Source organism: Ruegeria sp. CDSC054 (genome assembly GCF_059610645.1).
In genome coordinates, this window is sequence record NZ_JBXWOA010000002.1 from 112211 (window position 1) to 168296 (window position 56086).

Annotated in this window: 54 protein-coding genes and 3 tRNA genes (1 of these 57 only partly in view); 20 read left to right on the forward strand and 37 right to left on the reverse strand. The window is 57.6% G+C overall.

Annotated features, from left to right (window positions below):
* From ftsZ to AC2FGC_RS04550, 12 genes are all read right to left on the reverse strand, one after another.
* Positions 1–1240: the 5' portion of a cell division protein FtsZ gene (gene ftsZ, locus AC2FGC_RS04495; RefSeq protein ID WP_496724410.1), read on the reverse strand. It extends 380 nt beyond the left edge of the window; only the first 1240 of its 1620 coding nucleotides appear in the window; the start codon lies at positions 1238–1240; the stop codon falls past the left edge of the window.
* Positions 1241–1589: 349 nt separating this feature from the next.
* Complete coding sequence (locus AC2FGC_RS04500) at positions 1590–2003, reverse strand: hypothetical protein (protein WP_496724408.1); 414 nt, start codon at positions 2001–2003, stop codon at positions 1590–1592.
* Entirely contained in the window at positions 1990–3324 is a 1335-nt protein-coding gene (gene ftsA / locus AC2FGC_RS04505; protein ID WP_058279582.1) for a cell division protein FtsA, read from the reverse strand. The genes AC2FGC_RS04500 and ftsA overlap by 14 nt, the downstream gene beginning before the upstream one ends.
* Positions 3325–3332: 8 nt before the next feature.
* On the reverse strand, positions 3333–4328 hold the full coding sequence (locus AC2FGC_RS04510; RefSeq protein ID WP_496781529.1) for a cell division protein FtsQ/DivIB: 996 nt from the start codon (positions 4326–4328) through the stop codon (positions 3333–3335).
* Positions 4316–5239, reverse strand: coding sequence for a D-alanine--D-alanine ligase (locus AC2FGC_RS04515; protein WP_496724402.1), 924 nt, complete (start codon positions 5237–5239; stop codon positions 4316–4318). Before AC2FGC_RS04515 ends, AC2FGC_RS04510 begins: the two co-directional genes overlap by 13 nt.
* 102 nt (positions 5240–5341) lie before the next feature.
* The gene (gene murB, locus AC2FGC_RS04520; protein ID WP_496781886.1) at positions 5342–6271 is read right to left on the reverse strand and encodes a UDP-N-acetylmuramate dehydrogenase; all 930 of its coding nucleotides are present in this window, start codon (positions 6269–6271) and stop codon (positions 5342–5344) included.
* A gap of 368 nt (positions 6272–6639) precedes the next feature.
* Positions 6640–6888 (reverse strand): DUF2484 family protein, encoded by a 249-nt coding sequence (locus tag AC2FGC_RS04525; protein WP_496724400.1) that lies wholly within the window; start codon positions 6886–6888, stop codon positions 6640–6642.
* Positions 6885–7133 (reverse strand): DUF2484 family protein, encoded by a 249-nt coding sequence (locus AC2FGC_RS04530; RefSeq protein ID WP_496724398.1) that lies wholly within the window; start codon positions 7131–7133, stop codon positions 6885–6887. The genes AC2FGC_RS04525 and AC2FGC_RS04530 overlap by 4 nt, the downstream gene beginning before the upstream one ends.
* Positions 7134–7209: 76 nt before the next feature.
* A complete protein-coding gene (gene murC / locus AC2FGC_RS04535) occupies positions 7210–8619 on the reverse strand; it encodes a UDP-N-acetylmuramate--L-alanine ligase (protein ID WP_496724396.1) in 1410 nt (469 codons plus the stop codon).
* Positions 8616–9713 (reverse strand): UDP-N-acetylglucosamine--N-acetylmuramyl-(pentapeptide) pyrophosphoryl-undecaprenol N-acetylglucosamine transferase, encoded by a 1098-nt coding sequence (locus AC2FGC_RS04540; protein ID WP_496724394.1) that lies wholly within the window; start codon positions 9711–9713, stop codon positions 8616–8618. The genes murC and AC2FGC_RS04540 overlap by 4 nt, the downstream gene beginning before the upstream one ends.
* Positions 9713–10876, reverse strand: coding sequence for a putative lipid II flippase FtsW (ftsW, locus tag AC2FGC_RS04545; protein WP_058279575.1), 1164 nt, complete (start codon positions 10874–10876; stop codon positions 9713–9715). Before ftsW ends, AC2FGC_RS04540 begins: the two co-directional genes overlap by 1 nt.
* Positions 10877–11045: 169 nt before the next feature.
* The gene (locus tag AC2FGC_RS04550) at positions 11046–11339 is read right to left on the reverse strand and encodes an antibiotic biosynthesis monooxygenase family protein (RefSeq protein ID WP_496724392.1); all 294 of its coding nucleotides are present in this window, start codon (positions 11337–11339) and stop codon (positions 11046–11048) included.
* Between the two features lie 218 nt (positions 11340–11557).
* On the opposite strand from AC2FGC_RS04550, the gene AC2FGC_RS04555 reads away from it, so the two are divergent.
* On the forward strand, positions 11558–12739 hold the full coding sequence (locus tag AC2FGC_RS04555) for a BaiN/RdsA family NAD(P)/FAD-dependent oxidoreductase (RefSeq protein WP_496724390.1): 1182 nt from the start codon (positions 11558–11560) through the stop codon (positions 12737–12739).
* Here AC2FGC_RS04555 and AC2FGC_RS04560 read toward each other — a convergent pair.
* The 9 genes from AC2FGC_RS04560 to mraZ all read right to left on the reverse strand — a co-directional run bounded on the left by AC2FGC_RS04560 (position 12736) and on the right by mraZ (position 22428).
* A complete protein-coding gene (locus AC2FGC_RS04560) occupies positions 12736–13110 on the reverse strand; it encodes a glycine zipper family protein (protein WP_233493524.1) in 375 nt (124 codons plus the stop codon). The two genes, AC2FGC_RS04555 and AC2FGC_RS04560, sit on opposite strands and share 4 nt — an antisense overlap.
* A 105-nt stretch (positions 13111–13215) precedes the next feature.
* A complete protein-coding gene (murD, locus tag AC2FGC_RS04565; RefSeq protein WP_496724387.1) occupies positions 13216–14616 on the reverse strand; it encodes a UDP-N-acetylmuramoyl-L-alanine--D-glutamate ligase in 1401 nt (466 codons plus the stop codon).
* 149 nt (positions 14617–14765) lie between these two features.
* On the reverse strand, positions 14766–15848 hold the full coding sequence (mraY, locus tag AC2FGC_RS04570; RefSeq protein ID WP_108859445.1) for a phospho-N-acetylmuramoyl-pentapeptide-transferase: 1083 nt from the start codon (positions 15846–15848) through the stop codon (positions 14766–14768).
* Between the two features lie 39 nt (positions 15849–15887).
* Complete coding sequence (locus tag AC2FGC_RS04575; RefSeq protein ID WP_496781531.1) at positions 15888–17279, reverse strand: UDP-N-acetylmuramoyl-tripeptide--D-alanyl-D-alanine ligase; 1392 nt, start codon at positions 17277–17279, stop codon at positions 15888–15890.
* Positions 17276–18757, reverse strand: a complete 1482-nt coding sequence (locus AC2FGC_RS04580) for a UDP-N-acetylmuramoyl-L-alanyl-D-glutamate--2,6-diaminopimelate ligase (RefSeq protein WP_496724383.1) — start codon at positions 18755–18757, stop codon at positions 17276–17278. Before AC2FGC_RS04580 ends, AC2FGC_RS04575 begins: the two co-directional genes overlap by 4 nt.
* 21 nt (positions 18758–18778) lie before the next feature.
* Positions 18779–20566 carry a peptidoglycan D,D-transpeptidase FtsI family protein gene (locus AC2FGC_RS04585; protein WP_496724381.1) on the reverse strand — a complete coding sequence of 596 codons (1788 nt, stop codon included), beginning with the start codon at positions 20564–20566 and terminating at the stop codon, positions 18779–18781.
* Positions 20563–20931, reverse strand: coding sequence for a cell division protein FtsL (gene ftsL, locus AC2FGC_RS04590; protein WP_496724379.1), 369 nt, complete (start codon positions 20929–20931; stop codon positions 20563–20565). The genes AC2FGC_RS04585 and ftsL overlap by 4 nt, the downstream gene beginning before the upstream one ends.
* Entirely contained in the window at positions 20928–21920 is a 993-nt protein-coding gene (gene rsmH / locus AC2FGC_RS04595; protein WP_496724587.1) for a 16S rRNA (cytosine(1402)-N(4))-methyltransferase RsmH, read from the reverse strand. Before rsmH ends, ftsL begins: the two co-directional genes overlap by 4 nt.
* A gap of 4 nt (positions 21921–21924) precedes the next feature.
* Positions 21925–22428 (reverse strand): division/cell wall cluster transcriptional repressor MraZ, encoded by a 504-nt coding sequence (gene mraZ / locus AC2FGC_RS04600; RefSeq protein WP_496724377.1) that lies wholly within the window; start codon positions 22426–22428, stop codon positions 21925–21927.
* 908 nt (positions 22429–23336) lie between these two features.
* Here mraZ and AC2FGC_RS04605 point away from each other — a divergent pair.
* Positions 23337–23561, forward strand: coding sequence for a DUF1127 domain-containing protein (locus tag AC2FGC_RS04605; RefSeq protein WP_108859440.1), 225 nt, complete (start codon positions 23337–23339; stop codon positions 23559–23561).
* 374 nt (positions 23562–23935) lie between these two features.
* Positions 23936–24226 (forward strand): DUF1330 domain-containing protein, encoded by a 291-nt coding sequence (locus AC2FGC_RS04610; RefSeq protein WP_496724375.1) that lies wholly within the window; start codon positions 23936–23938, stop codon positions 24224–24226.
* Positions 24227–24229: 3 nt separating this feature from the next.
* Here AC2FGC_RS04610 and AC2FGC_RS04615 read toward each other — a convergent pair whose 3' ends face one another.
* A complete protein-coding gene (locus AC2FGC_RS04615) occupies positions 24230–26662 on the reverse strand; it encodes an ATP-dependent helicase (protein ID WP_496724373.1) in 2433 nt (810 codons plus the stop codon).
* A gap of 181 nt (positions 26663–26843) precedes the next feature.
* On the opposite strand from AC2FGC_RS04615, the gene AC2FGC_RS04620 reads away from it, so the two are divergent.
* The 4 genes from AC2FGC_RS04620 (at position 26844) to AC2FGC_RS04635 (ending at position 33847) form a co-directional block, all read left to right on the forward strand.
* Positions 26844–28628 carry a sensor domain-containing diguanylate cyclase gene (locus AC2FGC_RS04620; protein ID WP_496724585.1) on the forward strand — a complete coding sequence of 595 codons (1785 nt, stop codon included), beginning with the start codon at positions 26844–26846 and terminating at the stop codon, positions 28626–28628.
* Between the two features lie 39 nt (positions 28629–28667).
* Complete coding sequence (locus AC2FGC_RS04625; RefSeq protein WP_496724371.1) at positions 28668–29825, forward strand: alpha-hydroxy acid oxidase; 1158 nt, start codon at positions 28668–28670, stop codon at positions 29823–29825.
* 124 nt (positions 29826–29949) lie between these two features.
* The gene (locus AC2FGC_RS04630; protein WP_496724369.1) at positions 29950–33387 is read left to right on the forward strand and encodes a pyruvate carboxylase; all 3438 of its coding nucleotides are present in this window, start codon (positions 29950–29952) and stop codon (positions 33385–33387) included.
* Between the two features lie 76 nt (positions 33388–33463).
* Complete coding sequence (locus AC2FGC_RS04635; RefSeq protein WP_496781533.1) at positions 33464–33847, forward strand: MAPEG family protein; 384 nt, start codon at positions 33464–33466, stop codon at positions 33845–33847.
* Positions 33848–33862: 15 nt separating this feature from the next.
* Here the strand turns inward: AC2FGC_RS04635 and AC2FGC_RS04640 are convergent, their stop codons facing one another.
* Positions 33863–34015, reverse strand: coding sequence for a hypothetical protein (locus tag AC2FGC_RS04640; protein WP_282168837.1), 153 nt, complete (start codon positions 34013–34015; stop codon positions 33863–33865).
* Between the two features lie 149 nt (positions 34016–34164).
* Between AC2FGC_RS04640 and AC2FGC_RS04645 the strand changes: the two genes are divergently transcribed.
* From AC2FGC_RS04645 to AC2FGC_RS04660, 4 genes are all read left to right on the forward strand, one after another.
* Positions 34165–34239, forward strand: a tRNA-Gly gene (locus AC2FGC_RS04645).
* A 35-nt stretch (positions 34240–34274) separates the two neighbouring features.
* Positions 34275–34349, forward strand: a tRNA-Gly gene (locus tag AC2FGC_RS04650).
* A gap of 85 nt (positions 34350–34434) precedes the next feature.
* Entirely contained in the window at positions 34435–35301 is an 867-nt protein-coding gene (locus AC2FGC_RS04655) for a GNAT family N-acetyltransferase (protein ID WP_496724365.1), read from the forward strand.
* Positions 35302–35356: 55 nt separating this feature from the next.
* Positions 35357–35959 carry a hypothetical protein gene (locus AC2FGC_RS04660; protein WP_496724363.1) on the forward strand — a complete coding sequence of 201 codons (603 nt, stop codon included), beginning with the start codon at positions 35357–35359 and terminating at the stop codon, positions 35957–35959.
* 1 nt (position 35960) lies between these two features.
* On the opposite strand, the gene AC2FGC_RS04665 is transcribed toward AC2FGC_RS04660, so the two are convergent.
* Positions 35961–36200, reverse strand: coding sequence for an Lrp/AsnC family transcriptional regulator (locus tag AC2FGC_RS04665; RefSeq protein ID WP_496724361.1), 240 nt, complete (start codon positions 36198–36200; stop codon positions 35961–35963).
* 153 nt (positions 36201–36353) lie between these two features.
* On the opposite strand from AC2FGC_RS04665, the gene hisB reads away from it, so the two are divergent.
* Together hisB and hisH are read left to right on the forward strand one after the other, a co-directional pair.
* Positions 36354–36941 (forward strand): imidazoleglycerol-phosphate dehydratase HisB, encoded by a 588-nt coding sequence (hisB, locus tag AC2FGC_RS04670; protein WP_496724359.1) that lies wholly within the window; start codon positions 36354–36356, stop codon positions 36939–36941.
* Positions 36942–37580: an imidazole glycerol phosphate synthase subunit HisH gene (gene hisH, locus AC2FGC_RS04675; protein WP_496724357.1), complete on the forward strand. Its 639-nt coding sequence runs from the start codon at positions 36942–36944 to the stop codon at positions 37578–37580.
* A gap of 4 nt (positions 37581–37584) precedes the next feature.
* Here hisH and AC2FGC_RS04680 read toward each other — a convergent pair whose 3' ends face one another.
* Positions 37585–37986, reverse strand: coding sequence for a DUF2147 domain-containing protein (locus tag AC2FGC_RS04680; RefSeq protein WP_058274317.1), 402 nt, complete (start codon positions 37984–37986; stop codon positions 37585–37587).
* A gap of 134 nt (positions 37987–38120) precedes the next feature.
* Here AC2FGC_RS04680 and hisA point away from each other — a divergent pair, with 134 nt between their 5' ends.
* Positions 38121–38840 (forward strand): 1-(5-phosphoribosyl)-5-[(5-phosphoribosylamino)methylideneamino]imidazole-4-carboxamide isomerase, encoded by a 720-nt coding sequence (gene hisA, locus AC2FGC_RS04685; protein ID WP_496724355.1) that lies wholly within the window; start codon positions 38121–38123, stop codon positions 38838–38840.
* Here the strand turns inward: hisA and AC2FGC_RS04690 are convergent, their stop codons facing one another.
* Positions 38841–39287, reverse strand: coding sequence for a DUF302 domain-containing protein (locus AC2FGC_RS04690; protein WP_496724353.1), 447 nt, complete (start codon positions 39285–39287; stop codon positions 38841–38843). It abuts the gene before it with no gap.
* A gap of 417 nt (positions 39288–39704) precedes the next feature.
* Here AC2FGC_RS04690 and AC2FGC_RS04695 point away from each other — a divergent pair, with 417 nt between their 5' ends.
* From AC2FGC_RS04695 to AC2FGC_RS04710, 4 genes are all read left to right on the forward strand, one after another.
* Complete coding sequence (locus AC2FGC_RS04695; protein WP_496781534.1) at positions 39705–41750, forward strand: spermidine synthase; 2046 nt, start codon at positions 39705–39707, stop codon at positions 41748–41750.
* Between the two features lie 150 nt (positions 41751–41900).
* Positions 41901–42662: an imidazole glycerol phosphate synthase subunit HisF gene (gene hisF, locus AC2FGC_RS04700; protein WP_170383233.1), complete on the forward strand. Its 762-nt coding sequence runs from the start codon at positions 41901–41903 to the stop codon at positions 42660–42662.
* Positions 42659–42976: a phosphoribosyl-ATP diphosphatase gene (locus AC2FGC_RS04705; protein ID WP_496724348.1), complete on the forward strand. Its 318-nt coding sequence runs from the start codon at positions 42659–42661 to the stop codon at positions 42974–42976. The genes hisF and AC2FGC_RS04705 overlap by 4 nt, the downstream gene beginning before the upstream one ends.
* A 72-nt stretch (positions 42977–43048) precedes the next feature.
* Positions 43049–43624, forward strand: coding sequence for a hypothetical protein (locus AC2FGC_RS04710; protein ID WP_496724347.1), 576 nt, complete (start codon positions 43049–43051; stop codon positions 43622–43624).
* A gap of 3 nt (positions 43625–43627) precedes the next feature.
* Here the strand turns inward: AC2FGC_RS04710 and AC2FGC_RS04715 are convergent, their stop codons facing one another.
* The 4 genes from AC2FGC_RS04715 to rlmB all read right to left on the reverse strand — a co-directional run bounded on the left by AC2FGC_RS04715 (position 43628) and on the right by rlmB (position 45922).
* Positions 43628–44098, reverse strand: a complete 471-nt coding sequence (locus tag AC2FGC_RS04715) for a CoA-binding protein (RefSeq protein WP_496724345.1) — start codon at positions 44096–44098, stop codon at positions 43628–43630.
* Between the two features lie 198 nt (positions 44099–44296).
* On the reverse strand, positions 44297–44749 hold the full coding sequence (locus AC2FGC_RS04720) for a YHS domain-containing (seleno)protein (protein WP_496724343.1): 453 nt from the start codon (positions 44747–44749) through the stop codon (positions 44297–44299).
* A gap of 104 nt (positions 44750–44853) precedes the next feature.
* Positions 44854–45168 (reverse strand): hypothetical protein, encoded by a 315-nt coding sequence (locus AC2FGC_RS04725; protein WP_200833257.1) that lies wholly within the window; start codon positions 45166–45168, stop codon positions 44854–44856.
* Entirely contained in the window at positions 45152–45922 is a 771-nt protein-coding gene (rlmB, locus tag AC2FGC_RS04730; RefSeq protein WP_109313128.1) for a 23S rRNA (guanosine(2251)-2'-O)-methyltransferase RlmB, read from the reverse strand. Before rlmB ends, AC2FGC_RS04725 begins: the two co-directional genes overlap by 17 nt.
* Before the next feature lie 116 nt (positions 45923–46038).
* Here rlmB and AC2FGC_RS04735 point away from each other — a divergent pair.
* Together AC2FGC_RS04735 and AC2FGC_RS04740 are read left to right on the forward strand one after the other, a co-directional pair.
* Positions 46039–46122, forward strand: a tRNA-Tyr gene (locus AC2FGC_RS04735).
* Positions 46123–46349: 227 nt separating this feature from the next.
* Positions 46350–47831 (forward strand): hypothetical protein, encoded by a 1482-nt coding sequence (locus tag AC2FGC_RS04740; protein ID WP_496724341.1) that lies wholly within the window; start codon positions 46350–46352, stop codon positions 47829–47831.
* 7 nt (positions 47832–47838) lie between these two features.
* On the opposite strand, the gene AC2FGC_RS04745 is transcribed toward AC2FGC_RS04740, so the two are convergent.
* The 7 genes from AC2FGC_RS04745 to AC2FGC_RS04775 all read right to left on the reverse strand — a co-directional run bounded on the left by AC2FGC_RS04745 (position 47839) and on the right by AC2FGC_RS04775 (position 55732).
* Positions 47839–48960: an alanine racemase gene (locus AC2FGC_RS04745; RefSeq protein ID WP_496724339.1), complete on the reverse strand. Its 1122-nt coding sequence runs from the start codon at positions 48958–48960 to the stop codon at positions 47839–47841.
* A complete protein-coding gene (locus AC2FGC_RS04750; protein ID WP_496724337.1) occupies positions 48957–50204 on the reverse strand; it encodes a D-arabinono-1,4-lactone oxidase in 1248 nt (415 codons plus the stop codon). Before AC2FGC_RS04750 ends, AC2FGC_RS04745 begins: the two co-directional genes overlap by 4 nt.
* 86 nt (positions 50205–50290) lie before the next feature.
* Positions 50291–50812, reverse strand: a complete 522-nt coding sequence (locus tag AC2FGC_RS04755) for a DUF2478 domain-containing protein (protein ID WP_496724336.1) — start codon at positions 50810–50812, stop codon at positions 50291–50293.
* A 72-nt stretch (positions 50813–50884) separates the two neighbouring features.
* Entirely contained in the window at positions 50885–51550 is a 666-nt protein-coding gene (locus tag AC2FGC_RS04760; RefSeq protein WP_496724334.1) for an NnrU family protein, read from the reverse strand.
* A 108-nt stretch (positions 51551–51658) separates the two neighbouring features.
* Positions 51659–53719, reverse strand: coding sequence for an ABC transporter permease (locus AC2FGC_RS04765; protein WP_496781889.1), 2061 nt, complete (start codon positions 53717–53719; stop codon positions 51659–51661).
* 2 nt (positions 53720–53721) lie between these two features.
* Positions 53722–54771: a quaternary amine ABC transporter ATP-binding protein gene (locus tag AC2FGC_RS04770; protein ID WP_496724332.1), complete on the reverse strand. Its 1050-nt coding sequence runs from the start codon at positions 54769–54771 to the stop codon at positions 53722–53724.
* A gap of 10 nt (positions 54772–54781) precedes the next feature.
* Positions 54782–55732: an ABC transporter substrate-binding protein gene (locus tag AC2FGC_RS04775; protein ID WP_058275748.1), complete on the reverse strand. Its 951-nt coding sequence runs from the start codon at positions 55730–55732 to the stop codon at positions 54782–54784.
* Positions 55733–56086 lie beyond the last annotated feature (354 nt).

Consider the following 56086-nt stretch of genomic DNA (forward strand, 5'->3'; position numbering starts at 1 on the left):
CGGGGGTCGGCTCGAATTCGGCAACGCGCGGCTGATAGGCCGGCGGTGGCAAACCATCATCATCCTGTTCGACACGAGACTGGAATTGTGGCTGTGCAGGCTCTGTCGGTGCTTCAAACAGCGAGGGTTCGCGGTTCATCTCTTGCTGAGGTGCTTGCTCAGCGACTTCTGCAGCAACCGGGGCCTCTTCCTGCGCCGACTCTTCTGCTGAAACGGTGCGGGTCAGCGGTGCTGACATTGAACGGCGCGCGACAGGGGTATCTTCCTGCTTTTCACTGGCATCGATACCGGTTGCGACAACCGATACACGCATGCCGCCTTCCATAACTGTATCCAGGGTCGAACCGACGATGATGTTGGCCTCGGGATCTACTTCTTCGCGGATGCGGTTGGCGGCTTCGTCCAGTTCGAACAGGGTCAGGTCGTGCGAGCCGGTGATGTTGATCAGAACGCCCTTGGCACCCTTGAGGCTGATTTCGTCCAGCAGCGGGTTGGCGATCGCCTTCTCGGCGGCCTGAACCGCGCGATCTTCGCCGGTGGCCTCGCCGGTTCCCATCATCGCTTTGCCCATCTCGTCCATCACGGCGCGAACGTCAGCAAAGTCGAGGTTGATCAAGCCCGGACGGACCATCAGATCGGTCACGCCTTTAACGCCCTGATACAGAACATCGTCGGCCATCGAGAACGCCTCGGTGAACGTGGTCTTTTCGTTGGCCAGACGGAACAGGTTCTGGTTGGGAATGATGATCAGTGTGTCGACGACCTTTTGCAGCATCTCAACGCCGTCTTCGGCCTGACGCATCCGCTTGGCGCCTTCAAACTGGAAGGGCTTGGTCACAACACCAACGGTCAGAACGCCCAATTCCCGCGCGGCCTGCGCGATGATGGGAGCGGCGCCGGTGCCAGTACCGCCACCCATGCCGGCGGTGATAAAGCACATATGCGCGCCGGCCAGGTGATCAACGATCTGTTCAATGCTTTCTTCGGCTGCTGCCGCACCCACGGTCGGACGGGCCCCTGCCCCCAGACCTTCGGTGACTTTCACGCCCAGTTGAACCCGTGCCGAGGACTGGCTTTGTTGCAGTGCCTGCGCATCGGTGTTGGCGACCACAAAATCGACGCCATCCAGCTGTTTCTCAATCATGTTGTTGACAGCGTTGCCGCCTGCACCACCAACGCCAAATACTGTGATCCGAGGCTTCAGTTCGTCGTGCCCGGGCATCGAAAGATTCAATGTCATGCTCTGTCCGCCTGTTTTTTTGTTCCCGCCAAAGCGGTGTTTTTCTTACCTATCCACTAACAATCCTACCGTTTGAAACAGCAAACGTCACGCCAAAAATCGCGTAATTCCACAAAATATGGAGGAAATAAGGCGCTGACCGGCAGTATTTCGCAAATACCGCCAGATGTTGCGTAAAGATCTCAATGTAGCACAAAACAGGCGATTTGCACGCGGCACTCAACCGACGCATCACCAAAGGGACTCATAAACTGTCAAACTGCGGAAAACTGCTCAGGTCCTGCCGCGGGCCTCTGTCGGGCCTTATGGATATCTTGCGGGATAAACGAGTCAGCTGCAACCCATTTCTTTAGCTGATCGGGGTACTTGGACAATTCAAACCGTCCTCGGTGATGCTGCGCACCTCCTGGATTTCGCTGTCCGCAAAAGTGGCCAGTCTAACCACCAACTTGCCCTTATATTCGAAAGGCCACCAACACACCGGGATACCATCCTGGTCATCATCGTAGAGAAAGCAGATTTGACCATCAGGCGTGGTGATCTGACCATAAACGCAACCGCGCCCCACCATGCGCCAGACCGACAGCACGGGGCTGAGGAACTCTTCAGTTCCTACAAGCTCGCCCGTTGAAAAGTCGTGAAACGTGACTGTCTTGCCCTTTACTGCATCCAAAAACGCCTCAGGTGTGATCCGGGTTTGCGCCTGAGTGGTCAGCGGTGCCAGGGCCAGCAGCGCTGCGACCCCCAGCTTACCAATTGTCACGGAACCAACGCACGGCCCGCTTGAACGGGCGCGCGGCATAGGTGTCGACCGGGATTTCAAAGTCCCACCATTCGTCCTGCGGGTGCGCTGCAAACAGGCTGAGCCCCACTGCGGAGGAGAACCCCGGCCCGGTCGCCGATTGCGGTAGACCATGCACACGCAGCGGCCGGCCAAGGCGAACACGCTGCCCGAGGATGCGGGTGGCCAAACCATCCAGCCCCATGATTTGGCTGCCGCCGCCGGTCAGGACGATCTGCTGGCTCGGCATATGCTCGAACCCGGCGGCATCCAGACGAACACGCACCTCTTCCAGGATCTCTTCAACACGCGGACGCATTATCCCGATCAGTTCAGCTCGGCTAACAGTTCGGCGATCATGCTCCCAGTCGCCGGTATCGCCGCCGATATCAATCAGGTCGCGATCATCCGCTCCAGTGGCATGGACGCCGCCATTGAAGGTTTTTATCCGCTCGGCGACCGATGCGGGAATGCCCAACCCCATCGAAATGTCCGAGGTCACATGATCCCCACCCATGCGAACGCAGTCGGCGTAAATCATGTGCTTTTTCATAAAGATCGACACGCTGGTCGTACCGCCACCCATGTCGATACAGGCCGCGCCCAGTTCCTGCTCATCCTCGACCAAGGCGGAAACACCAGACACATAGGCCGAGTTTGCAATTCCGGCCAATTCCAGATCACAGCGTTTGATACAGCGCACAATGTTCTGGATCGCGGTCGCGTCGACCGTCAACATGTGCATGTCGACGGCTAGGCTCTGCCCCATTTGGCCGCGCGGGTCGATCAGTCCCGAGCGGTTGTCCAAAGCGAAGTTTACCGGTTGGGCATGCAGTACTTCGCGCCCGGCTCCGTAATCCGGCACATCACAGGCGTTCAGAACACGGCCAACCTCGGCCTCGGTCACGACCTGACCCTCAAGATCGACCTGTGCATCCAACCCGTAAGAGCGTGGATTCGCACCCGAGAAGCTGGCAATCACATGATCGACCCGGATATCGGCCATCTTTTGCGCCGCCTGCAGGGCGGTTCGGATGGCCCGTTCGGTTTCCTGCATGGCGGTGACTTCGCCAAATTGAACGCCCCGCGACCGTGTGGTCGCAGCACCGATCACCCGGAACCCGGTCTGCCCGGCCATCGACCCGATGGTGTTATCCTCGCTCAGGCGGCCGGTCCCGTCAAAGCGCAAAACAAGACAGGCAATCTTGGAACTGCCAACATCGAGAATGGCGACAACACCGCGTTGCATGGCTTGTCTGCGCATCTGCCGCATGGCGCGCTGGGACTGATAAAGATCGGTCATCATGGTCGTTACTGCTCGCTACCCACTGTCACTTTTGTATTCCACCAGTCTTCGCTGGCAGCTTTGGTCATTCTTATTGTCGGACGTTGCCCAAGGCGCATGTCGACCACCGCGACGTCGCGTTCCAAAAGGTCCTGCACCTCATTCACGGCCAGAACGCGTTCCAACGCGCGCACGGGACGTTCGGTCGGCAACATGATGCGCTGGCCGCGGTCCATAACCAAGTCCCAGCGACGCTCGCCAATCCGGACCAGCCCGCGCACACGGCCGCCGAGACTGCGGGCGGTTGTCAGTAATTCAAGGGCCTCACCTACGTGACCGTCTGCACCTTTGCCCGCGATCAGAGGTAAATTAGAGTGATCCTTGCGCGACGCGATGCGTTCCACATGCGCGCCGGTCTCGTCCAGCAATTCGATCCCATGGCGCGTACGCCAGACGATGACGGGCTGACGCTCGACCACATCCACCTGCAGAATACCGCCGGGGCGTACCCGCACGGTGGCGGACTTGACTGGATTCAATCCTGTGATCGTGTCGCGAATTTGCTCAACGTCCAGGTCCCATGAACTGACGGGGAAATCCAGCGGTACAACCTCACGGATATCCTCGGACAGGTTGGTCCCTGCCCCGTCAATCGCCATAAGGTTGACCATGAACTCTGGCCGTTGCTGGATCGAGGTCTTGATGTCGATGACATAGGCCACCACCGCATCGCGACGCTCCTGTGAGCCGAAATAGATGCCAACTGCGGCGCAAACGGCAAACACCGGCAGGCCAATCTTTAGGCTGCGCCGAACGCCCCGCGTCAGCATCCAGCGCTGCAGGCGGTAGCTGAGACGAGACGGGGCTGGGTCGAGGCGATCGCCCTTGCGGCCAAACATTCCGCGCAACCGCAATTTGGGTTCGGCTCCGGTATGTGCGCCGGATTCGAATTCGGCATCGGGACCGGTCAGTTGTTTGGGCCGGTGAACCACAGGCGCTCGGGTGGCTCTTAGCGGTCGCATGATGCGTCCTCCACCATCCAGGCGCAAAGCTGCCCGAAACTCATCCCCAGATGTGCGGCCTGTTCAGGCACCAGTGACGTCGGCGTCATGCCGGGCTGAGTGTTGGTCTCGAGCAGGAAAAGCCCATCGGCACCCATACTGTCATCCCAGCGGAAATCCGTACGGCTTACGCCTTTGCATCCCAGCGCGGAATGAGCGCGCAATGCGTAGTCCATGCACAGGTCAAAAATCTCGGTCGGTACGTCAGCGGGCAAAACATGCCACGATCCGCCGGGCTTATACTTGGCGTCATAATCATACCAACCGCCATCGGTCATGATCTCGGTAACCGTTACGGCCTTGTCGCTCATCACCGTTACAGTCAACTCGCGTCCGGCGATGTATTTCTCGACCATCACCTGATCGGGCATTTCATGCGACAGTTGCGGAGGGCCATTAGACCCTTCATGCACGATGTAGATTCCAACGCTGGAGCCTTCGTTGTTGGGCTTGGCCACGTAAGGAGGCTCCATCACATGAACCTTAACTACCTCAATCTTTGGTACGATCACGCTGGCAACAACGGGTAGGCCTTCGGCCTCAAACACTTCTTTGCTGCGCTGCTTGTCCATCGCCAGCGCCGAGGCCAGAACACCAGAGTGCGTGTACGGAATGCGCATCCATTCCAGCAGACCCTGAACGCAGCCATCCTCGCCCCAGCGGCCATGCAGGGCGTTAAACACAACGTCTGGTTTGATTTCCAAAAGGCGCGCATAGAGGTCAGGACCTGCGTCCAGCTCAACTACCTCAAAGCCTTCTCCCACAAGGGCGGCCGCGCATTCGCGCCCAGAGCTGAGAGACACCTCGCGTTCCTTCGAGGGTCCACCCATCAATACCGCCACTTTGGGGTTTGTCCTGCTCGACATACCCAACGTGCGCCTCAATGTCCCCGGACCTTATGTGGTGGTCCGTACTGCGTTTATCTCCTTGATCCGTCGCCTTAATTTGCCTGTTATGGTCTGACGGTCAGGGCTTTATTCTGTCAACGGATCACCGACCCGCATGATTTCCCACTCTAGCGTGATGCCGCTTGTTTCGTAAACCTTTTTTCGCACCTCTTCGCCCAGACCTTCGAGGTCCGCGGCAGAGGCATCACCGGTATTGATCAGGAAATTCGAGTGCTTTTCGCTCATCTGTGCGCCGCCGCGCGTCGCGCCGCGCATGCCCGCATCGTCAATGACCTTCCATGCCTTGAGGTCGTGCACATCATCCGCCCGCCCGGTCGAAGAAAACCCTGCCGGGTTGCGGAAGGTTGACCCGGCGCTGCGGTCTTTGGTCGGCTGTGTTTCGTCGCGTTTTTGCAACTGCGCGGACATCCGGGCGTGCAGCTCTTCCGGATCGCCGGATGGACCTTCGAAAGTGCTCGAGATCAGCACCGCGCCTTCGGGCAGATCGGACTGGCGGTAACGGAAATTCAGGTCTTCCGGAGTCAGTTCCACAAGCTCACCCTGCCGGGTAACAATGGTCGCCTTGCGCAGCACGTTCGCCGTGTAGCTGCCATAGCACCCTGCGTTCATCCGCACCGCGCCGCCAATCGAGCCGGGAATAGTGCGCAAAAAGGTCAGGTCCACGCCCGCATCCGCTGCCTTGCGCGCCACATGCGCATCCAACGCGGCAGCTCCGGCGATGACGATGTTTCCCTCAACCGAGATAGCATTGAACCCGCGCCCCAATCGGATCACAACTGCGCGCAAGCCGCCATCGCGAACGATCAGGTTTGACCCGACGCCCATGGGAAAGACCGAGACGTCGCCGGACAGATCACGGAGAAAATCCTGCAAATCCTCGGTGTCAGCAGGTTGAAACAAATAGTCAGCCGGGCCGCCAACACGCAGCCAAGTCAAGTCATTAAGAGCCCGTTTTTTCGAGAGTTTGCCGCGTGGCTTGGGAAGCAATTGATCCATGGTGCTCTGGTAATCTGCTTGAACGGTTTTGTCACCCAATTGCTTAGAATTGTTCTTCCACCGCGCCAGAACGCGGTGCAGTCCCCCGGTGACAAACCCAACGCATAAGGCGGCAATCAACGGAATGGAGACCGCAAGCACGTAGATCACAATCCAAGCGTCTATCGTTGCGGTTTGTTTATCGATAGATACTGGCTCGAAATGTATACGGGTAACAAAGCCGTAAAGTCCCGACGCAATCAAAAACAAAATCAAAATGAGTGGGCCGCGAAGTTTGCCTGCTTTCGTACGTAGATGCGAATACATCGCGACCATAACAGAAACTAAGGTAAGCCCGCAGAGAAACGCGAATATTCTGGGGTCCAATTCTATTCTCCGACCATACGCCGCACCCACCGCCCCAGATAGATCACAGGCCAACGCAGTACCGACATACCCGCCGCCAGAACGATCAGCCCGATCCACGGGCCGTTCTGCAAAGTGACGTAACCCAGTATTGGAATCCCCACAGCGATCAGGACATAAGCACGGGTCCAATGGTTGTCCTTGCTGGGGATCATCGCCAGCACATTTGCGGCGATCCCCCACAGAGCGGCAAGGGCGATCGACCAGTTCACTCCTCGACCTCCTGCCCGGTCCAGCGGCGCCAGTAATAGCGAATGGGATTGCGGAACATGGATGCAAAGGCAGCAAAGGCCAGCAACGAGAAAAACCAGCCAAAGTCATGACCCAGCCAGACGATCAGCGCAGGAGCGGAAACGAACAGCACAATGCCCGGCGGAAATTGCAGGCGCATTGGCAGCATGGCGACGATCGTTGAGGCCAAAACCCACAAGCCAGCAAAAAGCACCGAATATACCAACTGCCCCTCCGAGGACGATCATTGCTGCAACTGCAAAACCACATTTTTAAGTTGCAGTGCTAGAGAGTCCATTCCATCAAACGGCTTGTTTTTGTCGCAGCCTTTCAGGCAACCCATTGGCCCAGGCGCTAATTGTACCGGCGCCAAGGCAAACAACCATGTCACCGGGACGGGCCTGTTCACGAACAAGGCGCTCCAGATCGTTTTCGTTCAGCAATGCACGCGCGTGGCGGTGACCGTGACGGATCAGGCCTTGCACCAGATCATCTCGGCTGGCTCCTTCGATCGGGTCCTCTCCGGCAGAGAAAACATCAGCGATGGCGACAACGTCCGCGTCATTGAAGCAAGTGCAGAAATCGTCAAACAGATTGGACAGGCGCGAGTACCGGTGCGGTTGGTGCACGGCGATCACGCGCCCATCGGTGGCCTGGCGCGCAGCTTTAAGAACGGCTGCAATCTCTACCGGATGGTGGCCGTAATCGTCGATAATGGTGACGCCATCGACCTCGCCGACCTTAGTGAAGCGGCGGTTGACGCCGCCAAAATTAGCCAGCGCATCACGGATTTCCGAGGCCTTCATACCCAGATGGCGGGCGACGGCCACTGCAGACAGCGCGTTTGAGACATTGTGGTCGCCGGGCATCGGCAATGTGCAGCCCTCGATCATCTTATCTTCGTACTGAAGGTGGATGTCGAAATGCGCCACGCCGCCCCTGTAGGTCAGGTTCAACGCACGAACATCAGCCTGCGCATTGAACCCATAGGTCCGGACCCGGCGGTCGGTGATACGTCCAACCAACGTCTGCACCTCTGCATGGTCCGTGCAGCACACAGCCAGACCGTAGAATGGCAGGTTCGAGACGAACTCGTAGAACCCGTCGCGCAGTTGGTCGAAGTCACCCCAATGCTCCATATGCTCGGGGTCGATATTCGTAACAATGGCAATGGTCGCGGGCAGTCGGTTGAACGAACCGTCGGATTCGTCGGCCTCGACCACCATCCATTCACCCTGCCCCATCCGTGCGTTCGAACCGTAGGCATGGATGATGCCGCCATTGATGACGGTCGGATCGAAATCGCCGGCCACCATCAGCTCGGCCATCATGGTGGTCGTGGTGGTCTTGCCGTGGGTTCCGGCAATGGCGATGTTGGATTTCAGGCGCATCAGCTCGGCCAGCATGTCGGCGCGACGAACAACCGGCAGGCCTTGCGCCCGGGCGCCGTCCAGCTCGGGGTTGCCAGGCTTGATCGCGGTCGACACCACAACAACGGCCGCGTTTTCAAGGTTTTCGGCACGCTGGCCGACAAATATCTCAGCCCCAAGGCTCGCCAGACGATCAGTGATCTTGGACGCCTTCAGGTCGGACCCCTGCACGCGGTAACCGAGGTTCAGCAAAACCTCGGCAATGCCCGACATCCCAATTCCGCCGATCCCCACAAAGTGAATCGACCCTACGTCTTGCGGCAGTTTGGTTGCAGGATTCATGTGGTCTCCTTCTGCGCCAGTTGTTCGACAAGGGCCGTCAGACGTTCAGTTGCGTCGGGGGCACCGGTCGAGAGGGCGGCATGGGCCATCTTTTGGGCGGCTTCGGGGTTGGTAAGAACGGCGGTGATTTGCTCTGTCAGCGCGGGAACGTCAAGCGCGTTTTCCGGGATCATAATCGCGCCGCCTGCCTGAACCAATCCTCGCGCGTTCGCAGTTTGATGGTCGCCTGCGGCTGCGGCGAACGGGATCAGGATCGATGGACGTCCGATGACCGAGATATCCGCCACGCTGGATGCGCCGGACCGGCTGATGACAAGTTGTGCATCCGACATGCGACGCGGAACGTCGTCAAAGAAAGGTTTGACCTCGGCCCGGATACCATGTTCGGCATAGAACGCCGTAACACGTTCCCCATCCTCGTCGCGGGCCTGATGTGCAACACGGATATGGCTGCGCAAGTCGTCAGGCAAGGCAGCAATCGCGCCAGGGACAATATCGCTGAGAATGCGCGCACCCTGACTGCCGCCCATAACCAGAATAGACATAGGATAGTCGCCCGGTGGGATGTAACCTGCGGCCTCGCGCTCAAGCACGGCGGCGCGGACCGGGTTTCCGGTGTGGATTCCATTGGCCCCTTCGGGCAGATCGGTCGGCCAGACACCACAGGCGACGTTGGCAACACGCGTGGCAAACAATTGGTTCACGCGCCCCAGAACCCCATTCTGTTCGTGGATCATGCGCGGAACTTTCAGCATCGTCGCGGCCCCCAAAGCCGGGATCGACGGGTATCCGCCAAAGCCCACGACAACGTCCGGTTTGTCCCGCATCATCTGGAACGCCATGCTGCTGACGCCGCCCGCAATCCTGGGGCCGACCAATGCCTTAGCGGCCAGTCCGCCGCGCGCGAAGGTGGCAGAGGCAACCTCGACAATCTCGACCGTTTGCGGAAAGGCGCCTGTGTAGCGCGCGCCACGCTCATCCGTGGACAGGCGCACGCGCCAGCCTTTATTCAGCATCGCTTCGGCCAACGCCTGCGCCGGGAACATATGGCCCCCGGTGCCGCCAGCCGCAATCAACAGGTAAGGTTTCCCCATTATCCTCTTCCGCGTAGAATATCGCCAAGTTCGCCCTGTGGGCGGCTTCTGGTGAAGGCCAGCAGCATTCCTACAGCGATGCCGCCCGCAATCAGCGACGACCCACCATAGCTGACAAAGGGCAGCGTCATGCCCTTGGCAGGCAGCAGACGCACGGCCACACCCATGTTGATCATGGCCTGAACGCCAAACATGCAGGCCAGACCGGTCCCGGCCAGACGGATGAACATATCGCGCTCGCGCATCAGCCGCAGAAGCGAGCGTACAACGATCAGTGAATAAAGCGCGATGATGATCAGCACCAGGATCAGCCCGTATTCTTCGGCCGCAACGGCGATGATGAAATCCGTATGGGCATCGGGCAAGGACCACTTCACCTGTCCCTCACCCACGCCGACACCGAACAGACCGCCTTCGCGGATGGCGTTGGTGGCATAGCCAAGCTGAGTGGTTGGGTCGACCTCCTGGTTCAGGAAGCCATCAATACGGCGGGCAAAGTGTTCCGAATTCGAATAGGCGAACATACCCCCCAGGACAACGACGCCCGCCATGCCAACCAGCAGCAGCATCGGCGCACCGGCCACAAAGTACATCACACCCCATCCAAACAGGATCAGGCAGGCCTGACCGAAGTCAGGTTGCAAAACCAGCATCGCCACAATTGCAATGCACAACGCAAATGACCACAACCGACCCGGAGGGCCGTTGATCTGTTGCGACGCTGCCAGCAGCCACGCGGCCACGACGACAAATCCGGGTTTCAGAAATTCCGACGGCTGCAAAGACGCAAAACCAAGTGAATACCAGCGCACCGCCCCTTTGCCGAAGTCTGTTCCAAAGACCGGTAGGAAAGCCAGCGCCACAAACGAGGCAAGGAATCCCAGCACCGCCAAACGGCGCACCAGCGTCGGCGACATCATCGACGTCAGCAGCATCGCAATCAGCGCCAGTCCGCCGAACAGCGCCTGCCGTTCGACATAGTGGAACGGATCAAATCCGTTGCGCCCTGCCAGTGGTGGTGATGAGGCCAGCCCCAGCAACAATCCGATGACAAACAGGATCAGAACGCAGGACATCGTCCAGCGATCAATCGTCCGCCACCATTTCGGAAGAATCGGTTCTCCGCGCTGGTCCTGGACCGCGCCATACACCATCTCAGTCATGAGATACCGCCACTATCTGCCTCGTTAACGTCCCGTTTTTCAGGATCTGAATGAGAGTCTACAGGCATTTTTGCGTTTGGGCTAGCGGAATGACACGACAACAGGGGAAATTGACACCTCCAAGCCGGAGATCCGACCCGGGCTTTCCTTTCCAGGATGTACGGATCACCTAGGTGACAAGATCGTAGTGCTTTATCGTTCTGGACTCGACCAACTCGGCCTCTGCCGGATCGATATGTGGACTTTGGTAATCGTCACCAACAAAAGCTACTAATGCGTCCAGGCTGCTCCAAATCATGACAAAACTGAACTCACGCGGTGTATCCGAACGCGGAGCACCCGGCAGGACCTGAACGACGCCTTCGGTGCTTTGCATCAATGGGATCGCAGTCTCGTGGAAGAACTTTGAAAATTCCGCCTCCTTGCCCGGACGAACTGTGACTTGGAAAATGCGCATGATCATTGAACCGCCCTCCTGTGCTGTACATCAAGATGAGTTTTCGTTTCGCGAGCATTCTAACACATGATATCGCGACCAATTTCGTAAGGGCACCAGCTGTCAATTTTTTCCCCTTTCCCAGAACCGTTAGAAGGACAAGGGTTCACCACCAGTCAGGCCTAGACGGCGCGTGTTTTCGTCTTCCTCTTGCCTTCCCTATTAATTCAAGCCATCCCGCGCGCATGACCTACGACACGATCATCCTTGGCGCCGGCGCAGCCGGCATGATGTGCGCCGCCCATTGCGGCGGGCGCGTTCTGGTGATCGACCACGCGAAGGCTCCGGGTGAGAAAATCCGCATCTCGGGCGGTGGGCGCTGCAACTTCACCAATATGTACGCAGGACCGGGAAACTTCCTGTCGCAGAATCCGCATTTCTGCAAATCCGCGTTGGCGCGGTACACGCAGTGGGATTTCGTTGATCTGGTCGGCCGACATGACATCGCATGGCATGAAAAAACACTGGGGCAGTTGTTCTGCGATGGATCATCAAAACAAATCATCCAGATGCTGCTGGACGAAATGGGGCGTGCTGGTGCCGAGCTGTGGGTTCGAACCGAAGTGAAAGATCTGCGCAAGACCGACAGCGGTTTTATTCTGGACGTAGAACGAGAAGGCCAGCGGCACGGTCTGAGCTGCACCAATCTGGTCCTCGCCACTGGCGGCAAGTCGATCCCCAAGATGGGCGCGACTGGGATGGCCTATGACATCGCGCGGCAATTCGGGCTGGGGATAACAGAAACGCGGGCGGCACTCGTTCCGTTCACGTTCTCGGACGGTCGGTTCAAAGACCTGTCTGGCGTATCCTTGCCTGCGCGGCTGTCGAATGACCGGGCCAGCTTTGACGAGGCCCTGTTGTTCACCCATCGCGGGCTTAGCGGACCATCGGTTCTGCAATTGTCTTCCTATTGGCGCGAAGGCGAGGCGATCCGCGTAAACCTGATCCCGGATCTGCCGCTGTTTGATTTGCTACGGGATCAGCGGCAAAGCGGTGGACGCAAGGCGCTGACCACGGAACTGGCGCGCCACCTGCCCGGGCGTCTAGTCGAGTACCTGAGCCATCATATCCCCATGCCAGGCAATCTGGCCGATCAGTCGGACACCGCGCTGTCCGAACTGATCGCAGCACTGTCCGACTGGCAGCTTACCCCCTCGGGCACCGAAGGGTATCGTACAGCCGAGGTGACGCTGGGCGGGATCGACACTGATAGCCTGTCGTCAAAAACGATGGAGGCCAGGGATGTCCCCGGCCTCTATGCGATTGGCGAAGCGGTGGATGTCACCGGATGGCTGGGCGGTTACAACTTCCAATGGGCGTGGTCCTCGGGCCACGCCGCAGGAATTGCAATCGCCGGGCAGAGTTAGCCGACGACGTTGTAGCCACGTCCGCGCATGCAGTTGCGCACGATTACTTCTTTGTTCTGGTTTTTGTTGATCACGTCAGCGCCGGCGCCAACAAGCGCACCGGCAACTGCCGCACGGCCCAGATTGTCGCTGCTGTCCTGAACAATCCCGGTTACAGCCGCCGCACCTGCCGCGCCTATCGCTGCGTTTCCTGCGGTAGAGCCATCAACACTGGCTTGTGATGCCGCCAGTTGTTGGCACTGCTGAAGGTCTACGTTGTAGTTCGGGCCGATCGGGCCGTCGACGATTGGTTGATAATTGGCACCTGTGTTGGTGCAGGCACCGGCAACGAGAATGGCAGGCAGGATCAGAGAAAACTTACGAAATGGCATAGTCATAACCTCGTGTTGAATTTGCAGGCAAGCAAAACCAATAATGATGGCGCGTCAAGCTGATAGCATCGCAGCTTGGCCCAACCGGCGGTCTATTGCAAATGGCTATTCCGGAAGCCGTTGCCTGACTTCCGCTACAAAGTCCTCTCCGCGCTGCTCGAAATTGTCGTATTGGTCGAAACTGGCCGCGGCTGGCGCAAGCAGGACTGTCTCGCCGGGTTGGGCATCCTTCATGGCTTGCTCAACAGCCTCGGACATGGTGGTGCAAACCAGCGCATCGGCCTTAAGTTGCATGGCGAAATTCGCGGCCTCGCGACCAATGACATATGCTTTGACCACCTGGTCAGCGGCTGCGTTCAGAGCGGCGACACCGCCTTCCTTCTCAAGCCCCCCACAGACCCAGCGGACCTTCCTGAAGGCGCTCAACGCCTTGAGAGCGCTGTCCACATTGGTGGCTTTTGAGTCATTCACATAAGTAATACTGCCTACCTCGGCGATGATCTGACTGCGATGCGGCAGGCCCGGATAGCTGTGCAGCGCGTCTTCGATCACGCGCGGTGCCAGCCCAAGCGCGCGACAGGCGGCATAAGCCGAACAGGCGTTTTGGTGGTTATGTGCGCCGGGAAGGCCCGTGATTCCGCGCAGGTCAATCGAGCCCGCTTGCCGTCCCTTGCGGTATTCCGACAAGAACCCTCTACGGGCAAACACCTGCCACCCGGGTCCCGTCAGTTTGCGCGCAACCGACACGCGGATGACGCGATCATCCGCACGGCCTTCGGCCAGTTGACCGGCTAGAAACGCGCCCTCTTTCTCGTCAATGCCAATCACGGCGCGATCCGGGCCGCCTTCGGCAAACAACCGACGCTTGGCGGCAAAATAGCCCCCCATCCCACCGTGGCGGTCAAGATGGTCGGGCGACAGGTTGGTGAAAACGGCCACGTCCGGGGTCAGGGCGCGGGCCAGTTCTGTTTGATAGCTGGACAGTTCCAGCACAACGACCGAACCGTCGCCGCCCGGATCAATATCCAGCACCCCACGTCCAATATTACCCGCCAGCTGCGCCTCGCGCCCGGCTTCGGTCAGGATATGGTGGATCAAAGCCGCGGTGGTCGATTTTCCGTTCGACCCGGTCACTGCGATCACACGCGGCGGAGTGTCATAGTTGTTCCATTCAGGTCCTGCAAAGGATCGGAAAAACAAACCGATGTCGTTGTCGACCGGGACACCGGCCTCAAGCGCCGCAGCAACAACCGGGTTCGGTTCTGGGTAAAGATGAGGAATACCGGGAGAGACAATAAGCGCCGCGATGTCTTCAAAAGCGCCATGACGGCGCAGATCGACGCAGACGAACCCCTCGGCCTCGGCCTTTTCCTGGGCGGCAGGATTGTCATCCCAACACACAGGCTCAGCTTTGCCTGCCTGCAGGGCACGCGCCGTGGCCAGCCCCGACCGGCCTAGCCCCAGAACCGCAACTTTCTGCCCTGAAAACCCTTTGACCGGGATCATACTGCCCACCTTTTTTGACGTAAATTTAGCCGCCACACTGCACCGAAGAAATCACTGATGGCAAGGGTGGCAAAAGGCTCGCGCGTCAGCGCGAGCCGGGCCCAACAGGTGGCAGGCGGACCGCAGGTCCGCTGAACCTGGCGGGAGCTTTACCGGATCTTCAGCGTTGCCAGACCGATCATCGCCAGGATCAGCGAGATGATCCAGAACCGGATCACGATCGTCGGCTCAGCCCATCCCTTTTTCTCATAGTGATGATGGATCGGCGCCATCAGGAACACGCGCCGCCCGGTGCGTTTGAAGTACAGCACCTGGATGATCACGCTCAACGCTTCGACCACGAACAAACCGCCGACGACTGCCAGCACCAGCTCATGTTTGGTGGCCACCGCAATGGCACCCAAAGCACCGCCTAACGCAAGCGACCCGGTGTCGCCCATGAACACCGCAGCCGGAGGTGCGTTGTACCAAAGGAACCCAAGGCCTGCGCCAAACAAAGCCGAGGTAAAAATGAAAATCTCACCGGTTCCCGGCACGTAATGAACGTCCAGATATTCGGTAAAGTCGACCCGTCCCACGGCGTAGGCAATCACGCCTAGCGTCGAGGCCGCGATCATCGCCGGCATGATGGCCAGACCATCCAGACCATCGGTCAGGTTCACCGCATTGGCCGCGCCAACGATCACGATGATCGAGAAGGGAATGTAGAATATGCCTAGATTGATCAGTGTATCCTTGAAAATCGGCAAAGCCAGCTGGTTTTGCAGCGCCTCGGGATGATGCAGCGTAGCCCAGGCCGAGGCCAAAACTGCGATTATCACCCCTAGCGCCATACGCATTTTGCCCGAAACGCCCTTAGTGTTCTGCTTCGATACCTTTGCATAGTCATCTGCAAACCCGATCGCCGCATAGGCCAGCGTTACAAATAAGACCATCCAGACGTAAGGGTTGTCCCACCGAGCCCAGACCAGGGTCGATGTCACCAGCGCGCCTACGATCAAAAGCCCGCCCATTGTCGGTGTGCCCGCCTTCGAAAAATGCCCCTCTGGGCCGTCATCCCGAATAGGTTGGCCTTTGCCCTGTTTTTTGCGCAGCACATTGATCAGCGGCTTCCCGAAAAGAAAACCAAAGATCAACGCAGTCAAAAAGGCGCCGCCAGCGCGGAACGTGATGTATCGGAAGAGGTTAAAAAAATCCCCTCCGTCCGACAGGGCGGTCAACCAATAGAGCATTACAAAACCTTTCTCACACTGAGGTCGCGGGCGCGGTCATCAATCAAGCGCGCCCCCTTGCCCCATTTTACGCAAACCGTCAACAATCTGTGCCAATGCCATGCTCAGCGATCCCTTGGCCAACACAGTGTCACCGGTCTGAACAAGCTCTGACATATGCACGGCCATCTCGGTGCTGGTCTCGAACCAAAGCCCGCGTTTGTCCGCCGAAAGTGCATCGTGCAGCGCCTTCATCAGCGGACCAACGCAATGCACTTTGTCCACGCGTTGCATGGCCGAAACATCCGCCATCGCCGCATGCATGGCAATTTCCTCCGGCCCCAACTCCTTCATATCCCCAAGAAAAGCGATACGACGCTGACCTTGCGCGGCGGCCAGAACGTCCAGTGCGGCCTCCATCGACGTCGGGTTAGCGTTATAGCTGTCATCCAGCAATTCGATCCGACCGCCATCGGTCAAAGCGATCTGTTCGCGCACCCCGCGCCCCTTGACCGGCGACCATCCGCCGAGACCTGCAATGGCTTGATCCAGATCGACGCCCATTTCGACACATGCAGCCAATGCCCCCAGTGCGTTCATGGCGAAATGCGTGCCGGCTGACTGCACGTCAAACGCAATCGGGCGCCCTGCGACTGTTGCCTTTGCATGAACCGAGTCAGCCTCTTGGATTACATCGGTCAATGTGTAGTCGGAGCCATTGCGGCCGAAATCCACTGTTTTCGCGCCTAAATCTCGCGCACAGTCGCGCAGGATGTCCACATGCTCGATATCTGCGTTCAGGATGGCCGCACCGTCCTCCGTCAGACCGTCAAAAATTGCGGCCTTCTCATGTGCAATACCGGCCACCGATTCAAACGCTTCGAGGTGTACTGCCGCCACAGTCGTGACCAGCGCCACATGCGGGCGGGCCTGACGCGCGAGCGGAGAAATCTCTCCGGGGTGATTCATTCCGATCTCGATCACAGCAAATTCTGTGTCGCGCGGCATCCGCGCCAATGTCAGGGGAACCCCCCAATGATTGTTGTAGCTGGCAACGCTGGCATGGGTTTTCCCCTGCGTTTCCAATATGGTGGCCAGCATTTCCTTGGTTGACGTCTTGCCAACGCTGCCTGTGACGCCCAGCACACGCGCTTCGGTTCGGGCACGACCCGCCCGACCCAGCGTTTCCAGCCCGGTCTGGACATCTTCGACGACCAACAAGGGCGCGTCTTCAGCCACGCCTTCGGGAATGCGGGATACCAAAGCCGCACCTGCGCCTTTCTCCAAAGCTTGCGCTACAAAATCATGCCCGTCCCGCGCAGCCTTTAGCGCAACGAAAAGATCGCCGGGCTGGATGGTGCGCGTGTCGATCGACACACCATTGACCGCCCAATCCGAAGTGACGCGTCCACCGGTTGCCTCGGCGGCCTCGGCTGCAGTCCACAATGTCATGCCACCCTCCCGTCCAGTGCGGCCACGCTGATGCTGGCCTGTTCGACATCATCAAATGGCAGAACCTGATCGCCAACGATCTGGCCGGTTTCATGCCCTTTGCCCGCAATCAAAAGCGCATCCCCGGGTTGCAGCGCGTCTATCCCGCGCAAGATGGCCTCGGCCCGATCGCCGACCTCGGTGGCCTCTGGTGCCCCGTCCATCACGGCGGCGCGTATGGTGGCCGGATCTTCGCTGCGCGGGTTGTCGTCGGTGACGAAAACAACATCAGCGTGGTTGGCGGCGGCTTGCCCCATCAGCGGGCGCTTGGTCGCGTCGCGATCACCACCCGCGCCGACAATAGCTATCAGGCGGCCCATCACATGCGGGCGCAGTGCCCTGAGTGCGGTCGCCACTGCGTCAGGTGTATGAGCGTAATCCACAAACACCGCTGCCCCATTCTCTCGCGTCGCGGCCAGCTGCATGCGTCCACGAACCGTCGTGAGATGCGGCAGGGTTTCGAAAACGTGTTCAGGCTCTTCCCCTCCAGCAATAACCAAACCGCAGGCCAACAAGATATTTTCGGCCTGAAACCCGCCGATCAGATTCAAACGGGTTTGGAAGATCTTGCCCTGCCAAGAAAACCGCAGGTCCTGACCTGTTGCGTCAAACCGCTGATTCATCAGGCACAGGTCTGCTTCCCCAAGCCCAACGGTCAGCACGTTCTGCCCCCGGTCTTCGGCAATCTGAAGGACCTGAGCCCCTTTGGGATCGCTCATGTTGACGACAACAGTGCCGTCTTGCGGCAGAACCCGGTCAAACAGGCCTGCTTTGGCTTGGAAATACGCCTCGAACGTTTCGTGGTAGTCCAGATGGTCTTGAGTGAAGTTAGAAAACCCGGCAGCAGCCAACTGTACCCCGTCCAAGCGGCGCTGTTCCAACCCGTGCGAGGATGCCTCCATCGCCGCATGAGTCACACCGTTCTCCGCAGCCTCGGACAGGCACCGATGTAAAGTGATTGGTTCGGGCGTTGTATGGGCTAGTGGTGCGGTCCACGCCCCCTCGACCCCTGTGGTCCCGAGGTTCACCGCGGCGTGACCAAGTTCAGTCCAGATCTGGCGAACAAATGTCGCGACCGAGGTTTTGCCATTGGTGCCAGTAACCGCAACGATGGTCTTAGGCTGCGCTCCGAACCACAGCGCAGCGCACCCGGCCAGCGCCTGACGCGGGTCCTCGAGCACGATCAGCGCCGCATCTGATGCGGCCAATTCCTCGGCTGCGATCTCTGCCCCTTCAGCATCCGTCAGGATGGCCGCGGCCCCCATACGCAAAGCGTATTGAACGAACTCACCGCCATGAACACGTGTACCGGGAAGTGCCGCAAAGAGGAAACCGTCTTTGACTTCGCGGCTGTCGACCGCCAGCCCTGTGACATCAGGATTGGTGCCACCTCGGGCGGTCAGGGCCAGTTGGCTCAGTTTCTTTGTCCTTGCGCCCATGACCCACCTCGTTTGGACAGCCTAATTTGAGGTCAGCGTTATAGCAGCGCCGGCCTCAGGCTCAACCCGAGGACGCAGGCCCAGCAACGGTGCGATGCGCCCGATCAATTCTGCGGCCACAGGAACCGCTGTCCAGCCTGCCGTACGGCGCTTTTCGCCATAAGCAAGGATGGATGGTTCGTCCAACGTTACGATCAGGACGTATTTTGGGTCATAGGCGGGAAAGAACGTCGCAAAGGTCGCAATCACCTTGTCGTCGTAATAACCACCACGCGGCTTGGGCTTATCCGCGGTGCCGGTCTTACCGGCCACATCATAGCCTGCCACATCGCCAAAACTGGCGGTGCCATCTGTTACCACCCGGCGCAACATGTTCTGCGCCTGTTTCGCGGCGTTGTCGGACATTACCCGAGGACCGTATTGCGGCCCATTTTTGCGCAGGATGGTCGGGCTGACGTAATGCCCGCCATTGGCAATCGCCGCGTAGCCCGCAGCCAGATGCATCGGGCTGGTCGACAGGCCATGACCATACGAGATTGTAACCGTGCTCAGTTCGCCCCATTTCTTGGGCTTCAGCGGCTCACCACCCTTGGCTTCGACGATTTCGAACGGGGTCGGATCGAACATACCAAGCGATTCCAGGAAATTCTGCTGGCGCTGCGCGCCGATCTGCAACGCCAGCCGCCCGGTGCCTCGGTTCGAGCTGTGGACGATCACATCCGCGACGCTGATCTTGCCATAGTTCTTGCCGTTGAATTCACCAATCGGGAAACGGCCGATCTTCATTGGCCCAGAGGTATCGATTATCGTGTTCGAATTCACCAAACCCAACTGAACCGCCTGCGCGGCGGTGAAAATCTTAAACACGGACCCCAGTTCGTAAACGCCCTGTACATAGCGATTAAACAGCGGACTGTCGGAGGGGTCGAACCCCGAGGTCGGCGGGCGCGGACGATCATTGGGATCGAAGGACGGCAATGAGGCCGCCGAGATCACCTCGCCCGTATGCGCGTTCATCAGAACCGCCGACGCCCCCTTGGCGTTCATGATCTTCATGCCGCCATATAGCACCTGCTCAACCGCGGCCTGAACGGTCAGGTCCAGCGAGAGCTGTAGCGGCTTAGTCCCATTCGCGGGATCACGCAGGTAGTCGTCGAATTGCTTTTCAACACCGGCCACACCGATCACTTCGGCCGCGCTGACGCCTTCGCGCCCAAAACTTGATCCGCCCAAGATATGCGCCGCCAGACGGCCATTCGGGTACAACCGCATCTCACGCGGGCCGAACAGAATGCCCGGGTCACCGATATCGTGCACGGCTTGTTTCTGCTCGGGCGAGATACGCTTTTTGATCCACAGGAACTTGCGGTTGCCGGTGAAGTCCTTGACCAGGCGTTCTTTTTCCAGATCGGGGAAGATCGCGACAAGCTGATCAGCGGCAGCAATCGGGTCGATCATCAGCGGCGGCTGCGCATATACCGAATAAGTATCCAGATTGGTCGCCAGAATGCGCCCTTCCCGGTCGACGATGTTGGCCCGCTGCATCGCAATGGCTGCACCCGGGGCCGAGGCCACAGGTTCTTGCGCTTCGGACGTGGCCAACATGCCCATCCGGACGCCTACGACCGAAAAGGCGCAGAAAAAGAACAGACCCAGCACCAGCAAGCGACCTTCAGCACGAGTGCGGCTGCGGTCTTTCATATCTTCGTGACGCTTGCGGATATTTTCGCGCTCGATGGCTTTGGGATTCTCGCCCCGCGAACGCGCGTCAAGGATTCGAGCCAGAGGGCGCAGCGGCGTGCGGGTCATGGGATCTGCACCTCACCCAGCGCCTGAATGTTCGTGATGGCCTGCAGCTCGATCGGATCGACGATCGGCAGGTCAGGATCTTCCGCATAGGCAATCTGATCGGCGCGACCGAACTGCTCGGCCCGCAGGGGCAAAAGGCCCAGCCGTTCAAAGTTCAGATCAGCAAGCTCACGCAACCTGTCGGGGCGGTTCAGATAGGCCCATTCGGCGTTCAAAACCGCCAGCTTCACCTGCGCCATACCAATTTCGCGCTGCAGCTTCTGCGTTTCCTTCACCACCTGCTGCGTGCGATAGTTTTCCTGATACGCCCACAGCGCCAGTCCAAACACGGACAGAGCAGTCAACACATAAAAAACACTCTTCATTTTGCTCTTCCCCCTAGTTGCGGCATACCAACGGCGCGGGCATCAATTTCCCCCGACGGCGCATCCGTTCGAATTGCAACGCGCAGCTTTGCCGAGCGTGAACGCGGATTTTCCTGCAGCTCCTGATCATCCGGCCCCACGGCTTTACGAGTCTTGAGCGTGAACTGCGGCAGCTCCTGCTCAATCTCGGGCGCATACCGATTGGCCCGGCCCGTCTTGCCCGCACGGGAGTGAAAGAACCGTTTGACCATCCGGTCTTCGATCGAATGGAACGTGACCACAGCTAACTGGCCACCCGGCTTCAATGCCCGTTCAGCAGCCATCAGTCCTTGATACAGCTCTTCATATTCAGCATTCACTGCGATCCGCAGGCCCTGAAAACTGCGCGTTGCAGGGTGGGACTGCCCCGGCTTGGGTCGCGGCAAACAGGATTCGATGATCTGGACGAGGCGCAGAGTTGTTGTAATCGGCTCTTCCGCACGCGCTTTGGCGATGGCCTTGGCAATGCGGCGGCTCGCGCGCTCTTCGCCGTAATGATACAGGATATCGGCCAGTTGTTCCTCGGTCGCATTGTTGACCAAATCAGCCGCGCTTTCGCCTTCCTGGCTCATTCGCATGTCGAGCGGGCCGTCTTTCATGAAAGAAAAGCCGCGTTCCGCCAGGTCCAGCTGCATCGACGACACGCCCAGATCCAGAACGACACCATCCAGATCCTGCGCGTATTCGTCCATGCGTGAGAATACACCCGGCTGCATCACAAGCCGGTTGCCATAATCTCCGACCCAATCCGCCGCCATTTCAAACGCCAACGGATCACGGTCCACGCCGATGACTTTCTCTGCGCCGGCGTCCAGCAGGCCCTTTGTATATCCGCCTGCGCCAAACGTTCCATCCAGCCAGACGCCCGACACGGGAGCCACAGCTGCCAGCAACGGACGCAACAGAACTGGGATATGAGGTTTATCGGAAGGGGTTTCAGCGCCGGCCATGCCGTTACGCATCCCCGGTGCCGTCAAGGAACTCCAAAGGATCGAAATCCTCGGGCTGTTCGTCCAACCACTCTTCGGCCGCAGCGAGTTCTTCGGATTCATAAGTTTCCGGCTTCCAAATCTGGAACGTGTCACCCGCGGCGATAAAGAATGCCTCACCTTCAAGGCCAATCTTGTTACGCAGCTTTGCCGGCAGCACCAGTCGGCCGGTTTCATCCACTGTGGTCGGAAAGGACTGACCATGGAACATGCGCTGCAACATCTTCCGCTGCATCGATCCGCGCGGCAGCGCGTCGATCTTGGCATCGACCTCTTCGATCGCCTGCATGGTATAGCATTCCAGGAATTTGCGGCGGTGGTCGCCGTAGACAATTACAAGCTCAGGAGTGTCGCCGGGCTGCCAGTTCGGGTCCGAGGCCTCAAGCACACGGCGAAACGAGGCCGGGATCGATACCCTGCCCTTCGTGTCCACCTTATGGTGGCTTTCACCTCTAAACCTGCGCGCCAAGACGACTGTCCCTTCCGCTTGCGCCCCACTTAAAATTCACTCCCCCAGATGAAAAACGGCGGGTTGATCTGCTGCCACTGATCAACCCGCCGCATTGACCCGCTGTGCGGGATGTCCAGCTGCGCGCGCCACCTGGGGGGATGTCTGCTCGCCCGCGCGCCGGATCTCTTGATTGATGAAAGCGAGATGCCTGTATGAAACCTGATTTTTGTTGTTTCGGGGTCGTTTGGTGCCCCATGTGCCTCGTCCTCATCGGATGAATTAGGGATGACATGGGAATTCATGGAAATCAACAAAAAATTTGCAGACCTTATGTTCAGACTCGCAGTTTAGCCAACGCGATTGAGAAAGAAAACCACCCTGTGGACACCAATTGTAGATAATTGCGGCAATGGTCGCACTAAATAAGCCAATTTTGAACCCACTCCAACTATTCCCATAATTTCCCAGATATTTCTTCAAAGGGTGAAGGTTTATGATGAGCGTAGCGAAAATGGGCCACTTGATTAGCGAATCACTCCAGCTTTAAACCTCAACCACATGTGGATTCTTCGCCGCTCCAGCTGACGCCCATGAATTCCCACGAACCGAAATCAATATGTCAGCCGCCGCGCGCCTGGCCCATCCAATACACAAAGCGCACAAGAATTGACAAACTCCGCTCAAAAGACGCGCAAACACGAAAATCCAGAAAATCTTGTTGAAACCTTCCTTTGGGGAAGCATCAGCTGAAGGCCTTATTTTACTGGCCCTTCCCAACCCCCATCGACAACCAGTTGATATCTATGCACTTGCTGCATAGCAGCATTGACGTTGTCGGGTATTGTGCAATTGCAGCATTTGCTTATTTTCAGTCTCAAGCAAGCGCCGGACAACACCGGCAACAACGAATACATCGAGTAAAGCAAATGGCTGCAGCAACACATAACACCGCGCTCAAAGGCGCACCGGCAACTAGCCTGGCTTCGCTATTCGAGGCGGCAAAGACCCGGTTCATCCAATATCGCGTCTATCGCCAGACAGTTCACGAACTGTCTGATCTGTCGAACCGCGAACTGGCTGATCTGGGGCTTCACCGCTCGATGATCCGCCGCCTGGCTCAGCAAGCGGCCGAAGAACACGTCGCACGTTAAGCGACACAGAAACACCGAGATCAGGTCCTTCCTCCTCCCTTTTGGACCTGTATTTCAGCGGCGGCATCTCTCCTCCTCCCTGATGTCGCCGCCCCTAATACCGGCCCTGATCGCCGGAAGCAGACACACCGGGTACTCCTCCTCCCTTTCCCGGTGTTGAAAGCGCGCGGCGACGTCTCTTCTCCTCCCTGACGTCGCCGCGTCTTCCTCATACCGGGATCAAACCCGGGTTCGGATACATCGGGGCTCTCCTCCTCCCTGCCCTGATGTTGAAAAGAACGGCGGTTCCCTCTCCTCCTCCCTGGGAACCGCCGTTTTTGTTTTTCGTACCGAGATGTAAACTGAAGCCCTGACCAGAATTTCAGGAGTTTCCGATGGCCGCTTATTTCATCGCCCAGATTTCCATTCACGACGCTGACGGGTACCAGAAATACCTTGAAGGCTTCATGCCGATATTTGACCGGCACGGAGGTCGCCTGCTGACGATATCCTCCAAGCCCGTGGAACTAATCGAGGGCGTATGGCCCGAAGACGGAATTGTGTTGATGGAGTTCCCATCTCTTGCTGCGGCCAAGGCGTGGAAAGACGACCCAGACTATATCAAGCTGGCGGAAATTCGGCACAAAACCGCGACGGCGAACATGGTACTGGTTGAAGGGCTATAGCGTTTAGAACGGCACATCATCCTTGGCGGACAGAAAGCGGGAAACCACTTTTTTCAATCCAGCTTTTTCGAAATCGACCTCAACCTTGTCACCTTCGATACCGATCACCGCGCCGTAGCCGAATTTCTGATGAAACACGCGCTCGCCAAGGGTGAAACTGGCAACAGCAGTCGCGTCGATCACCGTATTGCGGCTTTCGCGGGGTTGGGACGTTCCATACTGTCCCTGCCGGGCCTGCAATCGCCGCCAACCGGGGGAGTTATAGACATTGGCCTCGGCCGCACGGGTTTCGATACCGGCAGTCGGCTGACCACCCCCGTACAGCCCCGGCGGCGTCAGAACTTCGACATGATCTTCAGGCAACTCGTCAATGAAGCGCGACGGCATCGCATTTTGCCATTGGCCAAACACCCGACGATTGGCCGCAAAGGAAATCGTACAGATCTCTTCCGCGCGGGTGATGCCCACATAGGCCAGTCGCCGTTCTTCTTCGAGGCCCTTGATCCCGGACTCGTCCATTGATCTCTGTGATGGGAACAACCCGTCTTCCCACCCCGGCAGGAACACGGCCGGGAACTCCAGCCCCTTTGCCGCGTGCAGGGTCATGATCGAGACTTTTGCCCCGTCCGATTCCTTCTCGTTGTCCATTACCAGGCTGACATGTTCCAAAAACCCTTGCAGATTCTCGAAATTATCCAGTTGGTTGACCAATTCCTTGAGGTTTTCCAACCGCCCGGCTGATTCAACGTCTTTTTCCTTCCTCGGCGCATCCGGGCGACTAGGGTCAACAGGCTGTAGGTACATCTCTGGATAGCCCGACTCATCTATTATGACTTGCGCCAATTCGATGTGTGACAACTCCGGTTCACCGTAGCGAATTGTTGCAACTTCGTCTTCAAGCACGGAGTCATCATCAATTTCAATCAAGGGGCCACGTGTAAGACCATTCCAACGCGCAAGGTCCGCGATCAATTGTCGAAGGGACTTTGCGCCTTTTCCTTTCAAAAGCCCTTTTTCAATCGCCAACTTAGCGCCCTCAAGTAATGAGACGCTGTTTTCCCGTGCGGTTTCTTGAATTTCCTGCCATGCCTTACTTCCAAGACCGCGCTTAGGCTTGTTATAAATCCGCTCAAACGCCAGATCATCGCCGGGGCTGACCACCAGCCGGAAATAGGCCATCGCGTCACGAATCTCCATCCGCTCATAGAATCGCGGGCCACCTATGACCTTGTAGGGCAGACCGATGGTCAGAAAACGGTCCTCAAACGCGCGCATCTGATGGCTGGCCCGCACGAGAATCGCAATTTCATCCAGATTAAAGGGCCGCGCTCCACGCGTTCCCCCCTGCATCGCGTCGATCTCTTCACCGATCCAGCGCGCCTCTTCCTCGCCATCCCAATGACCGATCAGGCGGACCTTTTCACCGTCCTGCGCATCGGTCCACAATTCCTTGCCCAGCCGACTTTCATTGCCACGGATGACATTGGACGCTGCTGCCAAGATATGGGGGGTCGAGCGATAGTTCTGCTCTAACCGAACGACATAAGCCCCTGGAAAATCCTTTTCAAACCGCAGGATGTTGCCCACTTCGGCCCCGCGCCAGCCATAAATTGACTGATCGTCATCTCCCACACAACAAATGTTCTTGTGCGCCCCAGCCAGCAACCTCAACCACAGATATTGGGCAACGTTGGTATCCTGGTATTCGTCCACAAGGATGTAGCGGAACCAACGTTGATATCGCTCCAACACATCCGGATGGGTCTGGAAGATCGTGACCATGTGCAACAGCAGGTCGCCAAAATCCACCGCGTTCAGCTCGCGCAGCCGGGTTTGGTACTGAGCGTAGATCTCAATTCCCTTGTGGTTATAGGCGCCGGCATCGGCAGCAGGCACCTTGTCGGGCGTAAGCGCCCGGTTCTTCCAGTCATCAATGATTCCGGCCAACATGCGCGCAGGCCAGCGTTTGTCATCGATATTGGCCGCCTGAATCAGCTGTTTGAGCAGCCGCAACTGATCATCCGTATCCAGAATGGTGAAATTCGATTTCAGATCGACCAGTTCCGCGTGCCGTCGCAGCAGCTTGACGCAGATCGAGTGGAATGTGCCCAGCCACGGCATCCCCTCGGCTGGTTGTCCCAACAGACGGCCCACGCGGTTCTTCATCTCGCGCGCAGCCTTGTTGGTAAAGGTAACGGACAAAATCTCATTCGGGCGCGCCCGCCCGGTGCTGAGCAGATGCGCGATTCGGGCTGTCAGTGCCTTGGTCTTCCCAGTGCCTGCACCGGCCAGCATCAGGACAGGACCGTCCAACCTCTCGACCGCGTCGCGCTGCGCCGGGTTCAGCTCATCCAGATAAGGCATGGGGCGCGCGGCCATGGCGCGCGCGGACAGGGATGCGCCCTCAAAGGCGTCTATTTCGTCGAAACTGCTCATCTTTCCAAACTACGCTGGATGTTGGCCGAGGGAAAGGGTTTGTTCACGCCTTGTTCGCACAGATTTTGTTACACCTTTGCGATCAATTCTAATCAAGCGACTTGGACTGAGAACGGGTTCATTAACCATCTGTAAAACACCCGCCGCGATGATCACTAAATTGCTGTGGGAGCGCGAAGGTATGACTCAAGATAATCGGGGGGCCGTAAATCACCGGCTGAAATGGATCGGTATCAGCATGTTGCTGATTTCTCTGGCAATTGGATGCGGCTGGGGAATCTACAAATTGCCCGCGCCGCTGGTCGACAGGATGCTTAAGGTCGACATTCTTAAGCAGGCTGAGCTGTGGAAGCGCCGTGTCGTCTTGCATCTAGAGGACCCCGAGACCGCGCTTAAGACGGGCGTGATTGACGCGCATGACGCCGAATTTCTGGCCGCGATGCCCGAAGCTTCTGATGTTTACCGCTTCAAATTGCTCGACTCGAATGGGCGTGTCACCTGGTCGACTCGTCCGACAGAGGAGGGCAGTGTTGAAACCCGTGATTTCTTTCGCAGCGACGTTGCCAGAGGAATGCTTCACTACATTCAGGAAGTTGTTCCCCTGTCCGAGATCGACGGGCTTGATCTGCATACCGACAATATCCTGAACGCAGCGCAGCACCATGTTGCCGAAGTCTTTATGCCGGTGGCCAAGAATGGGCGTTTCATCGGCGCAATTGAATTCTTTACTGATATATCCGACTTGCGCACCACGTTCATCACGCGGCTTAGGATTTCTTTGACCGTTCTAAGTGGCATCGCCCTGCTTGCGCTTGTTGCCGTGTCCTTTGCCAGCTACCGGGCGAACCGCTTGCAATTGCGGGCCCTGCAAAAACAATCCGCCAAAGAGCGTGATCTAATGGAAGATCAGCTACGCCTGGCCCGCGAAGTCCGATTGCTGGGCGAATTGAACGAGTGGTTGCAATCCAGCCGGTCCTTGGACGAGCTGTTCGATATGGTCTCGCGCTTCATGACCCATATCCTACCCGAAGCTGAGGGCAGCGTTTACGTATATTCCAACTCGCGCGACGTCCTGGATGGCTGTGCCAGTTGGAATGGCGGGACCCATAAGGCGCACATCCATCCCGAAGGGTGTTGGGGGCTTCGGCGTGGCCGAACCTATGAATACGGCGCGTCTGAGATCGACTTTGTCTGTGAACACGCCGAACCACATGACGGACGGCCCTATTTCTGCTTTCCAATTCTGGCGCATGGGGAGACGGTCGGCCTTCTGCACCTCCGCGCCCTTGAAGGGACAGATGAGGCGTTTCACACGAGTAAAAAGCTGGCACAGCTCAGCGCTGAACAGATCAGCATGGCGATAGCCAACGTACGGATGCGCGATCAGTTGCACGACCAGTCCGTCCGGGACCCGTTGACCGGGCTGTTCAACCGGCGGCATATGCTTGAAACCCTGCGCAAATCCATCAACCGTAGTCAGCAAACCGGCGCACCGCTCAGCCTGATTGCCGTGGATGTCGATCATTTCAAGAAATTCAACGACACCCATGGGCATGATGCCGGTGACATGGTGTTGCGTGCAGTTGGTGCCGCTTTGGAACAGGGCTGCGACCGGGATGAAGTTGCCTGCCGCATTGGTGGCGAAGAATTCATGCTGATCCTGCCCGACAATACGTCGGACGACGCGATCACGCGGGCTGAGCAATTGCGGCAAGCGGTCGAGGCCGTCTCGGTGCGCTACGGTGAGAAATCCCTGCCCCGTATCACGATCTCGGTTGGGGTTTCGCATTATCCGGCGCATGGCACTATGCCGCAGGATCTGATGCGCGCCGCCGATGATGCGCTGTATACGGCAAAGGATAAAGGTCGCAATCAAGTTCAGGTCGCCGGCAGCGAGTATGACACACGGCAGATTTCAAAGCTCAAAAAGCCAATAAAAGCCGTTAGCGGGCAATCAACGGCTTAAAATCCTTGCCGAATCGCGCCTTAGGTCGGATCAATCCCCATGGACCTTCATAGTCGCTTTCCCGGCATCGCCGATCTGAAACACCGCGCCCAGCGCAGGATACCTCACTTTGTCTGGGAGTATCTGGACAGCGGAACCGGGGTTGAAGCCACGCTGCGCCGCAATCGCGATGGATTGGACCGCGTCGGTTTCCTGCCGTCTATCCTGCACGGACCATTGGAATTTGACACTTCGACCGAGTTCCTGGGTCAGACCTACCCATTACCGTTCGGCGTTGCCCCGATCGGTATGGCAGGCCTGATTTGGCCTGATGCCGAAGCTCATCTTGCCCGCGCTGCCGCAAGCGCCGGTCTGCCCTTTACCCTATCCAACGTTGCCTGCCAAAGCCCCGAGGACGTCGCGCCGCATCTGGGTGACAACGCGTGGTTTCAGCTTTATCCGCCAAAGGATCCGGACATTCGCAAGGACTTGCTGGATCGGGTTCGGAACGCTGGTTTTACGACGCTGGTGATGACGGCAGATGTCCCGGTTGCATCCCGGCGCGAGCGCCAAACACGTTCGGGTCTGACCAATCCACCGCGGTTGACGCCACGCCTTCTGGCACAGATCGCGATGCGGCCGGAATGGGCGCTTGGAATAGCGCGCAGCGGGCCCCCGCGGATGCGGACACTGGACAAGTATACGGACGACTCCAGCAACCTGCCGCCGACGGCCCATGTTGGGTATCTGCTGCGGACGTCCCCGGATATGGACTATGTTCACTGGCTGCGCAATGCCTGGGATGGCCCGCTGATCGTGAAAGGCGTCCAGCGTCCTGAAGATGCCGAACCGTTGCAGCAAGCGGGAGTGGACGCTCTCTGGCTTTCGAATCACGGCGGTCGGCAATTTGATGGTGCCCCGGCCAGCATCGAAGCCCTGCCCGCCATCCGTGCGGCTACGGACTTGCCCCTGATCTTCGACAGTGGGGTCGAAGGTGGTTTGGACATATTGCGTGCTAAGGCCCTTGGCGCCGATTTCGTGATGATGGGGCGCGGCTTCATGTATGCCCTCGCCGCCCTGGGTGCCAAAGGCCCTCCCCACCTCATCGACATTTTGCGGCAGGACATGCACGCAAACATGGGCCAATTGGGCGCCGAGTCGCTGAATCACCTTCCGCCCACTACACCGCTTGTTCATGCCGCGATGCAGCGCTATTAGAGAGATAGCGCTAACAGGGGGCGTTTGCGAGCGTTAACATGCCGGTTCTACCCAGAACGACTGATATACGTACGCGTATTGTCCGCCTATCAACACGGCCAAACAAGTAGGACCGGGACCCGACATGACTGATTTCAACAAGATCCTGATCGCCAACCGCGGCGAAATTGCCATCCGCGTGATGCGCGCCGCCAATGAGATGGGCAAACGCACCGTTGCCGTCTTTGCCGAAGAGGACAAGCTGGGCTTGCATCGCTTCAAGGCGGATGAGGCCTATCGCATCGGCGAAGGCATGGGGCCTGTTGCCGCCTACCTGAGCATCGATGAGATCATCCGCGTCGCTAAAGAGTGCGGAGCAGATGCGATCCACCCCGGCTATGGCTTGCTGTCCGAGAACCCGGACTTTGTTGATGCCTGCGTTCAGAACGGCATCACCTTCATCGGTCCCAAAGCCGAAACCATGCGTGCACTGGGCGACAAGGCCAGCGCACGCCGCGTGGCCATCGCGGCAGGTGTGCCGGTGATTCCGGCGACCGAGGTGCTGGGCGATGACATGGATGCGATCCGCGCCGAGGCGAAGGAAATCGGCTATCCTCTGATGCTCAAAGCCTCCTGGGGCGGCGGCGGACGCGGCATGCGCCCGATCCTGTCACAAGATGAACTGGAAGAGAAAGTTCTGGAAGGCCGTCGCGAGGCCGAAGCCGCGTTCGGCAATGGCGAGGGCTATCTGGAAAAAATGATTATCCGCGCCCGCCATGTCGAGGTGCAGATCTTAGGCGACAAGCATGGTGAGATCTATCACTTGTACGAACGCGACTGCTCGGTCCAGCGCCGGAACCAAAAAGTTGTCGAACGCGCCCCTGCCCCTTACTTAAGCGAAGAACAACGCGCCGAGATTTGTGAGCTGGGCCGCAAAATCTGCGCGCATGTAAATTATGAATGCGCAGGCACAGTTGAATTCCTGATGGATATGGAAACCGGCAAGTTCTACTTCATCGAAGTGAATCCGCGCGTGCAAGTCGAACACACGGTTACTGAAGAAGTCACCGGTATCGACATCGTTCAGGCTCAGATCCTGATCGCCGAGGGCAAAACCCTAGCCGAAGCCACGGGTGCCGCCAGCCAGGCAGACGTGCATCTGACCGGCCACGCGCTGCAGACCCGGATCACTACCGAAGATCCGCAAAACAACTTTATCCCCGACTATGGCCGCATCACTGCGTATCGCTCGGCTACCGGCATGGGCATCCGTCTGGACGGTGGTACGGCTTATGCAGGCGGGGTGATCACGCGGTACTATGACTCGCTGCTGACCAAGGTGACCGCCAAGGCTCCGACGCCCGAGGCGGCGATTGCCCGGATGGACCGCGCCCTGCGCGAGTTCCGCATTCGCGGCGTCAGCACCAATATCGACTTTGTCATCAACCTGCTGAAGCACCCGACTTTCCTGTCGAACGAGTATACGACCAAATTCATCGATACGACGCCGGACTTGTTCTCCTTTAAGCGCCGCCGCGACCGGGGTACCAAGGTTCTGACCTATATCGCCGACATCACAGTGAATGGTCACCCAGAGACCAAGGACCGCCCCGAACCTCGCGCCGATCTGAAAGACGCAAAGCCCCCGGCACCGAAGTCGGAACCGCAGATGGGCGCACGCAACCTGCTGGAGCAAAAAGGCCCGCAAGCCGTTGCTGATTGGATGAAGGCGCAGCGCCAGCTTCTGATCACCGACACAACCATGCGCGACGGCCACCAGTCTTTGCTGGCGACCCGGATGCGGTCGATCGACATGATCAAGGTCGCGCCAACCTATGCAGCTAACCTGCCGCAGTTGTTCTCGGTCGAATGCTGGGGCGGTGCAACTTTCGACGTGGCCTATCGGTTCCTGCAAGAATGCCCTTGGCAGCGTCTGCGCGACCTCCGCGAAGCGATGCCGAACCTGATGACCCAGATGCTGTTGCGCGGTGCGAACGGGGTCGGCTACACCAATTACCCTGACAACGTTGTGCAAGAGTTCGTACGTCAGGCATCGCAGAACATCGATGTGTTCCGTGTGTTCGACTCGTTGAACTGGGTTGAGAATATGCGCGTCGCGATGGACGCCGTGGTTGAGAACGGTAAAATCTGTGAGGGCACCGTCTGTTACACCGGTGACATTCTGGACCCGGATCGCGCCAAGTATGACCTGAAATACTATGTCGGCATGGCGAAAGAACTGCGCGATGCGGGTGCTCATATACTTGGCCTCAAGGACATGGCGGGGCTATTGAAACCAGCCTCGGCGCGCATCTTGATCCGTGCACTGAAGGAGGAGGTGGGGCTACCGATCCACTTCCACACACACGACACAGCCGGCATCGCCAGCGCGACCATCCTGGCCGCATCCGAGGCAGGTGTGGACGCGGTGGATTGCGCGATGGACAGCTTTAGTGGCAACACATCGCAGGCGACTTTGGGCACAGTGGTCGAAGCGCTGCGCCATACTGAGCGCGATACCGGCTTGGACATCAAGGCGATCCGTGAAATCAGCGACTATTTCGAGGCGGTTCGCGGCCAATATGCAGCCTTCGAATCCAGTCTGCAGGCTCCGGCTTCTGAGGTTTACTTGCACGAGATGCCCGGCGGTCAGTTCACCAACCTCAAGGCGCAGGCGCGTTCGCTGGGGCTGGAAGAACGTTGGCACGAGGTCGCTCAGATGTATGCTGACGTGAACCGGATGTTCGGTGACATCGTGAAGGTGACACCGTCATCCAAGGTGGTCGGTGACATGGCGCTGATGATGGTCAGCCAGAACATGACCCGTGAACAGGTCGAAGACCCGAATACGGATGTTGCCTTCCCTGACTCGGTGGTCGACATGATGCGCGGCAATCTGGGTCAACCTCCGGGCGGTTTCCCCGACACTATCGTCAAGAAGGTGCTCAAGGATGAAGCCCCCAACACCGATCGCCCCGGCAAAGACGTCCCAGCAGTCGACTTGGAGGCGACCCGGGCGGACTTGTCCAAACAGCTTGAGGGCAAGGAAGTCGATGATGAGGATCTGAACGGCTATCTGATGTATCCCAAAGTGTTCCTTGACTACATGGGGCGTCACCGGGCTTACGGACCTGTACGCACACTTCCCACGCGCACCTTCTTCTATGGCATGGAACCGGGCGAAGAGATCACGGCTGAGATAGACCCCGGCAAAACGCTGGAAATCCGCTGTCAGGCCATCGGTGAGACCGATGAAAAGGGCGAGGTCAAAGTGTTCTTTGAGCTCAACGGCCAACCGCGCGTGATCCGGGTTCCAAACCGTCTGGTGACCTCAACCACGCAGTCCCGTCCCAAAGCCGAGGCGGGCAACCCCAACCACATCGGCGCGCCGATGCCCGGCGTGGTGGCCACCGTTGCCGTGACCGCGGGCCAGGAGGTCAAGGAAGGCGACATGCTGCTGACCATCGAAGCGATGAAGATGGAAACCGGCATCCACGCCGAGCGCGATGCGACGGTCAAGGCCGTGCACGTTCAGCCGGGCAGCCAGATTGACGCAAAGGACCTACTGGTCGAACTGGAATAAACGACCTAACCTTTTCGGGAACAAGGGCCGTTCGGGGAACCGGGCGGCCCTTTTTTGATCCTGAAAGGAGCAGACCATGCTGTCCATCACCCCAGTCTATGCCGCATTGCTGGCACTTCTCTATGTCGCGCTCAGTGTGCGGGTCATCCTGCAGCGCCGCGGCGACAAGATTTCTTACGGCGATGGTGGCAACACCGACATGCTCAAAGTGATGCGCACGCATTCCAACTTTGCCGAATATGCACCGTTTGCCCTGTTACTAATCGCCATGGTCGAGCTGCAGGGCGCCGGTGGCTGGCTGGTCAATCTATTGGGCTTTGGCATTCTGGCCGGGCGCGTGCTGCATGCCTATGGGTTCGGCCGCAAACCGCAGATTGTCATTCTGCGCCAGATCGGCATGTTGCTGACCTTTGCCGTGATTGTGGTTGCGGCGATAGCCAGCCTTTTGATGGCGCTGTGAACGGGATGGCGGAGATTACCCCGCCAAAACCTGCGTTTCGATTCGAGGGGATTCCGTAAAAATTGATTCGACATCGCCCATTCGATTCTCGCCTTTGCCAGACACCGCTGTGGCCAGCAAAATCATCGCCGCCAGGGCCGCCATCTTCAGATCCTTAGAATACGTCATTTTCGTCACCTCCACCGTTCTTGTTCTTGGATGCTCTGGTTCTTGAACGGTTAAGGGGCGCGTTTCCGTCGCAAAGAATTTTCCTCTTTTTTGTTTTTTCCGCTTGAAGCCATGCGTGGGAATTAATACACCCCTCCTCACTCAACGGCGCGGGCGTAGCTCAGGGGTAGAGCATAACCTTGCCAAGGTTAGGGTCGGGCGTTCGAATCGCCTCGCCCGCTCCATTGAGAGACCGAAAGGTCGAAAATATGTATCTGATGCGGGCGTAGCTCAGGGGTAGAGCATAACCTTGCCAAGGTTAGGGTCGGGCGTTCGAATCGCCTCGCCCGCTCCAGATACAACCCTCTCTGAACATGCTGGTTCTTTGTCTGGTGTTGCGGCATTCTCGAATGGCACGCAATCACAACAGAGGTGCGCTGATGCCAGAATACGTTATTCGCGCTTTGACTGAAGACGAAGTTCAAACGGCCGTCGATTGGGCCGGCCAGGAAGGCTGGAACCCGGGGCTACACGACGCGGTCTGCTTTCGGGGTTCCGACCCCGAAGGGTTTAAGGGCGGGTTCCTGGATGGGCAGATGATCGCATCGGCCTCTGCTGTGAATTATGACGATAACTACTCGTTTTTAGGCTTTTATATCGTCCGGCCCGAGTATCGCGGATCGGGATATGGGCTGCAGGTTGCCGAGGCGGTCAAGGCGCATTGCCAGCACCGGAACATGGGCATGGACGGTGTTGTCGAACAGCAGGACAATTATCGAAAATTCGGGTTCGAGCTGGCCTATGACAATTATCGCTTCTCGGGCACAGTTGGTGAAATTCTAGACCAGTTAGGCCGGTCCCTTCACGATCAGATCACGCCCCTCAGCGCCCTGACGGATGAGCTGAAATCGTACGACCGGGGCTTGTTCCCTGCCCCGCGCGACACGTTCCTTCACGCCTGGCTCAGTGCGCCCAGCCACGTCTCTCGCGTGTTCGAAGAAGATGGTCAGATCAAGGGCTATGCAACCCTGCGGCGGTGTTTGAGCGGGTACAAGGTCGGCCCCCTGTTTGCGAACAATCCTGAGAGCGCAGAGGCCCTTTTGGTGTCGCTGCTGGCCACACTTCCCTCCGATCAGATGGATGCGGAGGTCTTCATCGACATGCCCAACCCCAACGCGCATGCTATGGCAATGGCGCAACAGTTGGGTTTGACCAAAGTCTTCGAAACAGGTCGCATGTATTCCAGCCACGCACCAAATATTGATCTGGACCGGATTTACGGCATCACAACATTCGAACTGGGGTAAATTTACCCCACACTCGACATTCCAAAAGCGCATTTACAAAAAGGAAATCTATAGAATGCCCAGCGAAACCCAAAAGCGGTTGCTGCTTGAGATGTTTGAGAATCTGCCGGGCGTGGTTTTCATGCTTTTGTTTCGGGCCACGGATGATATGCGGTTGGCCGGGTGGATCGGCACGGTTCTGGCCGCCTCGGTTTGCGTTACCTATGTCAGGAAAACGCTGCGTCCACAGCCCATTTTACTTGGTATCAATCTCTTCATGGTGGCTATCACGCCACTGATCGAATGCCTGATCTTGCTTGGCTATCGCGACACGGCGACGATTTTGACCGGGAACATCGCGACACTCGTTCTTATGAGTGTATTCTTAACGGGTGTCGTTTTGACCTTGTTCAGAACGAACGGGTTCTTGAACTATCAGACCAACGGCGCGAAACAGAGAAACACACACTCTGCCGTTTTGCTGATTGTCTGCGCAATCGGTGTGGTTTGGTCGCAATTGGCCGGAGAAAACTATCTGGTCTCGCTTGGCATTCCGCTGATGGTATTGTTCGGTGTGCATCAGTTGCTCCGGGCAGGAACAACTGATCAGCAGGCGCGCAATGGCGCGATTTTGGCATGTACCGCGCCGCAAGGTTCGGTGTCCAACGCTTCGGTCTGACTCAGAACGCCTTGAAGGTCATGGTGGTCAAAGACCGCTCAATATTTGGGATCACCAACAGGTTTTCATTGATGAAATGACCGACATCGTCGGATTCGGGGATGTAGAGCTTAAGTAGCAGGTCATATTCGCCGCTGGTGGAGTAAAGCTCGGAGTGAATCTCGCGCAGCGCGATCTCTTCGGCGACCTTATAGGTGGTGCCGGGTGTGCAGCGGATCTGAATGAAAACGCAGGTGGACATGATTTGGACCTGTTGGTTGAGTTTCCGGCAGGCTGGCATGGCACGTCACCGGGCGCAATCCCCTGCAACAGATTGCAGTGAATGCAACGCTTGGTCTGGATAAGCCGACCAATCCCCGTCTATAAGCGCGCCTGTAGCAAAAGGAATTCGCCCATGCGCAGCGCAAAGATCAGCCGTCAAACCGCCGAGACCGAGATTTCGGTCGAGGTCAATCTTGACGGAACCGGCACCTATGACAACCAAACCGGTGTCGGGTTCTTCGATCACATGCTGGACCAACTTGCGCGCCATTCGCTGATCGACATTACGATCCGCGCCAAGGGCGATTACCACATCGACGACCACCACACGGTTGAGGATACCGGCATCGCGCTGGGTCAGGCGCTGACGCAGGCGTTGGGCGACAAGAAGGGCATCCGTCGTTACGGCGAGTGCCACCTGCCCATGGATGACGCGCAAGTACGCTGCGCTCTGGACCTGTCCGCGCGCCCGTTTCTGATCTGGAACGTGAACCTGCCGACCCCCAAGATCGGCACGTTCGACACCGAACTGGTGCGCGAGTTCTTTCAGGCGCTCAGCACCCATGGCGGCATCACGCTGCACATCGACCAGTTACACGGGTTCAATAGCCACCACATTGCCGAGGCCGCGTTTAAGGCCGTCGCGCGTGCATTGCGTTTGGCGGTCGAAACCGATCCACGCAAGGCGGACGCGATTCCGTCCACGAAGGGCGCGTTGTAGATGCTGACGGCCATTATCGACTACGAAAGTGGCAATCTGCACTCGGCGGAAAAGGCGTTTCAGCGCATGGCGCGCGAGATGGACGCGGGTGAGGTTGTCGTAACCTCGGACGCGGAGGTGGTTGCCCGTGCGGACCGGCTGGTTCTACCCGGTGACGGCGCTTTTCCCGCCTGCGCGAATGAGCTGCGCGGGCACAAAGGCATCTACGACGCGATGGTCGAGGCCGTCGAACAGAAAGGCCGCCCCTTTCTGGGCATCTGCGTCGGCATGCAATTGATGGCCTCCAAGGGTCACGAATATCGCGAGACCGACGGTCTTGGCTGGGTTGCAGGTGATGTGGTGCGGATCGAGCCGTCAGATAGTGCGCTGAAAGTACCGCATATGGGCTGGAACGATCTGGTTCTGGAAAGCGAGCACCCGGTCTTTGCCGGGGTGCAATCAGGCGATCACGCCTATTTCGTGCACTCCTACCATTTCCGTGTCACCGATCCGGCGCAGCGTCTGGCCTTTGTGGATTATGGGCAGGAGGTCACGGCCGTGATCGGCCGCGACACAATGGTTGGGATGCAGTTTCACCCTGAGAAAAGTCAGGATGTGGGCCTGCGGATGATCGGGAACTTCCTGACCTGGACGCCCTGAGCGGTTACTGAACCCGCGTCCAGTCCTGCCCGCGACACACGAGACCGCCTACAGCACAGCCTTTGACGGTCAGCTTGTTCTGGCTGTCCAGCGTCATTTTCGAGCTGTAGGTCTTGTCCCGGTCCGGGGCCCAGATCTTGCCGCCGCTATAGCTGCCGCCGCCATCGGGCACCATATCCCAGATGATCTGCTTGCCGAGGTTTTCATACGCCAGCTGCTCATTACCGTCTTTGTCAAAGGCGGTGTCGATGGTGCCACAAATCGCGCTGCCGCATTCCGAAATCGAAACGTGAAGATAGCCGCCAGTATCACCTGGTTGGGTTTTCCAAAGTCCGTCAACCGGATCGGCTGCAAAAGCAGCGCTGGCCAATACCGCAAACCCGGCTGCAAGTGTGAATGTTTTCATGATTTCCTCCCTTATTTCTGCTCAGTCTGGCCCGGCTGGGCAATTCCGGCAAGATTGACTTGGCGTCGCGTTGCATCCCCTGCCCCGCATGTGCGATATCCCGCGCGAACAAATCAGATATAGGGCCGCCTGACATGATCCTCTACCCCGCCATCGACCTCAAAGACGGACAGGCCGTGCGCCTGTTGCGTGGTGAAATGGATAAGGCAACCGTGTTCAACGACGACCCTGCAGCGCAGGCACGGGCTTTTGTCGAGGCAGGCTGTGAATGGCTGCACCTCGTCGATCTGAACGGCGCTTTCGCAGGTGAACCGGTCAACGCCGCCCCGGTTGAAGCGATCCTGAGAGAATGCAACGTGCCCGCGCAGTTGGGCGGTGGCATTCGCGACATGTCCACGATCGAGACATGGATCGACAAAGGTCTGGCGCGCGTGATTCTGGGCACCGTGGCGGTCGAAAACCCCGATCTGGTGCGTGAAGCTGCCAAGGAGTTTCCGGGCAAAGTTGCTGTCGGCATCGATGCGCGCGACGGCATGGTGGCCACTAAGGGCTGGGCCGAAGAGACCAACGTGAAGATCACCGATCTGGCCCGCAGTTTCGAGGACGCAGGCGTTGCGGCCATCATCTATACAGACATTAATCGCGACGGGGCGATGCAGGGGCCGAACATCCGGGCTACGGCAGATTTGGCCCGCGCGGTTTCAATCCCGGTCATCGCCTCGGGTGGGGTCAGTTCGCTGGATGATCTGATCGCCCTGCGTGATTGTGGCGTGGCATTGGACGGCGCGATCTCGGGCCGGGCGCTTTACGATGGCGCGATTGACCTTTCCGAGGCCATTCGCGCCTTAAGCTGATCACTCGGCCGCAACCGAAGTCAGCTTGGCAAGCGCACCGCGCATCTTTTCGATGACAGGTGATTTCTCGACTTCGTCTAGCTCATCCATCGTCTCTTTCGGGTCCTCATAGGCCAGCCAGACCTGCCCGGTCTCGTCTTCGTATGCCTGCACTTTGAGCGGCAGGAAAAGCCCGGCACGTGGATCAATCTGCATCGCGGGTGTACCCAGTGCCGGGTTGCCAAAGATCAGAACCTGATTGGCGGGAATGGTTAAGCCAACCTTTTCCGCACCCGCTGCGTGATCGACGCGGGCAAAGACGGTCGCGCCCGCGTTACCAACGGCAGCTTCCAGGGCGTCCATCGCCTCTTGCACCGATTTGTTCGAATTTACCTTGATGATGTCGTCAGCCATGGCAGACATCGCCCCTCCAAAAGTCAAAATTGTTGCCAGTATCAGATTTCGCATATCGGGTTTCCTTTTGTAAATTTCATCCAAATTGTCTCAGCTTTTCGCGAACTTGCAATCACATCTCCGGCATCGGCGTGGCCTTGCCGCGCACCCGAATCTCACAGCTTAGCAACCTGCGCAGACCGTCCCGCATTTGAGAACAATAGCCCATTCTGACAGATATTTTACCAAGCTTGGCCCAAACTTGGTCTTATTTCGCCTGTAGCAGTTTGAAAAATAACTCGAGCAGGGATTGCCACCGTGAGTATTACGAGCACAGAATATTCGAACAATTCTTGGTTCAGAATTGCGATCATATTCAGTTTTTGCGTCACAATTTTTGTCAGCGCATCTCTTCTGTTTTTTGTCCAGCCCCTGTTTGCCAAGCTGGTCCTACCGCAAATCGGTGGCGCTCCTGCGGTTTGGACGACCGCGATGCTGTTCTTCCAGATGGTTTTAATCTTGGGCTACATTTACGCCCATGTGCTGACGAAATGGATACCTCTGCGCTGGCAGCTTGTGACTCATCTGGTACTTTGGACGGCTGCGCTGACGTACCTGCCCCTTTCAATAAACGAGAGCTGGAGCTATGACGCATCCAGCTCGACCGCACTGCAAACCCTTAAATTGTTTGCCCTGGGTGTCGGTCTGCCATTTGCGGTTCTTTCTGCGAATGCGCCATTGCTTCAGGCGTGGTACTCACGGTCCGGCGGGCCTTCGGCAGACGACCCTTATTTCCTGTACAGCGCCAGTAATGTGGGATCACTGCTGGCTCTTCTGGCTTTTCCTTTGCTGGCAGACCCTCTTCTGGGTGCCAGTGCGACCAGCAAAATTTGGTCCGTCGGATTTGTCATTTTCGGTGGGTTGATGGCGGTAAGTGGCCTTATTGCGCTGCGCGGATCGAGCAGCGACCTTGCGCCGATCGCAGCTGATGTCGCGAAGAGCACCCCAAAGATGAAGCAGATTGCAACCTGGATTGTGATCGCTTTCGTACCCTCATCCCTGATGCTTTCCTTTACCACGAAAGCCAGTACGGATCTGGGTTCAATCCCGCTTATCTGGGTTGTGCCCCTTGCGACCTACCTTCTTTCCTTCATATTCGCCTTTGCGAAACTGAATTGGCTTAGTGTCAAATCCTTACACATCCCGATGATTTTGGCACTGGCGATTGGTGTCGTCCTACTTTCCAACCTGATCGACCATCACACAAACCCCATCGTCTTTTTGTTGTACGTTCCCATTCTATTTGTAATCGCCTTGTATGCACATAGGTTGCTTTATGAAATGAGACCGCCGGCAGAGCAATTGACAGTGTTCTACATCGCACTGTCGATAGGCGGGGCTTTTGGCGGATTGTTCAATTCCATTATTGCACCTTTTGCATTTGCCCTAGAAGTCGAGGCGCAAATGACGCTTATTTTGGCTGGCGGGTTGCTCTTGATCGGGAAAGGCGCAGTTACGCCCAGGAATCTGGCATTTGGCCTGATTATCAGCTACCCGATCCTTTTGTGCTTCGGCATGATCGATGGAATAAACCCTCTTGGAGATGGAGCCTTGCGCGCGGTTGTCGCAACCGCGATGCTGTTGGGTGCACTGATCCTGTTCCGTAATCAACCTGCGCGTATCATAGCGATTATCGCGGCACTTATGCTGCAGGTACTTTGGCCACAAAAAGACTCGTTACTTCAGGATCGAAGCTTCTTTGGAACGCACAGGGTTTTCTCAATTGCGGGCCTCAGAATGTATCAAAACGGGACCACACTGCACGGTTTGCAGTTAGAATCAGAAATTGGTCAAAAACCTACGCCGAAGTCTTACTACTATCCCAAAGGGCCAATGGCTCAGGTCATAACGTCTGAATTCGGACAAGAAGCCGACAGCATCGGTATTGTCGGCCTCGGAGTTGGTGCTCTGTCCTGCTACAAGCTTCCATCTCAGAAATGGGCATTCTTTGAAATCGACGCCATGGTTGACCAAGTGGCGCGCAACCCATCCCTTTTCACCTACATCTCGGAATGCGCACCAGATTCGCCAACGCATCTTGGTGACGCACGCATTGTCCTGGCGCACACAGATTATTCCTTCGATATTCTCGTCCTGGACGCATACAGTTCTGATGCTATTCCTGTGCATCTGATCACTGAAGAAGCAGTGCGGATGTATACAGAGCGACTGGCTGATGACGGGATATTGGTCTTTCACATCAGCAACCGGTACTACGATCTGGTCGACCCACTTGCGCGCATTGCAGACAAGCTTGGTCTCCACGCGGCCAAACAGTTCCATCGGATTGAACCAGGCGCAAACGAACTAGGCGCATCGGATTCCCAAGTGGTGATTGTCAGCCCAGATCAGGGACGAGTCGACGGTTTTGTCCAAAATGGAAAATGGCAGCCCGTGGTTTCTGATGGGGGAGAGCCGTGGACGGACGATAAGGCAAACTTGCTGTCCGCGCTCATATTGCTCAAAGACAAGCAGTAAACGCACTAATGTGAGACAACATTTTCTTCCAACCGGCAGAAATTCCGCTTCAAAGGTTCAATTGACCCCGCCGTTTTCCGCAAGGTGCCTTTACGACACTGGAAAAGGCGGGGTTTTGCCGATACAGGTGCGCCAACAAAGGACGCCGGTATGCTGAAAACTCGTATCATTCCCTGTCTGGATGTCGCCGATGGCCGTGTTGTCAAAGGTGTCAATTTCGTTGGTCTGCGTGACGCGGGCGATCCTGTAGAGTCGGCCAAAGCCTATGACGCAGCAGGCGCGGATGAGATCTGTTTTCTGGACATTCACGCCACCCACGAAAACCGCGGCACCATGTTCGATGTGGTTCAACGCACAGCTGAACAGTGTTTTGTTCCGCTGACCGTCGGTGGAGGCGTCCGTACAAAAGACGACGTTCGCGCGCTGCTGCTGGCTGGCGCCGACAAGGTCAGCTTCAACTCGGCCGCTGTCGCCAATCCGGATGTCATCGCCGAAGCTGCGGATCAATTCGGTAGCCAGTGTATTGTCTGCGCCATCGACGCCAAAACCGTCAGCCCGGGCAAATGGGAGATTTTCACCCATGGGGGTCGCAAACCGACCGGCATCGACGCAGTTGAGTTCGCCAAAACCGTTGTCGCCAAAGGGGCCGGCGAGATTCTGTTGACCTCGATGGACCGCGACGGCACTAAAGCCGGGTTCAATCTGCCCCTGACCCGCGCGATCTCAGACGCGGTTGACGTGCCGGTGATTGCCTCGGGCGGCGTAGGCAACCTGGATCATCTGGTCGAAGGTGTGACAGAGGGCGGGGCCAGTGCCGTACTGGCGGCCTCCATCTTCCACTTTGGCGAATACACCATCCGCGAGGCCAAGGAACACATGGCTGCGGCTGGCATCCCCATGAGGCTGACATGAACATCCTGCACGATCTGGCCGCGACGATTGAGGCCCGCAAGGGGGCCGAGCCGGACTCCAGCTGGACCGCAAAGCTACTGGCTAAGGGGCCTGAGAAATGTGCCGAGAAATTCGGGGAAGAGGCTGTTGAGGCCATCATCGAAGCCGTCAAGGGTGACAAAGACAAGCTGACCGCTGAGGCTGCGGATGTCCTCTATCACCTGCTGGTCATGCTGGCCGCGCGGGACGTGGCGCTGGATGACGTATTGACCGAGTTGGCCCGCCGCCAGGGCACAAGCGGCATCACCGAAAAGGCATCGCGCCCAAAGACCTAAGCGCGGGTTCCGTCCTGCCGCCCTGCCCTGTATAGTCAGGGATCAGTGTGGGACCGACCGAGGAACGCGGGAATGACCAAGGCTCTGGCCAGTGTAATGGCTTTGCTTTCGCTTGTGATGATTACCGCGTGTTCGGCCCCGCCGCGCACGACCGGTGATGAAGTTCAAAGACTGGCAACGGAAATCCGCAGCCTTGGTCCCGACATCGACCCAGAAGAAGCCGATCGCGCGGCCCGCATCGCCTATTCCTATACCGCGCAGCTGGTTCAGGAGTACGAAATCACCGACCCTCCGCTGATCCACAATGCCAAGGTCAACAAGGGTCTACGCCCGCGTGGGCTGTGCTGGCATTGGGCCGAGGATATCGAACGTCGGCTGAAGCAAGAGAACTTCCAGACCTTGGAATTGCACCGTGCGATAGCAAATGCGGACAACCAGTTCAGAATCGACCACAGCACGGCCATCATCAGCCGCAAGGGTGAGACGATGTATGACGGCGTGGTCCTGGACCCATGGCGGTACGGCGGTGTTCTGTTCTGGTCGCCCTTGGTGGAAGACACCAAGTATGAATGGGTGCCGCGCAGCGTTGTTCTGGAAAAGCGCCGCCAGGAACAATACGGGGACTTGCTGCCCTATGTCGGCGGCTAGCATTCACAACCGGGAAGAAATCACTCCGGTCGCGAATCCACCCATGCGCAGCTCGCCAAACAGACGCTGATATTCGATCTTCGGGCAACGATTCATTACAACGTCTATGCCCCGCGCCTTTGCTTTGGCCGCGGCTTCGGGATGTTCAACGCCGATCTGCATCCAGATCGTGCGCAGGTCGGGAAAAGAAGACAAGGCTTCGTCGACTATTGGCGGAACGGCTTCAGACCGGCGAAAGATGTCAATCATATCCACCGGCTGAGTAATGTCAGACAGTGACGCGCGGACGGTCTGGCCAAAAAGTAACTTCCCGGCATGGCCCGGGTTCACCGGGATCACTGTGTATCCCTTAAGTGAAAGATACCGGGCGACATAATAGCTGGGCCGCACCGGGTTCATCGAAACGCCCACCACGGCAATCACCTTGGTTCGACGCAGGATGTCTTTCAGGAATGGGTCTGTGTAATTTGCCATGCGGCCACCCTAGACTTGGCGCAGCAAAGAAAAAAGCGCTCAGGTCAAACCTGAGCGCCAGTTGTTGGAACGAGGGACAGTGAAATGACCCGCGGCAGTTCCGTTCCGCGGTCACTGTGACATTTAGGCATAAGTTCAGAGAAAAAAAGAGGGGCGTCGCATTTTTGTGATGACAGGCCGAAGAAAGCGGAAATTCGCCTAGTCTTGATAAAGCACCACAGGCCAGTTTTTCTCGGCCATGTGAATGTATTCTGCACGATCTCCGCGCCAGAGCTGCTCAATCTCAGGCGAGTGGGTCAGATACAGCCGGCCTTCCACCATGTCCCAAAGCATCGGATCGGTGCTTTTTAATATACCTTGCGCCATAGCATAGGCGCAGTAGCCCCCGAACTGAGGGGAAAAGGCGCGGGGATTGCTTTCAAACAGATCGCGATTCTCGGCCGAGGCGAAATGCCATTCAGCCCCTTTCCAGATCACAGAATACTCTGGCAAACCCCGTACCGGCGTTTCCTCAAGAAAATATGAGACAGGGTCGTAGCCGGCCATGACGGCACCGTCCGCCTCATAGAAGACGGGCATGTCCTGTGCATGAGCGGCAGGAAGAAGGGCAACGGCGGCTATCGCGCCAAGTATGAATCGTTTGATTGGCATCACATGCTCAGGATTACAAATTCAGGGTATCAAAATGCAATCTTTTGTCGCGCGAAACACCCCTATTAACGCGGTTGTGAACACCCGTGTCGCTTTATCCCGCGTCAGTCAAAGATATCCTCGACCACATCCCAGGCCTCATCAATGACGCGCGCAAAAATCCCCTTTTTCTTCTTTTTCTTTTTGGACTTGTATGCGGTGGCGGTTTTGTAGCTGTCGCGCTTTGGCTTGTCATTGCTCAGCTTGCGCTTGGGAACCATCTTGAGGTCATGCAAAGGGGCACCGCAGCTAGAGCAGCTGAGTTCGTGGCGTTGCTTCCCCTTCAGAACCAACGCAGCGCGCGTTCCGCAATAACAGCAGGTGGCGATTTTGGTCGGGCTGGTAATGGCTCTCTCCTGTCTATCAATGCCTTGAAGCATATAAGGCAATTGCGGCAGCATTTGAGACGTTCAGAGAACCAAACCCACCGGATGCGTCGATTTTCACCAGTTGATTGACAGTTTCCTTGGTCTTTTGCCGCAGACCCGGCCCTTCGGCCCCAAGAACCAGCGCAACAGGTTGATCCAGTTTGCCGCCCAGCGCGGTTTCGATGGTGTCCTCCGCCTCGCCATCCAGGCCCAACACCAAGAATCCCATATTCTGCAATTCAACGATCGCATCCGCCAGATTGCGCACACGCAGATAGGGCTGACGCTCCAGCGCTCCGCTGGCGGTTTTGGCCAGCGCGCCCGTCTCTGGGGCCGAGTGGTGCCGCGTACCGATCACGGCACTGGCCCCAAGCACTTCGGCCGAGCGAAGAATCGCCCCAACATTGTGCGGGTCGGTGACACGGTCCAACAGAATGACCCTGGGATGTTCACGCCCAATGCAGTTTTCAGCCAGCCCGCCCCAATCCAGCGGCTTGACCTCAAGAGCGGCCCCCTGATGAACCGACCCCGGATCAATAGGAGCGGTAAATTTGCGCGGATCGACCATTTCGGCCTCGATCCCTGCAAATTCAATCGCTTCTGCCAGTTTATCCTGGGCATTCCGCGTCACAACAAGGCGCAGTTTCTGCCTGTTGGGGTTCATCAAAGCATCCCGAACGGCATGCAAACCGAACAGCCATACGGTTTCAGACGCCGCAGCTTTGCGCGCCTGTTCCTTTTCAACGACCCACTTGGGTTTCTTCATTTCTTGGGCCTCCGGGCCGGGAATTCGGTTTCCTGCGTCAAAGCCAAATTTTCCTGTTGACGCTTCTTCAAGGCGCTAGTAATCACGCCTCCACGTCAGGTGCAACGCCTGACAGTGGGCGACAGGCCGCAAGGTGTGGCAGGGGACTGTAACTCCCTCGCGGAGACGCACGCCTGGTTCGATTCCAGGGTCGCCCACCACTTTCCAATCACATGCAGATCCCTCAATCCAAGCACTTTCGATTGCTATGGCCTTCGATTGCGGGGCTCTGTTGCAAATTGTTGACATCGGCGGGGCGCTGCGCGACGGATCGGCGGTCTTGCCACTGGAAGTGCAAATCGCCTCCGGTTAATCTGATCGCAAACAACGAACAACAGGATACCCAGCGAAGTCAGGGCTTTGCGGATCAGTCCGATGTGGAGAGCAAATGCTACAGGCAATACGTGAAGCGCAGGATATTGGCATTCCGTTCGATGATGTTTTTCCCCATCAATACGCGGTCAGATCGGACAGTGTAGCAGCGCCAGAAGGTTGGAATACAGCTGAGTTTGCCCCGTTCAAAATTCATCACAGTCCTCGGCTAAACGTTGCGCAACCCGATTGCGCCGACGCCGACCTACAGCTGTTGATTCTAGGGATCGCGGTCGACACCGGAACGGTCATAGAGGACGGTACACATGTCGATCTTGGTGCCAGTTCGACATGGCGCGACCTGGATGACTGGCTTGAAAATCTGGCAGGGCGCTTTGTCATATTCAGCAGGCTCGGGCGCGAACAAAGGCTATATTTCGATCCCACACTGGAATTGTCCTGTTTCTATGACCCCAAGACGGGCCTCATAGGCTCATCACCTTTCATGGCGCTGGACCGGCCCATCGCACCCGGACGCTATATCCGGGCCGAGGATGTCATGTCGGGGGCAACTAACTTTTCTTTAGGCTTCACTGCAGACCGCGACCTTCGGCTGGCCCGACCAAATCATTCGCTGACCCTCGACCGGTATCAGCAATATCGCCATTGGCCCCGATCGGACGGGCCATTTACTGCGGATGCGGACATTGACGCCGTTGCATCTGATATTGTGACACGTCTTGGGACTACGGTCGGCGCGCTTGCGCGATCTTTCCGGTCCGCCATTCCGATTACAGGTGGGTATGACAGCCGGGCACTGGTCGCGTCAGCCAAGGACCACCTTGGACATGTCAGTGCGTTTTATACGCACCGGATTAACTATCTGTCATCGCTGGATTGTCTGCTTGCCCAGAAAATTGGACAGAAGCTTGGTTTTGAGCCCGAACGGATTGATGGCATGAAGCTGGCTGAAGAACACGGCCCGTCGGATGAACTGAGCCTCGAGGAAAAGCTGTTCGGGCTTCGTACGGGCGGACATACGTCGACTATGGGGTATCGTGAACTGGCGGCACACGAATTCCTGCCTGATGCCGAGATTTCTATGCGTGGAAATGTCATGGACATGAACCGTGCAAATCAGTGGAAAGGGCAGGATGCGTTTCGATTTCCACATCTGGTGCGGCGCCTGCGCTTAAGGGCGCCTGAAGGCATTCCACCCGCTGTCTATTGGCAACGTGAGGTGATGACTTGGCTTGACACACTGCCACCGGAAACGCACCGCTACGCGTTTGACCTATCATTTCTTGAGAACATCCTTCCAAACACAATGGGTGCCGGGCTGAACGGGATGCCGCGTCACTTTACGCTCAATCCGTTCAATGACAGATATCTGATCTCGCGCAGTATGGGCATTACTCCTGCCCTGCGCCGGAACGGAGAGCTAAACGCGGCGATCCTGCGTCAGTCGGTGCCCGAACTGGCCGAGCTTCCTTACAACCAAGAGATCAAGCGCGACCCCGAGGCGCGCCGTGCCGCCGAAGCCCTGTTTGCAGATTAACCGACGCCTAGTTGGGCAGGCATGGCCATTCACCAACCACCTGCCCGCCTCGGATGGCAAGCATGGTGCCGAACTGATTCAGTACAGCCTCGCTTTGAGCAGGGCGCAGCAAGGCGATGTCGCCCGGCGACACGTCTGCCGTTCGCGGGCCAGTCCACACTTCCTGATTGCTTGAACGGCCAAAGACCGCTGAGTAGCCAAACCCTGCTGGGAATACCGGCTGGGCAAGGAAGTGGCCGCCAAAGATCGCTATATCCGTTTTTTGTCGCGGCAAAAACTCCAGACCCGGCAATGCGTTACCCGGCATTGCTTTAAGAACTGGTGTCGCAATGAACGCGGCTGGTGCAAACGCCTGCGTCGTGGCGTGGTCAAAATCGCCGGGCTTTACCAGGACCGAGCCGAATGCGACCTCATTCGCGGACCCCTCGGCAAGGTAGGATTGAAAGGTCAGGCTGCCACCTGTGTTCAGACACAACTCATCTTCGTCATGCGGCAAAGCGGCGACGGCTGTGTTGAACGCATCTGCGCTGGCCCGCGCCGCGCGGTTGCGCAAAACGCCCGGCATTTTCGCCAAATGCGCCTCGTACCCCATCACCCCGGCAATCTGCCCGTAAGGGTGCGCCATTATTTGTTGGGCAAGTTCTGCGACATTCTGAGAATTTAGCCCGCCACGGTGCAGGCCGATATCCAGTTCCAAAGACAAACGCAGTGACGTCTGGCGATTTGAAGCCAACGCCAGATATTCCCCAAGCCGAGCTGGAGTGTCGATCAACCATTGAACGCGCCTTGCCGCATCGGGATTGGTGGACAGAAGCCTTGCAGCAGAACTGACAGGCAAGGGCTTTCCAATCAGATGGTCCGTATCGGGCTCGGCCGTCAAAAGCGCCTGCAACATCGGTTCGGAAAACGTCATCAGGCCAGAGGTCGATATGCGCTCGCGAATGAAATCCAACAAAGGCAGACAGGGCAGAGACTTGGCGACCAGCCTGCGGGCCAGTCCAACATCAGCAACCCTGTCGGCGACAACACAATTGGCGTCCAACAAGTCTAAGTCCACTACGACGACGGGCTTGTCGACCCCGTGTGATCGCAGAACATCTGACAGAGCTTTCAGGGCTGCTGCATTCATGGTCGAAACAACCGAACAAGCGTGGGCGTCATAAATTTACCCTGTGGATCGAGCTGTTCGCGCAAGGCACAAAACTGGTCAAAATCCGGATACATTAAGGACAGGTCTTTGTAAGCCAGGTTGTGTATCTTGCCCCAATGAGGGCGGCCCCCTGCTTCGACAAATAGCGGCTCAATGGCTTCGAAATACCGCTTATGATCCTCGTCTGCGTCGGTGTGAATAGCGATGGAAATGCGCGGCCCACCCTGGAACGGAGACAGACAGGCCGTGTCTCCAGCAGTCTGGCGCACTTCGATCGGAAAATAGATGTCCTTATGGTCGCGATGTAGGCGCGTCAGAACCTCTTGCAGAACATCCCCAGCCACATCTGGCGGCAGATGGTATTCCATTTCCTTGAAACGAATATGCCGGTCGCTACACAAAACCCGCCAGCTTTCGCCGATATAATCCTCGTCCGACTGCGCAAGCGTCAGTAGCTTGAGCATCGCACTGCGCAACCCTTCGCTGATCCGCCCCGCGCTGCGCGCAAGTTTCAGTACCTTTACAGCGATCATATCCAAATCGCGCGGTGCTTTGCTTTCGGCTGCATCTGTGATGGCATGACGAAGTTCGACAGTCTTTCCGGTAAACGGGATGCAGAAGAATTCGAAATTCCGGTTCTCTGCCCATTTCTGGTGCATCGTGGCCAGACTATCCTTGACCGAGGCAAGCTGGACCTGCCGACGTAAGTTGTACTTTGGCACGACCGAAATCTGCGCTTCGGTCAGAACGCCTAGCATCCCCAAACTGACCTGTACCATCTCAAGCGGGATATCATCCGTGGTCAGGACATCTCCTCTTGCTCCGATCATCCGGGCTGCAGTGATTTCTGCCGCAAGGCACGGCAAGTCCCGCCCGGTCCCATGCGTCGCAGTCGACGCCGCACCCGCCAGCGATTGGGTGTTGATGTCCCCAAGGTTTCGAAATGCCAGTCCTTTGTCCGCCAGCGCCGGTGACAGATCCCGCAACCGCGCATTGGCGTTGACCCACACCCGATCCTGCCGGGCATCGCCAAGCGTTGGCAGATCCAAATCAGACAAGTCCACGATCCGGTCACCACCGGCTACGATTGGCGTAAAGGAATGCCCCGCACCCAAGACCCGCAGGCTTTGGGGTCGCGCGATCTCATTTTGCAGTTCAGCAATCGACGTCGGGCGCGCTATTGGCGTATCCGTGCGCTGGTTTCCGGCCCAGTTGGTCCACATGCACTGTCTCCTCCGAGGGAGAGGATTGCAGCACATGCGACACGAAACAAGTCAGGAAAACAGAAGCTTACCCAACGGGAGCTTTGTCAGGCCGCGGCCTCACGTTGCGCAGTAACACGGTCGAACCATGCAATGATGCTTTCAAGATCAGCTGCGATCTGTTCGGCAGCACCACCTGTGAACGCGTCGAATTTTTCTTTGTTTAAACCGTTCACACCAACAAGAACGGGAACATCCAACGCCAAAGCTTCGGCAATTACGGGGCGGAAACCGCGCCCATCCGCCTCATGTTTGCCGAACTTGTTGATCATCAGCAATTGCGGCGCGTCGGCCAGCGAAGAGGTCACATATCCGACGGCCTGTTCCAGCGCGGCAGGATCCAGACGACAACCACGTGACTGCTCACCAAGGGATTGCGAGATACGGATCGTCTCACCCTCGGGCAGAACGCGAACATCCATGTCACATTTGCTGCTATCCGCGCATTCGGTGTTGGTTTGAACCACACCCGCAAGGCTCGCGCCTTTGGCGAGCAGGTGTTCGGCAACCGCACTTAACAGGCGGTCGGTTGCGCCGCGGTCGGTGGTAGTAACATAGGCCAGATGCATCCAAGGACCCCTTAGTACAGATTTGTAACGTTCCAGATAGCACGCAAGGTCCTGCGCGACCACTCTCTTGGATCACGGTAATGGCGATAATCCGATCACAGGCGCGTGCAAATGAAGCAATGCCATGAAGATCGCAATTGCAACCAGCCAGACCCAAGGGCGCGGCCACGGTTGTGGTACGCGCAGCGACAGGCGGGCCGTGTTGCGGGACAACCGGGTCCATTCCATACCCAAGTCGCGTTGTTTGCGGCGGTCGATCAGTGCCATGCCGAATGTCGAAAAGCCTGCAAAAAGCCCGAACAGGATCACGTGTGACAGGCTGCCATTGGCCAGCAGATGAGCCCCCGCCCACAGCATCAAAGCCGCAAGAACAGGGTGGCGAGTGGACCGCAAGATGCCCGGTTTTTCGGGATCGAATGTACAATGCCCCATCCCGCCAAATGAGAACGGGTTTTGGATCGATATGCCCGCGACAGCCAGCCAGCACACGATTGGCATCACCAAGAGTGGCGCCCAGCGAAAGATGACAAGCGGCGGGATGACCTCAACATATGGCGCTTGCGCTGCGGCGACGATCAGCCATGCCAGCACCAGAAGGGAAAGTGCGGAATATGCCGCAAAATAACCCTTGCGCCCTAGTGTTTCGATCAGTCGACTGCGAACACCCGGCCTCACCGGGATGGCGTGGCTGAGAAGAAAGGTGATCAGTGCTGCAAGAAAGAAGGCCCAACTGGTCATAGTATTCTCCGAACGTGTTACGCGCGGTCTACGCCCCGAACGCTGTCCGGTCTTTGTCCAAGATCAAACGCGGGGTAGAAGGGGCGGACGCGCCGCCCCTGCCCCAATTTACAGCCCCAGCGCTTTGCGCCGTTCTTCGGCAAAGCCCTGTACGATACGGTCGGCAACAAGCGCCAGAATCGCCATAGCAGCACCGGCCGAGATGCCCAGACCCACATCCGCTTGCCCCAGTGCAAGATAGATCGACTGCCCCAGACCGGTGGTCCCGATCAGTGCCGCGATCACCAGCATTGCAAAGGCATAAAGGATGGTCTGGTTCAACCCCAGCAGGATCGTCGGCGCAGCATACGGCGCGCGCACGTCGCGCATGATCTGCCACTCGGTCGCACCGCTCGAGATTGCGGCCTCCATCATCTCTTCTGGAGTGTTGACCAGCCCGTGACGCGTGTAGCGGATCATCGGGACGATGGCGTAAGCACAGATGGCCAGAAAGGCCGAGAACTCGCCAATCTGGAACACCATCAGCACGGGGATCAGGAACACGAATAGCGGGATCGTCTGCAGCATGTCGCAAATTGGACGAACAACCTTCCAGACCGGCGCCCATACCGCGCTGGCCAGTCCGATCAAGCCGCCTGCCACGGCGCAGGAAAACACCGCAGCACCGCTGAGGTAAAGCGACAGCAAGGCGCGCTCCCAAAGACCGGAGACAAGGATGGTACACAGCAACCCCACCGAAAGCGCCGCCAGACGCCAGCCGCCCGCGACATAGCTGAGCGCGGCAGCGCCAGTAAGAACGAAAGGCCATGGCAGGTTTGCAATACCAGTTTCCAACATTCCGATCAGGATCAGCACGATCAAACCGCCTGTCAGGTGACCGCGCCATGCCATCAGTGCGGCGATGACACCCCCAACGATAAACAGGCGTTCGCTCATTTCAGGCGTCCATTGGAACCCCCATGTGAAGGGCAAAACCGCCTGATCAAGACCGATCCGCAGTGGCAACAGAACATAGAACAATGAGTTGTTCTTGAGCGCATCCAGCCAAGGACCATTTGCCTGCGTGAACGCGGTCAGACCGCTATCGACAGCCTCGGCCATAGGATCCAGCAAGGTCAGTTCGGACGGGTTCGGCAGCCATGCCCAGAAGGCGACGGTGAAAAGGGCCGTAAAGCCCAAGACCGCCCAGACAACGCGTGGATCATAGCGCTTACGCTCGGTCGCCAGCGTGCCGCTCATCCGGTCGATCACCACAGCAAAGACCACGATGACGAGACCGGCCATCAGCGACTCACCAAACTGAGCCTTGCGCATGGTCAGAAGAACTTCCCAGCCGATGTCGTTGAACCCGCCGATAACGGCAGCGATGATGACCATTGAAAGGGCAGCCATCAGGCATTGGTTTACGCCCACCATGATCTGCGTCGCCGCTGCGGGGATTTCGACCTGAAACAACTGCTGAAACCGCGTGCCGCCGGACATGATGGCGGCCTCTTTGATCTCGGGCTCGACCCGTTCCAGACCCAGCATCACGTTGCGCGCCATGGGCGGGGCCGCATAAATGGCCGACGCGATCAAACCCACAACCGGGCCAAAGCCAAACAGCAGGAGTAGCGGGGTCAGGTAGGCAAAAGTCGGGACCGTCTGCATCACGTCCAACACCGCCTGGACAAAGGACCTGACGCGGGGCATTTCGTTGGCAAGGATGCCAATGGCACCGCCGACGATCAGCGCAACGGGAACCGAGACGGCGACCAATGCCAGGGTATTCATACTCTCGGCCCAATAGCCGGAGGCGAACACGAAACACAGGCCAAAAAACCCCAACGCCGCCATCGACAGGCCGCCCAGATACCAACCCAGTGCCGTTACCAGACCGATGAGGATCGGCCATGGAGTATTGCCTAATACAAAATTGGCACCGTTCATGGGATAGGCCATCAAATCGGAAAACAACCGCATCGCTGGTTTGATGCCGTTCAGAAACCAGTCGAGGAATGCACCGACCCATTCCGTCGCGGGAACAACCCATTCCGCAGGCCACTGCACCAGCCACGGCGCATCTGCCTCATAACGCAAACACAGGTAACCGACGAAAACTGTTATCAAGGCCGCTATGGCCCCATCTGTAACACGCAATCTACCAAGTATCGGGACGTCGAGCCGCATACTCATGTTTCATCCACCTGGAGCGCGGCGGCAAGATCAGAAGGATGAACCGTGCCAACGATATTGCCGTTTTCATCTCGCACAGGAACGGGCTCATAAAGCTCCATGCAATGCGCCAACGCGGCGTCCAGGGTCATCGAGGTTGTCAGGCCAGGATCATCCGGGCCACGTTCAGATTCGTCCCGCATGACCGAGGCGACTTTGGCGTGCTGACCCTTGGCCACGTCTTTCGAGAATTCGCGCACGTAATCATCCACGGGGCGCAATACGATATCCGTCGGCGTTCCGATCTGGACGATCTTGCCATCGCGCATGATGGCGATGCGGTCGGCCAGTTTCAGTGCTTCTTGGATATCGTGAGTAATAAACACGATGGATTTCTTCAGCGTCGCCTGAATGCGCAGGAATTCGTCCTGCAGCTGTCGGCGGATCAGTGGATCAAGGGCCGAGAACGGCTCGTCCAGAAACCAGATGTCCGGGTTCACCGCCAAAGACCGTGCAATTCCCACGCGCTGACGCTGACCACCGGAAAGCTGACGCGGGTAGCTGTCCTCGCGGCCCTCCAGCCCGACCAAAGTGATGACCTCTTGTGCGCGAGCCATTCGTTCCTTTTTGCCGACGCCCGATACGCGCAGTGGATAGGCCACGTTGTCCGCAACGGTCATGTGTGGAAACAGGCCAAAATGCTGGAACACCATGCCCAACTTCTTGCGCCGCAATTCGGTCAGCGCTTTCTTCGACGCACCGATGACGTTTTCGCCGTCGACACGGATTTCGCCCCCCGTGCCCGGCAACAATTGCGAGATACAGCGGATCAGTGTGGACTTGCCCGACCCAGACAGGCCCATGATGACGAACAGCTCGCCCTCTTTGACTTCAAAATTTGCGTCCTGAACGGCCGGGATGAACCCGTGTTCGCGCAGATCGGCGGCGGCTTGGTCTGCATCATTCCCTGACCGAGACAGCGCGTCGGTCAGGGCTTTGTCTGCGCCTTGACCAAAAACCTGCCAGAGATTCTGGCAGGTAATGGCTGGCGTATTCGCGTCAGTCACTTATGCGAACTCACTGCGTTGCCGCGTCAACAACCGGACGCCATTTGTCTTCGTTCGCAGCCATCCATTCGGCGACAACTTCTTCGACTTTACCGCCGTCAACGTCGATCGCGCCCATCATCGGCTGCTGGTCCTCGACCGCCAATTGATAGTTGGACAGGATTTCATAGGCCGCGGGCCATTTTTCTTCCATCCCGTTCCAGCTGGCTTTGAAGATGCGCGAGGGCGAGAAATCGCAGTCGTTCACGGCGTTCGGGTTCGGTCCCCATGCCGGATCGTTAAAGCAGGCTTCTTCACCGGCAGGCAATTCAACGAACTGAACGTCATAGGCCGACATCGCCCAATGCGGCTGCCAAAAAGTGATCAGCAGCGGCGACTTGCGCTCGGTCGAGGCACGCAATTCTGCGATCAGAGCACCTTCGGAACCGGCAGGCACAGCTTTGAACGGCAGCTCAAGACCGGTCATACGGTCGGCGCCGGGCGTACCCCAATCAGCAGGATAGTCGACCAGGCGACCACCGGGCAGAGTTTCAGCGGTTGCGAAAACCTGCGCGCAATCCTTCAGCGCTTCCCACGCCGGCAGACCGGGGCACAGATCGGCCACGTGCGCCGGATAAGCGATGCCTTCCTTGGCATCCAGGCCCAGATCGCCGATCTCGACGACGGTGCCTTCGTCGATTTTCTTGGCGTATTCGTCCGAGACGTTTGACGACCAGATTTCCAGCGTCGCAGTGATGTCGCCATCCGCGATTGCCTGGAACTGGTTCATCATACCAGCGGTCACATATTCGACGTTGTAACCCGCGGCTTTCAGCATCTCGCCCGCCACTTGGGTCGTTACGTGCTGACCGGTCCATTCGTTGATCGCCAGTTTGATCGGCTCGTCCACGGCACCCATATCGGCGGCGTAAGCGGAACCGGCTACCATCATAGCCAACAGGCTGACACTAAGTTTTTTCATCGACATTCTCCCTGTCTTTTTTTGTTTTTCGTCCACCTCAGCGCACAGTTGCGCGCCGGAAGGTTGGACAGACGACAATACCATGTCGCAACATGCACAATATTGGCCGCAAAAGGGAAGTGAACACTTTGAACAAAGGCGGAATTTTTCGCCTTGTATTAAGCCGCAAGTCCCCACTCGCTGCGTTGTACTGATCGCGCGCGTTTTTGCTTAACACAAATATCTGGCGCAGGTCTTTGATTGACGAGTCAATCACAAACCCGAATCCCCTGTTTTGTCGAGTATTTCTTTTCCCGATGTTCGATTTTTCTGCGTTTTTTGATTTCAGACGCACCAAATGTCCAAAAACTCACT

What these genes read in the sequence shown, in the direction of transcription:
- AC2FGC_RS04765 (WP_496781889.1), bottom strand. Translation starts at nt 53,719, where the DNA reads ATGCGGCTCGACGTCCCGATACTTGGTAGATTGCGTGTTACAGATGGG.
- AC2FGC_RS04540 (WP_496724394.1), bottom strand. Translation starts at nt 9,713, where the DNA reads ATGGGGAAACCTTACCTGTTGATTGCGGCTGGCGGCACCGGGGGCCAT.
- AC2FGC_RS04635 (WP_496781533.1), top strand. Translation starts at nt 33,464, where the DNA reads ATGCTGTCCATCACCCCAGTCTATGCCGCATTGCTGGCACTTCTCTAT.
- AC2FGC_RS04690 (WP_496724353.1), bottom strand. Translation starts at nt 39,287, where the DNA reads ATGCGAAATCTGATACTGGCAACAATTTTGACTTTTGGAGGGGCGATG.
- AC2FGC_RS04710 (WP_496724347.1), top strand. Translation starts at nt 43,049, where the DNA reads ATGACCAAGGCTCTGGCCAGTGTAATGGCTTTGCTTTCGCTTGTGATG.
- AC2FGC_RS04605 (WP_108859440.1), top strand. Translation starts at nt 23,337, where the DNA reads ATGGCTGCAGCAACACATAACACCGCGCTCAAAGGCGCACCGGCAACT.
- hisA (WP_496724355.1), top strand. Translation starts at nt 38,121, where the DNA reads ATGATCCTCTACCCCGCCATCGACCTCAAAGACGGACAGGCCGTGCGC.
- AC2FGC_RS04640 (WP_282168837.1), bottom strand. Translation starts at nt 34,015, where the DNA reads ATGACGTATTCTAAGGATCTGAAGATGGCGGCCCTGGCGGCGATGATT.
- AC2FGC_RS04740 (WP_496724341.1), top strand. Translation starts at nt 46,350, where the DNA reads ATGCTACAGGCAATACGTGAAGCGCAGGATATTGGCATTCCGTTCGAT.
- hisB (WP_496724359.1), top strand. Translation starts at nt 36,354, where the DNA reads ATGCGCAGCGCAAAGATCAGCCGTCAAACCGCCGAGACCGAGATTTCG.
- AC2FGC_RS04655 (WP_496724365.1), top strand. Translation starts at nt 34,435, where the DNA reads ATGCCAGAATACGTTATTCGCGCTTTGACTGAAGACGAAGTTCAAACG.
- AC2FGC_RS04720 (WP_496724343.1), bottom strand. Translation starts at nt 44,749, where the DNA reads ATGCCAATCAAACGATTCATACTTGGCGCGATAGCCGCCGTTGCCCTT.
- AC2FGC_RS04550 (WP_496724392.1), bottom strand. Translation starts at nt 11,339, where the DNA reads ATGATCATGCGCATTTTCCAAGTCACAGTTCGTCCGGGCAAGGAGGCG.
- AC2FGC_RS04715 (WP_496724345.1), bottom strand. Translation starts at nt 44,098, where the DNA reads ATGGCAAATTACACAGACCCATTCCTGAAAGACATCCTGCGTCGAACC.
- AC2FGC_RS04615 (WP_496724373.1), bottom strand. Translation starts at nt 26,662, where the DNA reads ATGAGCAGTTTCGACGAAATAGACGCCTTTGAGGGCGCATCCCTGTCC.
- AC2FGC_RS04560 (WP_233493524.1), bottom strand. Translation starts at nt 13,110, where the DNA reads ATGCCATTTCGTAAGTTTTCTCTGATCCTGCCTGCCATTCTCGTTGCC.
- AC2FGC_RS04660 (WP_496724363.1), top strand. Translation starts at nt 35,357, where the DNA reads ATGCCCAGCGAAACCCAAAAGCGGTTGCTGCTTGAGATGTTTGAGAAT.
- rsmH (WP_496724587.1), bottom strand. Translation starts at nt 21,920, where the DNA reads ATGGCCGGCGCTGAAACCCCTTCCGATAAACCTCATATCCCAGTTCTG.
- AC2FGC_RS04705 (WP_496724348.1), top strand. Translation starts at nt 42,659, where the DNA reads ATGAACATCCTGCACGATCTGGCCGCGACGATTGAGGCCCGCAAGGGG.
- AC2FGC_RS04755 (WP_496724336.1), bottom strand. Translation starts at nt 50,812, where the DNA reads ATGCATCTGGCCTATGTTACTACCACCGACCGCGGCGCAACCGACCGC.
- AC2FGC_RS04775 (WP_058275748.1), bottom strand. Translation starts at nt 55,732, where the DNA reads ATGAAAAAACTTAGTGTCAGCCTGTTGGCTATGATGGTAGCCGGTTCC.
- AC2FGC_RS04680 (WP_058274317.1), bottom strand. Translation starts at nt 37,986, where the DNA reads ATGAAAACATTCACACTTGCAGCCGGGTTTGCGGTATTGGCCAGCGCT.
- AC2FGC_RS04760 (WP_496724334.1), bottom strand. Translation starts at nt 51,550, where the DNA reads ATGACCAGTTGGGCCTTCTTTCTTGCAGCACTGATCACCTTTCTTCTC.
- AC2FGC_RS04575 (WP_496781531.1), bottom strand. Translation starts at nt 17,279, where the DNA reads ATGACATTGTGGACTGCAGCCGAGGCCGCCGAGGCAACCGGTGGACGC.
- hisF (WP_170383233.1), top strand. Translation starts at nt 41,901, where the DNA reads ATGCTGAAAACTCGTATCATTCCCTGTCTGGATGTCGCCGATGGCCGT.
- AC2FGC_RS04510 (WP_496781529.1), bottom strand. Translation starts at nt 4,328, where the DNA reads ATGCGACCGCTAAGAGCCACCCGAGCGCCTGTGGTTCACCGGCCCAAA.
- hisH (WP_496724357.1), top strand. Translation starts at nt 36,942, where the DNA reads ATGCTGACGGCCATTATCGACTACGAAAGTGGCAATCTGCACTCGGCG.
- mraY (WP_108859445.1), bottom strand. Translation starts at nt 15,848, where the DNA reads ATGCTCTATTGGTTGACCGCCCTGTCGGACGGAGGGGATTTTTTTAAC.
- AC2FGC_RS04695 (WP_496781534.1), top strand. Translation starts at nt 39,705, where the DNA reads ATGCTGTTCTTCCAGATGGTTTTAATCTTGGGCTACATTTACGCCCAT.
- AC2FGC_RS04745 (WP_496724339.1), bottom strand. Translation starts at nt 48,960, where the DNA reads ATGAATGCAGCAGCCCTGAAAGCTCTGTCAGATGTTCTGCGATCACAC.
- AC2FGC_RS04555 (WP_496724390.1), top strand. Translation starts at nt 11,558, where the DNA reads ATGACCTACGACACGATCATCCTTGGCGCCGGCGCAGCCGGCATGATG.
- ftsA (WP_058279582.1), bottom strand. Translation starts at nt 3,324, where the DNA reads ATGACCGATCTTTATCAGTCCCAGCGCGCCATGCGGCAGATGCGCAGA.
- ftsW (WP_058279575.1), bottom strand. Translation starts at nt 10,876, where the DNA reads ATGACTGAGATGGTGTATGGCGCGGTCCAGGACCAGCGCGGAGAACCG.
- AC2FGC_RS04725 (WP_200833257.1), bottom strand. Translation starts at nt 45,168, where the DNA reads ATGCTTCAAGGCATTGATAGACAGGAGAGAGCCATTACCAGCCCGACC.
- AC2FGC_RS04625 (WP_496724371.1), top strand. Translation starts at nt 28,668, where the DNA reads ATGGACCTTCATAGTCGCTTTCCCGGCATCGCCGATCTGAAACACCGC.
- rlmB (WP_109313128.1), bottom strand. Translation starts at nt 45,922, where the DNA reads ATGAAGAAACCCAAGTGGGTCGTTGAAAAGGAACAGGCGCGCAAAGCT.
- murB (WP_496781886.1), bottom strand. Translation starts at nt 6,271, where the DNA reads ATGGATCAATTGCTTCCCAAGCCACGCGGCAAACTCTCGAAAAAACGG.
- AC2FGC_RS04610 (WP_496724375.1), top strand. Translation starts at nt 23,936, where the DNA reads ATGGCCGCTTATTTCATCGCCCAGATTTCCATTCACGACGCTGACGGG.
- AC2FGC_RS04580 (WP_496724383.1), bottom strand. Translation starts at nt 18,757, where the DNA reads ATGGGCGCAAGGACAAAGAAACTGAGCCAACTGGCCCTGACCGCCCGA.
- AC2FGC_RS04585 (WP_496724381.1), bottom strand. Translation starts at nt 20,566, where the DNA reads ATGACCCGCACGCCGCTGCGCCCTCTGGCTCGAATCCTTGACGCGCGT.
- AC2FGC_RS04620 (WP_496724585.1), top strand. Translation starts at nt 26,844, where the DNA reads ATGACTCAAGATAATCGGGGGGCCGTAAATCACCGGCTGAAATGGATC.
- AC2FGC_RS04630 (WP_496724369.1), top strand. Translation starts at nt 29,950, where the DNA reads ATGACTGATTTCAACAAGATCCTGATCGCCAACCGCGGCGAAATTGCC.
- AC2FGC_RS04750 (WP_496724337.1), bottom strand. Translation starts at nt 50,204, where the DNA reads ATGTGGACCAACTGGGCCGGAAACCAGCGCACGGATACGCCAATAGCG.
- murC (WP_496724396.1), bottom strand. Translation starts at nt 8,619, where the DNA reads ATGAATCCTGCAACCAAACTGCCGCAAGACGTAGGGTCGATTCACTTT.
- murD (WP_496724387.1), bottom strand. Translation starts at nt 14,616, where the DNA reads ATGATCCCGGTCAAAGGGTTTTCAGGGCAGAAAGTTGCGGTTCTGGGG.
- ftsL (WP_496724379.1), bottom strand. Translation starts at nt 20,931, where the DNA reads ATGAAGAGTGTTTTTTATGTGTTGACTGCTCTGTCCGTGTTTGGACTG.
- AC2FGC_RS04665 (WP_496724361.1), bottom strand. Translation starts at nt 36,200, where the DNA reads ATGTCCACCTGCGTTTTCATTCAGATCCGCTGCACACCCGGCACCACC.